50 protein-coding genes and 1 pseudogene (1 of these 51 only partly in view) are annotated in these 57,501 nt (G+C 65.9%); 27 read left to right on the top strand and 24 right to left on the bottom strand.

Annotation, left to right across the window (positions count from 1 at the left end):
- The 4 genes from ACV22W_RS28620 to ACV22W_RS28605 all read left to right on the top strand — a co-directional run.
- Positions 1-393, top strand: the final stretch of a protein-coding gene (locus ACV22W_RS28620; RefSeq protein ID WP_448022820.1) for a carbohydrate ABC transporter permease. 459 nt of this gene lie to the left of the window's left edge; the window shows 393 of its 852 coding nt (coding positions 460-852); the start codon falls outside the window, past its left edge; the stop codon is at positions 391-393.
- Positions 394-749: 356 nt separating this feature from the next.
- The gene (locus ACV22W_RS28615; RefSeq protein ID WP_448022819.1) at positions 750-1,496 is read left to right on the top strand and encodes an SDR family oxidoreductase; all 747 of its coding nucleotides are present in this window, start codon (positions 750-752) and stop codon (positions 1,494-1,496) included.
- Positions 1,497-1,649: 153 nt separating this feature from the next.
- Complete coding sequence (locus ACV22W_RS28610) at positions 1,650-2,504, top strand: DJ-1/PfpI family protein (RefSeq protein WP_448022833.1); 855 nt, start codon at positions 1,650-1,652, stop codon at positions 2,502-2,504.
- 119 nt (positions 2,505-2,623) lie between these two features.
- Positions 2,624-3,106: a YybH family protein gene (locus ACV22W_RS28605; RefSeq protein ID WP_448022818.1), complete on the top strand. Its 483-nt coding sequence runs from the start codon at positions 2,624-2,626 to the stop codon at positions 3,104-3,106.
- Positions 3,107-3,199: 93 nt separating this feature from the next.
- Here ACV22W_RS28605 and ACV22W_RS28600 read toward each other — a convergent pair whose 3' ends face one another.
- The 3 genes from ACV22W_RS28600 to glcC form a co-directional block, all read right to left on the bottom strand.
- The gene (locus tag ACV22W_RS28600; RefSeq protein ID WP_448022832.1) at positions 3,200-4,147 is read right to left on the bottom strand and encodes a GlxA family transcriptional regulator; all 948 of its coding nucleotides are present in this window, start codon (positions 4,145-4,147) and stop codon (positions 3,200-3,202) included.
- A gap of 133 nt (positions 4,148-4,280) precedes the next feature.
- The gene (locus tag ACV22W_RS28595; RefSeq protein WP_448022817.1) at positions 4,281-5,762 is read right to left on the bottom strand and encodes a nitronate monooxygenase; all 1,482 of its coding nucleotides are present in this window, start codon (positions 5,760-5,762) and stop codon (positions 4,281-4,283) included.
- Between the two features lie 196 nt (positions 5,763-5,958).
- The gene (glcC, locus tag ACV22W_RS28590) at positions 5,959-6,729 is read right to left on the bottom strand and encodes a transcriptional regulator GlcC (RefSeq protein WP_448022816.1); all 771 of its coding nucleotides are present in this window, start codon (positions 6,727-6,729) and stop codon (positions 5,959-5,961) included.
- 232 nt (positions 6,730-6,961) lie between these two features.
- Between glcC and glcD the strand changes: the two genes are divergently transcribed.
- The 8 genes from glcD (at position 6,962) to ACV22W_RS28550 (ending at position 17,702) form a co-directional block, all read left to right on the top strand.
- Positions 6,962-8,461, top strand: coding sequence for a glycolate oxidase subunit GlcD (gene glcD / locus ACV22W_RS28585; protein WP_448022815.1), 1,500 nt, complete (start codon positions 6,962-6,964; stop codon positions 8,459-8,461).
- On the top strand, positions 8,461-9,543 hold the full coding sequence (gene glcE / locus ACV22W_RS28580) for a glycolate oxidase subunit GlcE (protein ID WP_448022814.1): 1,083 nt from the start codon (positions 8,461-8,463) through the stop codon (positions 9,541-9,543). The genes glcD and glcE overlap by 1 nt, the downstream gene beginning before the upstream one ends.
- 25 nt (positions 9,544-9,568) lie before the next feature.
- A complete protein-coding gene (glcF, locus tag ACV22W_RS28575; protein WP_448022813.1) occupies positions 9,569-10,789 on the top strand; it encodes a glycolate oxidase subunit GlcF in 1,221 nt (406 codons plus the stop codon).
- 22 nt (positions 10,790-10,811) lie between these two features.
- Positions 10,812-11,216 (top strand): GlcG/HbpS family heme-binding protein, encoded by a 405-nt coding sequence (locus tag ACV22W_RS28570; RefSeq protein WP_175910763.1) that lies wholly within the window; start codon positions 10,812-10,814, stop codon positions 11,214-11,216.
- A 37-nt stretch (positions 11,217-11,253) separates the two neighbouring features.
- Positions 11,254-13,428 (top strand): malate synthase G, encoded by a 2,175-nt coding sequence (locus ACV22W_RS28565; protein ID WP_448022812.1) that lies wholly within the window; start codon positions 11,254-11,256, stop codon positions 13,426-13,428.
- Between the two features lie 548 nt (positions 13,429-13,976).
- Complete coding sequence (locus ACV22W_RS28560) at positions 13,977-15,539, top strand: sensor domain-containing diguanylate cyclase (protein WP_448022811.1); 1,563 nt, start codon at positions 13,977-13,979, stop codon at positions 15,537-15,539.
- Positions 15,540-15,646: 107 nt separating this feature from the next.
- Entirely contained in the window at positions 15,647-17,026 is a 1,380-nt protein-coding gene (locus ACV22W_RS28555; protein ID WP_448022810.1) for a cache domain-containing protein, read from the top strand.
- Between the two features lie 31 nt (positions 17,027-17,057).
- Positions 17,058-17,702, top strand: a complete 645-nt coding sequence (locus ACV22W_RS28550) for a response regulator (protein WP_448022809.1) — start codon at positions 17,058-17,060, stop codon at positions 17,700-17,702.
- Between the two features lie 107 nt (positions 17,703-17,809).
- Here the strand turns inward: ACV22W_RS28550 and ACV22W_RS28545 are convergent, their stop codons facing one another.
- Entirely contained in the window at positions 17,810-18,406 is a 597-nt protein-coding gene (locus ACV22W_RS28545) for an MlaC/ttg2D family ABC transporter substrate-binding protein (protein ID WP_448022808.1), read from the bottom strand.
- 327 nt (positions 18,407-18,733) lie between these two features.
- On the opposite strand from ACV22W_RS28545, the pseudogene hpnN reads away from it, so the two are divergent.
- Positions 18,734-21,365: pseudogene (hpnN, locus tag ACV22W_RS28540) on the top strand (hopanoid transporter HpnN); the annotation flags it as partial.
- Positions 21,361-22,365: an MlaA family lipoprotein gene (locus ACV22W_RS28535; RefSeq protein WP_448022831.1), complete on the top strand. Its 1,005-nt coding sequence runs from the start codon at positions 21,361-21,363 to the stop codon at positions 22,363-22,365. The pseudogene hpnN and the gene ACV22W_RS28535, both read left to right, overlap by 5 nt.
- Before the next feature lie 112 nt (positions 22,366-22,477).
- On the opposite strand, the gene ACV22W_RS28530 is transcribed toward ACV22W_RS28535, so the two are convergent.
- The 5 genes from ACV22W_RS28530 to ACV22W_RS28510 all read right to left on the bottom strand — a co-directional run bounded on the left by ACV22W_RS28530 (position 22,478) and on the right by ACV22W_RS28510 (position 27,870).
- Entirely contained in the window at positions 22,478-23,134 is a 657-nt protein-coding gene (locus tag ACV22W_RS28530; protein ID WP_448022830.1) for a phosphorylase, read from the bottom strand.
- A gap of 54 nt (positions 23,135-23,188) precedes the next feature.
- Complete coding sequence (shc, locus tag ACV22W_RS28525) at positions 23,189-25,162, bottom strand: squalene--hopene cyclase (RefSeq protein ID WP_448022807.1); 1,974 nt, start codon at positions 25,160-25,162, stop codon at positions 23,189-23,191.
- A gap of 11 nt (positions 25,163-25,173) precedes the next feature.
- Positions 25,174-26,427, bottom strand: coding sequence for a hydroxysqualene dehydroxylase HpnE (gene hpnE / locus ACV22W_RS28520; protein ID WP_448022806.1), 1,254 nt, complete (start codon positions 26,425-26,427; stop codon positions 25,174-25,176).
- Positions 26,428-26,431: 4 nt separating this feature from the next.
- Positions 26,432-27,280, bottom strand: coding sequence for a presqualene diphosphate synthase HpnD (hpnD, locus tag ACV22W_RS28515; protein WP_448022805.1), 849 nt, complete (start codon positions 27,278-27,280; stop codon positions 26,432-26,434).
- Positions 27,281-27,537: 257 nt separating this feature from the next.
- Entirely contained in the window at positions 27,538-27,870 is a 333-nt protein-coding gene (locus ACV22W_RS28510) for a hypothetical protein (RefSeq protein WP_448022804.1), read from the bottom strand.
- 205 nt (positions 27,871-28,075) lie between these two features.
- On the opposite strand from ACV22W_RS28510, the gene ACV22W_RS28505 reads away from it, so the two are divergent.
- Positions 28,076-28,960 carry an alpha/beta fold hydrolase gene (locus tag ACV22W_RS28505; RefSeq protein ID WP_448022803.1) on the top strand — a complete coding sequence of 295 codons (885 nt, stop codon included), beginning with the start codon at positions 28,076-28,078 and terminating at the stop codon, positions 28,958-28,960.
- Positions 28,961-28,998: 38 nt separating this feature from the next.
- Here the strand turns inward: ACV22W_RS28505 and ACV22W_RS28500 are convergent, their stop codons facing one another.
- The 3 genes from ACV22W_RS28500 to ACV22W_RS28490 are packed head-to-tail and all read right to left on the bottom strand — an operon-like array spanning position 28,999 to position 30,933.
- Positions 28,999-29,949 carry a GGDEF domain-containing protein gene (locus ACV22W_RS28500; protein WP_448022802.1) on the bottom strand — a complete coding sequence of 317 codons (951 nt, stop codon included), beginning with the start codon at positions 29,947-29,949 and terminating at the stop codon, positions 28,999-29,001.
- Positions 29,946-30,572: a chemotaxis protein CheC gene (locus ACV22W_RS28495; RefSeq protein ID WP_448022801.1), complete on the bottom strand. Its 627-nt coding sequence runs from the start codon at positions 30,570-30,572 to the stop codon at positions 29,946-29,948. The genes ACV22W_RS28500 and ACV22W_RS28495 overlap by 4 nt, the downstream gene beginning before the upstream one ends.
- The gene (locus ACV22W_RS28490; protein WP_040138947.1) at positions 30,565-30,933 is read right to left on the bottom strand and encodes a response regulator; all 369 of its coding nucleotides are present in this window, start codon (positions 30,931-30,933) and stop codon (positions 30,565-30,567) included. Before ACV22W_RS28490 ends, ACV22W_RS28495 begins: the two co-directional genes overlap by 8 nt.
- Before the next feature lie 467 nt (positions 30,934-31,400).
- On the opposite strand from ACV22W_RS28490, the gene ACV22W_RS28485 reads away from it, so the two are divergent.
- Entirely contained in the window at positions 31,401-33,644 is a 2,244-nt protein-coding gene (locus ACV22W_RS28485; protein WP_448022800.1) for a response regulator, read from the top strand.
- Between the two features lie 46 nt (positions 33,645-33,690).
- Here the strand turns inward: ACV22W_RS28485 and ACV22W_RS28480 are convergent, their stop codons facing one another.
- A complete protein-coding gene (locus tag ACV22W_RS28480; protein WP_175910729.1) occupies positions 33,691-34,245 on the bottom strand; it encodes an NADPH-dependent FMN reductase in 555 nt (184 codons plus the stop codon).
- 373 nt (positions 34,246-34,618) lie between these two features.
- Between ACV22W_RS28480 and ACV22W_RS28475 the strand changes: the two genes are divergently transcribed.
- Complete coding sequence (locus tag ACV22W_RS28475) at positions 34,619-35,215, top strand: RNA polymerase factor sigma-70 (protein ID WP_448022799.1); 597 nt, start codon at positions 34,619-34,621, stop codon at positions 35,213-35,215.
- On the top strand, positions 35,196-35,435 hold the full coding sequence (locus tag ACV22W_RS28470) for a zf-HC2 domain-containing protein (protein WP_448022798.1): 240 nt from the start codon (positions 35,196-35,198) through the stop codon (positions 35,433-35,435). The genes ACV22W_RS28475 and ACV22W_RS28470 overlap by 20 nt, the downstream gene beginning before the upstream one ends.
- Before the next feature lie 216 nt (positions 35,436-35,651).
- Here ACV22W_RS28470 and arsC read toward each other — a convergent pair whose 3' ends face one another.
- The gene (gene arsC / locus ACV22W_RS28465) at positions 35,652-36,008 is read right to left on the bottom strand and encodes an arsenate reductase (glutaredoxin) (RefSeq protein WP_059529036.1); all 357 of its coding nucleotides are present in this window, start codon (positions 36,006-36,008) and stop codon (positions 35,652-35,654) included.
- Between the two features lie 861 nt (positions 36,009-36,869).
- On the opposite strand from arsC, the gene parA reads away from it, so the two are divergent.
- Together parA and ACV22W_RS28455 are read left to right on the top strand one after the other, a co-directional pair.
- On the top strand, positions 36,870-37,532 hold the full coding sequence (gene parA / locus ACV22W_RS28460) for a ParA family partition ATPase (RefSeq protein WP_040138954.1): 663 nt from the start codon (positions 36,870-36,872) through the stop codon (positions 37,530-37,532).
- A 23-nt stretch (positions 37,533-37,555) separates the two neighbouring features.
- A complete protein-coding gene (locus ACV22W_RS28455) occupies positions 37,556-38,617 on the top strand; it encodes a ParB/RepB/Spo0J family partition protein (protein WP_448022797.1) in 1,062 nt (353 codons plus the stop codon).
- 90 nt (positions 38,618-38,707) lie between these two features.
- On the opposite strand, the gene ACV22W_RS28450 is transcribed toward ACV22W_RS28455, so the two are convergent.
- A complete protein-coding gene (locus ACV22W_RS28450; protein ID WP_059467393.1) occupies positions 38,708-40,072 on the bottom strand; it encodes a replication initiation protein in 1,365 nt (454 codons plus the stop codon).
- A gap of 1,821 nt (positions 40,073-41,893) precedes the next feature.
- Here ACV22W_RS28450 and ACV22W_RS28445 point away from each other — a divergent pair.
- Positions 41,894-43,075, top strand: a complete 1,182-nt coding sequence (locus tag ACV22W_RS28445; protein ID WP_448022829.1) for a DNA-binding protein — start codon at positions 41,894-41,896, stop codon at positions 43,073-43,075.
- Positions 43,076-43,214: 139 nt separating this feature from the next.
- Here the strand turns inward: ACV22W_RS28445 and ACV22W_RS28440 are convergent, their stop codons facing one another.
- The 3 genes from ACV22W_RS28440 to ACV22W_RS28430 form a co-directional block, all read right to left on the bottom strand.
- Positions 43,215-44,228, bottom strand: coding sequence for a tyrosine-type recombinase/integrase (locus ACV22W_RS28440; RefSeq protein WP_448022796.1), 1,014 nt, complete (start codon positions 44,226-44,228; stop codon positions 43,215-43,217).
- A gap of 102 nt (positions 44,229-44,330) precedes the next feature.
- Positions 44,331-44,708 carry a DUF2471 family protein gene (locus ACV22W_RS28435; protein ID WP_448022828.1) on the bottom strand — a complete coding sequence of 126 codons (378 nt, stop codon included), beginning with the start codon at positions 44,706-44,708 and terminating at the stop codon, positions 44,331-44,333.
- A 130-nt stretch (positions 44,709-44,838) separates the two neighbouring features.
- Positions 44,839-45,450, bottom strand: coding sequence for a helix-turn-helix domain-containing protein (locus ACV22W_RS28430; RefSeq protein ID WP_448022795.1), 612 nt, complete (start codon positions 45,448-45,450; stop codon positions 44,839-44,841).
- 161 nt (positions 45,451-45,611) lie between these two features.
- Between ACV22W_RS28430 and ACV22W_RS28425 the strand changes: the two genes are divergently transcribed.
- Together ACV22W_RS28425 and tdh are read left to right on the top strand one after the other, a co-directional pair.
- Positions 45,612-46,811, top strand: coding sequence for a glycine C-acetyltransferase (locus ACV22W_RS28425; RefSeq protein WP_448022794.1), 1,200 nt, complete (start codon positions 45,612-45,614; stop codon positions 46,809-46,811).
- A gap of 13 nt (positions 46,812-46,824) precedes the next feature.
- A complete protein-coding gene (gene tdh / locus ACV22W_RS28420) occupies positions 46,825-47,853 on the top strand; it encodes an L-threonine 3-dehydrogenase (protein ID WP_124615377.1) in 1,029 nt (342 codons plus the stop codon).
- Between the two features lie 525 nt (positions 47,854-48,378).
- Here the strand turns inward: tdh and ACV22W_RS28415 are convergent.
- Positions 48,379-48,780 carry a hypothetical protein gene (locus tag ACV22W_RS28415; RefSeq protein WP_448022793.1) on the bottom strand — a complete coding sequence of 134 codons (402 nt, stop codon included), beginning with the start codon at positions 48,778-48,780 and terminating at the stop codon, positions 48,379-48,381.
- Positions 48,777-49,415 (bottom strand): GNAT family N-acetyltransferase, encoded by a 639-nt coding sequence (locus ACV22W_RS28410; protein WP_448022792.1) that lies wholly within the window; start codon positions 49,413-49,415, stop codon positions 48,777-48,779. Before ACV22W_RS28410 ends, ACV22W_RS28415 begins: the two co-directional genes overlap by 4 nt.
- Before the next feature lie 191 nt (positions 49,416-49,606).
- Between ACV22W_RS28410 and ACV22W_RS28405 the strand changes: the two genes are divergently transcribed.
- Positions 49,607-50,221, top strand: coding sequence for a TetR/AcrR family transcriptional regulator (locus tag ACV22W_RS28405; protein WP_448022791.1), 615 nt, complete (start codon positions 49,607-49,609; stop codon positions 50,219-50,221).
- 55 nt (positions 50,222-50,276) lie between these two features.
- Positions 50,277-50,756, top strand: coding sequence for a nuclear transport factor 2 family protein (locus ACV22W_RS28400; RefSeq protein WP_012365039.1), 480 nt, complete (start codon positions 50,277-50,279; stop codon positions 50,754-50,756).
- Positions 50,757-51,270: 514 nt separating this feature from the next.
- Here ACV22W_RS28400 and ACV22W_RS28395 read toward each other — a convergent pair.
- The gene (locus ACV22W_RS28395) at positions 51,271-52,356 is read right to left on the bottom strand and encodes a tartrate dehydrogenase (RefSeq protein ID WP_448022790.1); all 1,086 of its coding nucleotides are present in this window, start codon (positions 52,354-52,356) and stop codon (positions 51,271-51,273) included.
- A gap of 117 nt (positions 52,357-52,473) precedes the next feature.
- Here ACV22W_RS28395 and ACV22W_RS28390 point away from each other — a divergent pair, with 117 nt between their 5' ends.
- Positions 52,474-53,397: a LysR substrate-binding domain-containing protein gene (locus ACV22W_RS28390; RefSeq protein WP_059689202.1), complete on the top strand. Its 924-nt coding sequence runs from the start codon at positions 52,474-52,476 to the stop codon at positions 53,395-53,397.
- Positions 53,398-53,548: 151 nt separating this feature from the next.
- Here the strand turns inward: ACV22W_RS28390 and argC are convergent, their stop codons facing one another.
- A complete protein-coding gene (gene argC, locus ACV22W_RS28385; protein ID WP_448022789.1) occupies positions 53,549-54,505 on the bottom strand; it encodes an N-acetyl-gamma-glutamyl-phosphate reductase in 957 nt (318 codons plus the stop codon).
- A 118-nt stretch (positions 54,506-54,623) separates the two neighbouring features.
- On the opposite strand from argC, the gene ACV22W_RS28380 reads away from it, so the two are divergent.
- The gene (locus ACV22W_RS28380) at positions 54,624-55,508 is read left to right on the top strand and encodes a LysR family transcriptional regulator (protein ID WP_448022788.1); all 885 of its coding nucleotides are present in this window, start codon (positions 54,624-54,626) and stop codon (positions 55,506-55,508) included.
- 88 nt (positions 55,509-55,596) lie between these two features.
- Here ACV22W_RS28380 and ACV22W_RS28375 read toward each other — a convergent pair whose 3' ends face one another.
- Positions 55,597-56,061, bottom strand: a complete 465-nt coding sequence (locus ACV22W_RS28375; protein ID WP_448022787.1) for a signal peptide protein — start codon at positions 56,059-56,061, stop codon at positions 55,597-55,599.
- Between the two features lie 60 nt (positions 56,062-56,121).
- Positions 56,122-57,339 carry a patatin-like phospholipase family protein gene (locus ACV22W_RS28370; RefSeq protein ID WP_448022786.1) on the bottom strand — a complete coding sequence of 406 codons (1,218 nt, stop codon included), beginning with the start codon at positions 57,337-57,339 and terminating at the stop codon, positions 56,122-56,124.
- Positions 57,340-57,501 lie beyond the last annotated feature (162 nt).

Raw genomic sequence — 57,501 nt, 5'->3', positions numbered from 1 at the left:
GCGTTTCAGACGGGGTTCTGTACGCTGTTTCTGCGGAATTTCATCAAGCAGTTGCCGTTCGAGCTGATCGAGGCGGCGCGGATCGAAGGCGCCGGCGAATGGACGGTGTTCTGGCGGATCGTGTTGCCGTTGATCCGGCCGGCATTGGCGGCGCTTGCGATTCTCGTGTTCACGTTCGTGTGGAACGATTATTTCTGGGCGCTGTGTCTCACGCAAGGCGACGAGGCCGCGCCGATCACCGCGGGGGTGGCAGCGCTGAAGGGGCAATGGACGACGTCGTGGAATCTCGTCTCGGCCGGGTCGATTCTCGCCGCGTTGCCGTCGGTCGCGATGTTCTTCGCGATGCAGAAGCATTTCGTCGCGGGGCTGACGTTCGGGGCGACCAAGGGTTGAACTCGCCCTGACCACCGATCGCGAACTCGGATTCTCCCCCTCTTCATCGAGAGGATTGCCCGCTTCGGCGGGCTTTTTTGCTTTTGCGGAGCCGACAGGAATATCGGTCATGGTCATGGTCATGGGCCCGCTCCAGTCCAGCCGTGCCTGCCTGACACGCGGCGTGACTGAACGCCCGATACGTTTTTCGTCGGCTCGGATAAGATGGCGCTTTTTGAGGGTTATACGACCTTTGCGCCATCTACCTCACGTTCCATACTTCCCCACGGACGATCAAGCCGAGAAAGGCGCACAAACGCGATTGCGTTTCGAGCGTGCGGCCTGATCAATCACACGACCATGGAAAGGAATGGAAGATGAGGCTCAAGAACAAGTCAGCTTTGATCACGGGTGGAACCAGTGGCATCGGTCTTGCGACCGCGAAGCTGTTCATTGCAGAAGGCGCCCGAGTCGCGGTTACGGGTCGCGATGACGCCGTATTCGAGCGTGTGCAGGCGGAGCTTGGCGAGAATGCGATCGTCCTCAAGGGTGACGTGCGCTCGATCAAGGACATGCGCGCGATTGCCGCCGAGGTAAAAGAGAAGTTCGGCGGCCTCGATATCGTGTTCGCCAACGCTGGCTGGGCTTTCCCGTCGGCAGTCGACGACATCGACGATGAACTCTACAACGGGATCATGGACGTCAACGTCAAGGGTGTGGTGTTCACGCTTCAAGCGGTGCTTCCCGACTTGCGGGAAGGTTCCTCAGTGATCCTCAATACGTCGTTCGTGGCGCAGACCGGCAAGCATGGCATCTCGCTGACTGCAGCGGCAAAAGCCGCGGTGCGATCATTGGCCCGCAGTTGGTCCTACGAGTTTCTCGACCGAAAAATCCGCTTCAACGCGATCGCACCCGGCGCGATGAACACGCCGCTGATCACCAAGTGGGGCATGTCCGACGAATGGGTTCGCGACCGTCGGGCCGAGTTCGCCGCTGCGATTCCGGCGGGCCACATGGGCAAGGCCGAGGACATCGCCTACGCGGCGCTCTATCTCGCGAGCGACGAATCCGCCTATGTCATCGGCACCGAACTGGTCGTCGATGGCGGTGCCTCGCAGCTTTGAGCCTGCGGTTCACGATTCCGGCGCCCGACACGCAACGCCGGCTCGTCCACATCCCGATCTCGCGTCCGCCACGCCTTTCGTCGTGGCGATCATTCAATCCGGCCCAGCCTGGTGACGTTCGTAGAGGAGGCCGAAATGCAAGGAGAATTCATCTTGACCGACAGTAGCAAAAACAATGCTTCCGTAAGGCAACTCACCCGAGCAGGCAATTCGCGCCGCGATTTGCTCAAGCTTGGCAGCGCCGCGACCCTCGGCGCCGTGCTGGGTGGTGGCGCCTTGCTCGGGCACGTTGCGCCCGCGCGTGCACAGGCGGGCGGCGAAGGGCTACTTGCGCCGAATACGCCCCTCGATATCCTGATCGTCAACTACGACGGCGGTACGCTGCTCGATTTCGCAGGCCCCAGCGAGATTTTCCACCGGCTGCCCAATACGAACGTTCGCTATGCGAGCCTCAATGGCGGCAACGTGACGCTCGAATTCGGTGTCGTGTATGGCAAGACCGAACGACTCGCCGATATCGAGAAGACCGATGTGATCCTCGTCCCCGGCGGGTCCGATTTGACTGCGCCGATGCGACCGGAGTATCAGGCGCAGATCCGGCGCCTGGCGGAAAGCGCCAAACACGTGACGTCGGTTTGCAACGGATCGCTCGTGCTCGCCGCAACGGGCATTCTCAACGGCAAGCGAAGCGCGTGCCATTGGGCCTTCGTCAACAAGCTGGCCGAGTACGGCGCCATCCCCGTTCCCGATCGTTTCGTGGAAGACGACAACGGCAGGTTCATGAGCGGCGGCGGCGTGACGGCAGGCATCGACTTCGCACTTCGCGTGGCAGCGAAGCTGCGCGGCCGACAGGCCGCCGAATTCACGCAGCTCGTGATCGAATACGACCCGGCTCCTCCGTTCCACTCCGGTCATCCCAGAGACGCGCGGCCGGAAGTCATCGCGATGGTCGACAAGAAACTGCCAGGCGCATCAAGGGGACTCGCACGAATTCCCGGCGTTCGCTGAAACGCTTGCCCGCAATGCGTGCATGGCCGCCGCCTGGCGCGCCGAAGGCCGCGGCCGACATTGCCGGCCCGCCCACGTGGCGCCGCCCTTTCAACTCAAATCAGTCCGGAAATCACTCGATGCAACAGATCCGTTTTTGTACTGCTGCGCTTGCAGCCTGCGTCTCCTTTTTTGCATTTACGGCACCGGCCGTCGCCGGCGGTGCGCAACGGCCGCCTGAAGCGGCCATCAAGGCCGAGAACGCGCGATGGGCGGATGCCTTTGCGCGAGGAGACTACGACGCGATCGGTCGCCTCTATACCGACGACGGCACGCTCTTGCCGCCCGGAGGCGACAAAGTCACGGGAAGCCGCGCGATCACCGAGTACTTCACCAAGGGGTATGCCGGATCGAAGCCCGGCACCGTATCGTTCAGCCATTACGAGTTCTACGGCAATGACCGGATCGTGACCGAGGTGTCGGATGTGGAAGTCCGCGATCACGACGGCAAGATTCGGATCCGCGCCAAGCAGATTCTCGTCTTTGTGAAACAGGCCGGCGTGTGGAAGTTGCATCGCGACATGTGGAATGACTACGGTCCGGTCACAAGCGCCGAACGGTGAGCGTCCGTCGAATTCGTGCGTCACGTTCCCAAGCCTCAAGAGAACGCCAGCGGGACGTTGACCACACAGCGGGCTGATCGCGCCGGCAGTCGATCAGCGCGCGCCGTTCGATCTGCTCTCGCGTCGAATCGCTTGCGGTGGGTGCCCATGCAGCTTGATGAAGGCCCGCCGCATCCGTTCCGGATCGGTGAACCCCACGGCCAGGGCAATCTGTTCGATCGGTTCGCTGCCCCCCTGCAGGCGCAGCCGCGCGGCTTCGACGCGCAAGCGCTCGACCGCCCTGGCAGGCGTTTCACCGGTTTCCCGGCGAAACGCGCGTCCGAACTGCCGCAAACTCAATCTTGCGGCATCGGCGAGTCGTTCGACAGGCAAGGCTTCAGCGAGATGTTCCCGGGCAAAATTCAGCGCGATGCGGATGCGATCCGATTCCGGCTCCATCCGCGACATGGCGGAGAATTGGGACTGCCCTCCTGGTCGACGATACGGAACAACCAGGAGCCTGGACACGGCGCGTGCAATCTCCGCACCCATGTCTCGTTCAATGATGCCGAGCGCCAGGTCTATCCCGGAGGCGATGCCCGCCGACGTCCAGACGCGGCCGTCCTCGATATAGATGCTGTCGCCGTCGACCCGGATGCGAGGAAATCGCGACTGCAATTGCGCGGCATATCGCCAGTGGGTCGCCGCTCTCGAGCCGTCCAGCAAGCCGGTTTCCGCAAGCAGAAACGCGCCCGTACACACGCTTGCCACCCGCGAGGCCCTGGCGGCCAACTTCCCGGCCGCGGCGATATTCTCGGATGTCTGCATCGGATCGATATCACCGCCCACGAAGACGACGGTATCGAATACGCGCCTTCCGATCGGTTTCGTTTCGATCGATAGGCCCGTATTGCCGCGAACGGGGCCTCCGGATTGCGAGATGACCTGAAGATCGTATGGCGTACGGCCGGCAGCGGTGGCCACCTGATTGAAGGCCGCCAGCGGCCCGCCAAGGTCAAGCGCATCGTAGCCACGGCAAACGAAGAACCCGATTCTATGCATGACGAAGCAATGACTGAAACCCAGGAAGGCGCATTTTACCGGGAACCCTTGAATAGCGTCATCTGGCCTGAAACGAGGGAAAAACGTCGTTGACGCCGGCATTGCTTGTCCAGATGGGCGCTCGGCAGATCCCCTACACGCTCCGCGCCCCCTTCTCCTTCAACCGCACATCCACCGCGCCGATATTCTTCTCGTGCGCGACGAGCATCAACGACAGCGCGTGATGAATATCCGGATCGGCAAGCGTAGGCAACAGCGTCTGCAGTTTGCGCACGACCCAGCGTTGCCCGCGGTTCAAGAATGCCATCCGCTCGGCCAGATCGTCGATCGCCATCGCCTTTTCATAGAACGTGCCGGTCGCGCGCGTCGGCGTCGCGCCGAGCGTGCGTATCGCATCGACCAGCACGCTGCACCAATGCGCTTCGTCCTGGCGGATATGTGCGATCAGCCGGTGGAGTTCGGCATCTTCAGTAATGTCTGCCGCGGTCTCGGATGCAACGCGCGCCCCGGCGCGCTCGGCCTCCAGCAATTCGTCGAGCGCCGCGAGCAATGCCGTGCGGTCCTCATTCACCTCGCCCGTCGGGGAGACCGCCGCACCTTTCTCGACGATCGCCGCCGCATCGCGCACGATCCGGCGCAGCACGTCGCCAGCCGATTCGATCGCTCGAATTCGCCCGGCCCCCGTGCCCGCATACAACGCCATCGCCTCGACATCGCCGGTCATCGTGCGCAACGGCGAATCGGTGCTGAACAGATAAATCGGCCGCCCTTCCTCGTCGCCGATCACGACGCGCGCGTCATTGAACGGATCACCGCGCTCGCCACGCGTCACGCTCGACGGCAGCACACGAACCCGCGCACCGCGCGGCCAGTTGATGTGAAAGACGTCGGTCAACAGCGTGTCGCCTTCACATGCATCGACGATCCGCTGCTGGTGATACGCATGCGCGAACGACTCGTGCGTCGCGATGAACGCCGTGCCCATCACCGCGCCCTGCGCGCCGAGCGCCATCGCGGCGGCCACGTCGGCGCCGTCGACGATCCCGCCCGCCGCGAGCACCGGCAACCGCGTCGCGCGAATCACTTCAGGCAACAACTCGGCCAACGACCGATCACCCCGCACATGGCCACCAGCTTCTTGCCCCTGAACGATCAGCGCCTGCGCACCCGCCGCCTCCGCCGCGCGCGCATCGTCGAGCGAGCCCACCTGATGAACCACCCGCACGCCCCCATCGCGCAGACGCCGCACGACGGCTGGCATCACGTCCCAGAACAACGCAACGACCGGCACACGCAGTTCGATACACGCATCGATCTGCGCGTCGAGCAACTCGGGCGGCGTCGACGCGGGAATCAGGTTGACGCCGAATGGCCGCTCGGTGACCGCGCGCACCTGTTCGACCTCGCGCCGGATCAACGCGACCGGCTCGCGCACCATCCCGAGAAAACCGAACCCGCCGGCGGCGCTCACCGCACTCGCGAGCTCCGCCCGCGCGACGCCGCCCATGCCCGCGAGCACGATCGGCCATGCACAGCCGAGCAGGTCGCAGACGGGGCGATGCAGGATGTGGACGGCGCGGGCCTCGGGCCCGTCGCCACGCATCGGAATCGACATGCGGCGTCCTCCTTCAAGGATCGGCGGCGCGTCACGGTCAACCGAGAAGCCGCGTGTCGCGCAAGGGCGAAACGGGTCGTGTCGGGCCACGCATCAAATGAATCACATTGTGACATATTTGCCCGTGAAACCGCGCGATCAGCGCAATATGCCTGATACATGTCACGGCGCCAACGGCCACGCCGGTTCAAGCGGCTCAGGTCCATCCTTCGAGGCGCAGCGTCGAGCGCACGAGCCGCTGCTCCTCCGCTTCGATCTCGCGCAGATAATCGACGCACTGCCGGATATGCTCGCTCGCGGCCTTGCGCGCCTGGTCGGGCAACCGCCCGGTCACCGCGTTGTAGAGCCGCGCGTGCTGACGGTCGATCTGCTTTTTCAGCGGCTCACGGTGATAGAGGTTGTTCACCGACGCGAACACGGAACTGAGCAACAGATCGGTCAGCGACTGCAGCGTGTTGACGAGCACCGGATTGTGCGACGCCTCGCAGATCGCGAGATGGAACGCATGATCGAGCTTTGCTCGCGCGGCCGGATCGAGATCCTGCGCGTCGGCCGCGGTCATTTCCTCGTATCGGCGCTTGATCAGGATGAAGTCGGCGGGCGTGCCGCGCAGCGCGGCGAGCCGCGCGGCTTCGGTTTCGAGCATCCCGCGCACCTCGAACAGGTCGTACAGCGTGCGCGGCTGCGAGCCGAGCAGATGCATCATCGGCGAGATTTCGCGCTGCGGGGTCAGGCTCGCGACGAACGATCCCTTGCCGTGCGTCGTGTCGATGATCCCGCGCGCGCGCAACAGCTTCATCCCTTCGCGAACGGCCGTGCGCGACACGCCGAGCTTCTCGGTGAGCCGCCGCTCGGAAGGCAGCGCCTGCCCGGCCTTCAACACGCCGTCGACGATCAGCTGTTCGATTCGCTCGGCGACGACATCGGCGACATTGCGCACCGGCGCTTGTCGATCCTGCTTTTCCATACTGGTATGACCACTTCGGACGAATGCTGTCGATTTTCTCACAAACCCTTGTGCAAATTGGATTTTCTACGTTGATCGACTGCCCCTTCCGGGAACCCCTCGAAAAACTGGTATGACCACGCCGTCAACGTCTGGACACGTGCCGGCCGCCCGCCAAGAATGCCGTCCATCCGGCGCGCCGTGCATTCCGCGGCCGCCTGCATGGTGATGAGGGTGGAGACGGAGACACACGATGAGTTTCACCTACGACGAACGAATCGACGGCCCGCTGGCGACCGTCGACCGCGACACGCTCGTCGCCGCGCTCGACGCGGCGGCGCCAGGCCTCGACGTGCTGCACGAACGCGAGGCGCTGAAGCCGTTCGAATGCGACGGCCTCGCCGCGTACCGCACGGTGCCGCTCGCGGTCGTGCTGCCCGATACGATCGAGCAGGTGCGCGCGGTGCTGCGCGTCGCGGCCGCGCACGGCGTGCCGGTCGTCGCGCGCGGCGCGGGCACGGGCCTGTCGGGCGGTGCGATGCCGCTCGAAAAAGGCATCCTGCTCGTGATGTCGAAGTTCAACCGGATTCTCGAAATCGACGCCGATGCCGGCATCGCGCGCGTGCAGCCCGGCGTGCGCAACCTCGCGATCTCGCAGGCCGCGGCCCCGCACGGCCTTTACTACGCGCCCGATCCGTCGTCGCAGATCGCGTGCTCGATCGGCGGCAACGTCGCCGAAAACGCGGGCGGCGTGCACTGCCTCAAATACGGGCTGACGGTGCACAACATCCTGAAGGTCGAGATCCTGACGATCGACGGCGACACGCTGACGCTCGGCGCCGACGCGCTCGACGCCCCCGGCTTCGACCTGCTCGCACTGTTCACCGGCTCGGAGGGGATGCTCGGCATCGTCACCGAGGTGACGGTGAAGCTGCTGCCGAGGCCGCCGAGCGTGAAGGTGCTGATGGCGAGCTTCGACGACGTCGCCGAAGCCGGCGCGGCGGTCGCACGGATCATCGGCGCGGGCGTGATCCCCGGCGGGCTGGAGATGATGGACAACCTCGCGATCCGTGCGGCCGAAGACTTCATCCACGCGGGCTATCCGGTCGACGCGCAGGCGATCCTGTTGTGCGAACTCGACGGCGCGGCGACCGACGTCGACGAAGACGCCGAACGTGTCGCCGCGCTGCTGCGCGACGCCGGCGCATCGGAAATCCGCGTCGCGCGCGACGAAGCGGAGCGTCAGCGTTTCTGGGCCGGCCGCAAGAACGCGTTCCCGGCGGTCGGCCGCATGTCGCCCGACTATTACTGCATGGACGGCACGATCCCGCGCCGCGAACTGCCGCGTGTGCTCGAAGGGATCGCCGCGCTGTCCGCCGAGTACGCGTTGCCGGTAGCGAACGTGTTCCATGCGGGCGACGGCAACATGCATCCGCTGATCCTGTTCGACGCGAACCGTCCCGGCGAGCTCGACCGCGCGGAAGCGCTCGGCGGCAAGATCCTCGAGCTGTGCGTCGCGGTGGGCGGCAGCATCACCGGCGAACACGGCGTCGGGCGCGAGAAGATCAACCAGATGTGCGTGCAGTTCAACGTCGACGAAATCACGTTCTTCCACGCGGTGAAGGCCGCGTTCGATCCGCAGCGCCTGCTCAATCCCGGCAAGAACATTCCGACGCTGCATCGCTGCGCCGAATTCGGCGCGATGCACGTCCATCACGGCAAGCTGCCGTTTCCCGAACTGGAGCGCTTCTGATGCGACTCGAACGCGAATCCGAATCGATCGACGACAGCGCGGCGCTCGTCGCGCAGGTCGACGCCGCGATCCACGATCGTCAGCCGCTGCACATTCGCGGCGCGGGCACGAAGGCGTTCGTCGGCCGCGCCGTCGAAGGCCGCACGCTCGACGTGCGCACGCACCGCGGCATCGTCGCGTACGACCCGACCGAGCTCGTCATCACCGCGCGCGCGGGCACGCCGCTCGCCGAACTCGACGCGATGCTCGACGCGGCCGGCCAGATGCTGCCGTGCGAGCCGCCGACCTTCGGCGGCTCGGCCACCGTCGGCGGGATGTTCGCGGCCGCGCTGTCGGGGCCGCGCCGCCCGTGGGCCGGCGCGGTGCGCGACTTCGTGCTCGGCTGCCGCGTGATCACCGGCCACGCGAAACATCTGCGCTTCGGCGGCGAGGTAATGAAGAACGTCGCGGGCTACGACGTGTCGCGGCTGCTCGCGGGCAGCTTCGGTTGCCTCGGCGTCGTCACGGAAGTGTCGCTGAAGGTGCTGCCGAAGCCGCGCGCGACCGGCGATCTCGCGTTGCCACTCGCCGCCGCCGAAGGCGTGCGGCGCGTCGCCGGATGGCGTCGCGCGGGGTTGCCGCTCGCGGGCGCCTGCCACGCGGACGGCGTGCTGCGCGTGCGCCTCGAAGGTGGCGAGGGCTCGGTGAAGGCCGCGCGCGACACGATCGGCGGCGAGCGCATGGATGATCGCGACGACAAGTTCTGGGCGCGGCTGCGCGACCTGTCGCTGCCGTTCTTCGACGATCCGCGCCCGCTGTGGCGCGTGTCGGTGCCGGCCGCCGCGCCGCTCGATTCGCTCGCCGGCGCGGTGCTCGTCGACTGGGGCGGCGCGCAGCGCTGGCTGAAAACCGACGCCGCACCGGCCGACGTGCAGCGATTCGCCGCGCAGTGGGGCGGCCACGCGACCTGCTTCACGCCCGGCACGACCTCCGAACCGTTCCAGCCGCTGCCGCCCGCGCTGCTGCGCGTGCATCGCCAGCTGAAGGCGCAACTGGATCCGCATGCGATTTTCAATCCCGGCCGTCTGTACGCGGACGTCTGAACGCCAACCCGACTTCGAACCGCCGATGCAAACCAATCTCAGCGAAGCCAGCAAGGCCCTCGACCGGGCCGACGAAGCGGAAGCGATCCTGCGCGCGTGCGTGCACTGCGGCTTCTGCAATGCGACCTGCCCGACCTACCAGGTGCTCGGCAACGAGCTCGACGGGCCGCGCGGACGCATCTACCTGATCAAGCAAATGCTCGAGGGCGAACCGTGCGGCGAACGCACGCAGCAGCATCTCGACCGCTGCCTGACCTGCCGCAACTGCGAGACGACCTGTCCGTCCGGCGTGCGCTATCACACGCTGCTCGACATCGGCCGCGCGGAAGCCGAGAAGCGCGCGCGGCGTCCGGCGCGCGAGCGCCTGCTGCGCGCCGGCCTGCGTCACGTCGTGCCGCGGCCGGCGACCTTCGCCGCGCTGCTGAAGGCCGGCCGCGCGCTGCGCCCGCTGCTGCCCGGCACGCTGCAGGACAAGATCCCGGCCGCCGTGCCCGCCGCCACGCCGCGCCCGCCCGTGCGCCATGCCCGGCGCGTGCTGATGCTGGAAGGCTGCGTGCAGCCTTCGCTGTCGCCGAACACGAACGCGGCCGCCGCGCGCGTGCTCGACCGGCTCGGCATCAGCGTGACGCCCGCGCGCGAGGCCGGCTGCTGCGGCGCGACCGAATATCACCTGAACGCGCAGGAGGCCGGGCTCGCACGCGCACGCCGCAACATCGATGCGTGGTGGCCCGCAATCGAGGCCGGCGCGGAAGCGATCGTGCTGACGGCGAGCGGCTGCGGCGCGTTCGTGAAGGAATACGGCGACCTGCTGCGCTCCGACCCCGTCTATGCGGACAAGGCGCAACGTGTCAGCGCGCTCGCGCGCGATCTCGCCGAAGTGATCGCGGCCGAGCCGCTCGACGCGCTGGCGGATGCGACGCAGCGTCGCGTCGCGGTTCATTGCCCGTGCACGCTGCAGCACGCGCAGCGGCTCGGCGGCGCGGTGGAAAGCATCCTGACGCGGCTCGGCTTCGATCTGACGAATGTCGCCGACGGCCACCTGTGCTGCGGCTCCGCCGGCACCTATGCGCTGACGCAACCCGAACTCGCCACCAAACTGCGCGACAACAAGCTCGACGCGCTCGAAGCCGCACGGCCGGACCTGATTGTCACGGCCAACATCGGCTGCCAGACTCACCTGAACGGCGCGGGCCGCACGCGCGTGCGCCACTGGATCGAGCTCGTCGACAACCGACTCGTCAACTGACCGCTGATTCCGGAGGAACGCAATGAAAACCAAGCCCGAACTCGAACTCGCCGACGTCGACCGCATGCTCGCCGCCGCCCGCGCGGAGGCCGAGCGTCACGGCTGGGCCGTGTCGATCGCCGTCGTCGACGACGGCGGCCACCTGCTCGCGTTCGCGCGCCTCGACGGTGCATCGGCGGCCAGCGCCTGCATCGCTCAGGACAAGGCGCGCGCGGCGGCGCTCGGCCGCCGCGAGACGAAGGCGTATGAGGATATGATCAACGGTGGCCGCACGGCGTTTCTGAGCGTGCCGCTGACGGGGTTGCTCGAAGGCGGCGTGCCGGTAACGGTGAACGGCCGCATTGCGGGCGCGATCGGTGTGTCTGGCGTAAAGTCCGAACAGGATGCGCAGATCGCCCGCGCCGGCACACAAAGCGTCGCGGCCTGATCCGCGCGCGTTTTTCATTCCCCCGGGAGGAATCACGATGATCGACCAAGCAGGACTGCAAGTCGCGCCAGCGCTGAGCCAGTTCATTGAAAACGAAGCACTGCCGGGCACCGGTATCGACAAGGCCGCCTTCTGGAGCGGTTTCTCGGCCCTGGTGCACGACCTCGCGCCGCGCAACCGCGAACTGCTCGCGGAACGCGACCGCCTGCAACAGGAACTCGACGCGTGGCATCGCGCGCACCCCGGCCCGGTGCGCGACCATGCCGCGTATCGCGCGTTCCTCGAACGGATCGGCTACCTCGTGCCGGTCCCGTCGAACGTCGCGGCAGCCACCGCGAACGTCGACAGCGAGATCGCGACGCAGGCCGGCCCGCAGCTCGTCGTGCCGCTGTCGAACGCGCGCTATGCGCTGAACGCCGCGAACGCGCGCTGGGGCAGCCTGTACGACGCACTGTACGGCACCGACGCACTGCCCGAGGACGGCGGCGCCGAACGCACCTCGGCCTACAACCCGACGCGCGGCCAGCGCGTGATCGACTACGCGCGTGACGTGCTCGACAACGCGGCGCCGCTCGCGAGCGGCTCGCATCGCGATGCGCTGCGCTATCGCGTGGAGGACGGCCAGCTCGCCGTCGAAACCGGCAAGGGCGTCGTGCACCTCGCACAGCCGGCGCAGTTCGTCGGTTATCAAGGCGCGGCAGGCGCACCGTCCGCGATCCTGCTGCAGCACAACGGCCTGCACCTCGAGATCCAGATCGACGCGTCGACCCCCATCGGCCGCGCCGATCTCGCGAACGTGAAGGACGTCGTGCTCGAAGCCGCGGTCAGCACGATCATCGACTGCGAGGATTCGGTCGCGGCGGTCGACGCCGACGACAAGGTCCAGCTCTATCGCAACTGGCTCGGCCTGATGCAGGGCACGCTGGTCGAGGAAGTCGCGAAGGGCGGCAAGACCTTCACGCGCCGCCTGAACGCCGATCGCGAATACACGACGCCGGCCGGCGGCACGCTGACGCTGCACGGCCGCTCGCTGCTGTTCGTGCGCAACGTCGGCCACCTGATGACCAACGGCGCGGTGCTCGACCGCGACGGCAACGAGATTCCGGAAGGCATCCTCGATGGCGTCGTCACGGTGCTGTGCTCGCTGCACGACCTGAAGGCGAAGCGCAATTCGCGCACGGGCTCGATCTACATCGTGAAGCCGAAGATGCACGGCCCGGTCGAAGTCGCGTTCGCCGACACGCTGTTCACGCGCATCGAGGACCTCTACGGCCTGCCGCGCAACACGCTGAAGATGGGCATCATGGACGAGGAGCGCCGCACCAGCGTGAACCTCGCCGCCTGTATCGCGGCCGCCGCCGCGCGCGTCGCGTTCATCAACACCGGCTTCCTCGATCGCACCGGCGACGAGATGCACACCGCGATGGAGGCGGGCCCGATGATCCGCAAGGGCGACATGAAGTCGTCGGCGTGGATCCAGTCTTACGAGCGCAACAACGTGCTCGCGGGCCTGTCGGCCGGCCTGCGCGGCCGCGCGCAGATCGGCAAGGGCATGTGGGCGATGCCGGACCTGATGCACGCGATGCTCGAGCAGAAGATCGCGCATCCGCGCGCCGGCGCGAACACGGCGTGGGTGCCGTCGCCGACCGCCGCGACGCTGCACGCGCTGCACTACCACCTCGTCGACGTGCAGGCCGTCCAGCAGGAACTCGAGAAGACGCCGTATGCGAGCGAACGCGACGCGCTGCTCGAAGGCCTGCTGACCGTGCCGGTCGTCGAACGCGCCGAGTGGAGCGAGGCCGAGATCCTGAGCGAGGTCGAGAATAACGCGCAGGGCATCCTCGGCTACGTCGTGCGCTGGGTCGAACAGGGCGTCGGTTGCTCGAAGGTACCGGATATCCACGACGTCGGCCTGATGGAAGACCGCGCGACGCTGCGCATCTCGAGCCAGCACATCGCGAACTGGCTGCGCCACGGCGTGATCACCGAGGCGTTCGTGCTCGACGTGTTCAAGCGGATGGCGCGCGTCGTCGACCAGCAGAACGCCGGCGACCCGAACTATCGCCCGATGGCGCCCGGCTATGACCAGTCGACGGCATTCAAGGCCGCATGCGCGCTGGCGCTGCAGGGCACGTCGCAACCGAGCGGTTATACCGAGCCGCTGCTGCATCGGTTCCGGCTCGCATACAAGGCACAGCAGCACGGTGCCTGAACCTTCGCATGCGGGCTTTCCCGCATGCGGTTTCGCGAAACGGGCGGCCACGATGGCCGCCCGTTTTTCATCTGCGAATTTACGTGAGCACTGAAATCGATAATCGATCCGTATTGTGCAACTTCAAGTTCCCGCGTCACCTGCCGTTAAAGCAGTAAAACCGGCGACCGTGAAATGTGCACCGCTCTAACTGGCGCGAAGCCTTTCACCGCAACGCTTCACGCACGACTGGCAAGTATTGGCCACGGCGATAATTTGATCCGGATCAACGCTGCGCAACATTCTGCGCGTAGACAAATGCGCGCGTTATACTCGGATCAATCCGCGCTGCCCGATTCGTCGGATCGTCGAATCGCGGCCAATCCTCCCGGTGAATGGAGTGATTCTTGCGGCTAATCCGGCCGCAATCATCGACGATCGGTTCCAGTTCTCCGGTCGATCGGGCGGCATGCGCATCGGAGACGCGCGTACCGGATCGCCGCCGGCAAATCATACGAACAATCGCATCGGCCCGCCGCCTGGCGGCGATGCCCTTCGATCCACGGACCATGGCAGAAACCGACTACGCAATGCCCAGCGAATCCGGCCTGACGGGCCGTATCGCCGCGCAATTTCGCCGGTTCCTGCTGCCGCACCTGATCTTCTATTCAGGCCTGCTGATCGCGCTGCTCCTGTTGCTGCTGTGCGCCATCGTGCTGTACGAAGGCCGCATCGACGCACGCGATCGCGCGCGTACCACCCAGCAGAACATCGCGCTGATGGCGTCGTGGGACATCGAGCGCAACATCGAGATCTATGCGCTGTCGCTGCAGGCGGTCGTCGACGGCTCGAACGATCCCGCGGTCGCCGCGCTGCCGATGTCGCTGCGCCGCCAGGTGCTGTTCGACCGCGCGACGACGGCCAAATACCTCGGCGGCATCTATGTGCTCGATGCGAACGGCGACATCGCGGTCGACGGCATGAGCGACGTGCCGCGCAAGGCCAACTTCGCCAACGAACCGTATTTCACGGTGCACCGCGACCACCCGAACGTCGGCCTGTACGTCAGCGATCCGTACCATTCGCGGCTGCGCGGCGGCTCGCTGAGCATCGCGCTCAGCCGACGGATCACCCGGCCCGACGGCTCGTTCGGCGGCGTTGCCGTGATGTCGATCCGGCTCGAATATTTCCAGAACCTGTTCTCGCGCCTGGCGCTCGGCGATCGCGGCTCCGTCGCGCTGATCAACACCGACGGCCGGATGGTTGCACGCAAGCCGTACGATCCGGCGATCGTCGGCCGCGACATCACCAAGGCCAGCACGTTCCGGCACTTCATGACCGCGAACGAGGGCAGCTTCGCCGATACCGCGTCGATCGACGGCGTGCGGCGCCTGTACGTGTTCCGGCATCTCGACAACCTGCCGCTGATCATCATGGTCGCGCGCTCGGAGGCCGACACCTATGCCGCGTGGTACGACCGCGCGCTCCCGATCGGCTCGGCAATGGTCATGCTCGCGCTCGGCTTCGTCGGCTTGTCGCTGCTGCTCGACGTGCAGTTGCGCAAGCGCCACCGCGCGGAAACCGAACTGCAGGCCCTCGCGCGCACCGACGGCCTCACCGGCCTCGACAACCGCCGCATGCTCGACGTCACGCTCGCGCGCGAATGGCGCCGCGCGGCACGCTCGCAACACGCGCTGTCGCTGCTGTTCGTCGACGTCGACCACTTCAAGCGCTACAACGACACGCAAGGCCACCAGGCCGGCGACGACGCGCTCGCCGCGGTTGGCCGCTGCATCGCCGGCTGCCTGCGGCGCCCGGCCGACTATGCGGCGCGCTACGGCGGCGAGGAGTTCGTCGTCGTGCTGCCCGACGTCGACACGCCGGGCGCCGTGGCGATCGCCGAAGCGATCCGCACCGGCATCCTCGATCTCGGCATCCGGCACGCCACGGGCTCGTCCGACCGCCTGACCGCGAGCATCGGCGTGACGACCTGCTATCCGGAACGCGACGACAGCATCCAGGCAGCGCTGAAGCTCGCCGACGACGCGCTGTACCGCGCGAAGGAACGCGGGCGCAACCGGGTCGACGTGCAGACGGCCGCGAGCGTCGACCGCGCGCCGCGGCGCGCCTGAGCCACGGCGAGCCGCCGCCTCGCCGCCCGCGGGCGAAATCGCCGACAATGTCGGCTCGCCGCCGCGCGACACGTGTGCCGGCCGGCCCGCGCCCGCTTCACACCACCATGAGACTCAAGGCAAAGATTTTCCTCCTGGCCATCGTGCCGTTCCTGCTCGCGATCGCCGGCATCGGCTTCGGCGTGCGCCAGCAGGCGACGTCGCTCGCGCGCACGCAGCACGCGACGATCCAGGCCGCCTACCTGTCGAGCAAGGAAGTCGAGCTGAAGCATTACGTCGAGCTCGCGACGAGCGCGATCATGCCGCTGTACGACGCGAGCGGCCGCAATGCGCGCGACGATGCGTTGCTGCGCACGCAGGCGCTCGCGATGCTGCAGAAGATGGATTTCGGCCCCGACGGTTATTTCTTCGTATACGACCTGCACGGCAATGCGCTGATGCACCCGCGCGAGCCCGAGCGCGTCGGCCACAACTACTGGTCGATGCGCGACCCGCAGGGCGCGCTGACGATCCAGCAGCTGATCGGCGCCGCGTCGCACGGCGGCGGCTATGTACGCTACACGTGGCAGCGGCCGTCGACGGGCAAGTCCGCGCCGAAGCTCGGCTACGTCGTCGCGCTCGAACGCTGGGGCTGGATGGTCGGCACCGGCATCTATCTCGACGACGTCGACACCGCGCTGCAACGCATCGACGCGCGCGCGTCCGCGAACATCGAGCGGACGATGAGCTGGCTCACCGCGATCGCGCTGACCGGCGCGGCGGTGATCGCCGTCTGCGCGCTGGTGCTGAACGTCAGCGAGTCGCGCAGCGCCGACGCGAAGCTCAAGCAGCTCGCGCAGCGTGTCGTCGAATCGCAGGAGCAGGAGCGCGAGCGGCTGTCGCGCGAACTGCATGACGGGATCAGCCAGATGATGGTGTCCGCGAAGCTGATGCTCGAATCCGCGCTCGCGCGCTTCGAGCGCGGCGCGACGCGCATGCCCGAAGCCGAGCAGGCGCTCGCGTCCGGCGTCGCGCGGCTCGGCGACACGCTGCGCGAGGTGCGGCGCATCTCACATGCGCTGCGCCCGGCGATGCTCGACGATCTCGGCCTCGCGGCCGCGCTCGAGCAGCTCGTGCGCGAACTCGGCGCGGAAAGCGGCATCGACATCGGCTATACGCAGGTGGCGCACAGTGGCGCGCGGCCGTTGCCCGCGCCGGTCAATACGGCGCTGTTCCGGATCGCGCAGGAGGCGCTCAGTAACATCGTGCATCATGCGCAGGCGTCGCGCGCCGCCGTCACGCTCGACGTCGGCGCGCATTCCGTCACGCTGACCATCGCCGACAACGGCTGCGGCTTCGATGCCGAGCGGTCGCAGACCGATGCGCGCCGCGGCATTGGCCTGCGCAACATGCGCGAGCGCCTCGACGCGCTCGGCGGCACATTGACGATCACGTCGCAGGTCGGCCACACCGTCGTGGCCGCGCGCGTGCCGCTGCGCGCCGCCTGAGCGCGCGCCCCATAACCGGAGACCTTGACCCATGAGCGCCCCCGACACCGCCCGGCCCGCCGCCCGATTGCTGCTCGTCGACGATCACCCGCTCGTGCGCGACGGCTTGCGGATGCGGCTCGAAGCGGCCGATCTGTCCGTGGTCGGTGAAGCCGGCAACGCGGACGAGGCGCTCACGCTCGCCGCGTCGCTCGAGCCCGATCTCGCGCTGATGGACGTCGGCATGAACGGGATGAACGGCATCACGCTCGCCGGCGTCTTCCACGAGCGCTTTCCGGGGATTCGCGTGCTGATGCTGTCGATGCACGACAACATCGAGTACGTGACGCAGGCCGTGCGCGCCGGCGCAAGCGGCTATCTGCTGAAGGATTCGCCCGCGAGCGAGATCGTGCGCGCGATCGGCGCGGTGCTCGCGGGGCAGACGTTCTTCAGCGAAGGGCTTGCCGCGCGGATGATCCAGGCGAGCGCGGCCGCGTCGCCGCTCGACCGCCTGACGCCACGTGAACGCGACATCCTCGATGCGCTGGCCGAGGGGCTGTCGAGCAAGCAGATCGCACAGCAGACGGGGCTGTCGGTGCGCACGGTGGAAACGCACCGGCTCAATCTGAAGCGCAAGCTCGAGATCGAAGGGCAGGCGGAGTTGATCAAGTTCGCGGTCGAGCATCGGCGGCGGTAGCGCCTCCGGCACCGGTGCCGCGTCATTCCGAACCCGCAACGAAAAAGGGCGCCCGAGGGCGCCCTTGATACATGCCGCATGTTGAACAGTCGGCCGACTGGCGGCAATCAGTTCGTCCGCGAGTTGTGTTTCTGCAGATACGCGATCAGGCCGTCGATGCCGCCCGACGCGAGCTGGCTCTTGAACTGCCCCTGGTAGACCTGGATCAGCCACGCGCCCGACATGTCGATATCGTAGATTTTCCAGTCGTTGCCGATCTTGCCGAGGCGATAGCCGACCGACTGGCTGTCGCCCGGCGTCGTGACCGTCGACTGGACCAGCGCATCGGCGCCCGACGCGCCGCCGGCCTTGAACGAGAACTTCGCGTCCTGGCCGCCGAGCTGCGCGAGTGACGCAGCATAGGTGCGCGTCATCAGCAGCTTGAACTGCTTGTACAACTCCTGCTGCTGTTGCGGCGTCGCCTGCTTCCAGGCATCGCCGACCGCGATGCGGGTCGTGCGTTCGAAGTTCGTCGCGGGCAGGAAGCGCTGCTCGACGACTTGCGTGACTTTCGCCATGTCGCCGCCGCGCGCACCCGGATCGGCCTTCATCGCGTTGACGGTGCCTTCGACCGCATTGCGGACGATGTCGACGGGCGCGCTCTGCGCGAAAGCGGAAACCGACACGGCGGCCGCCGCGACGAAAGCAAACAGATGACGTTTCATACGGATATCGCACTCGATGAGAAAAAACGGCCGGCGGATTGCATCGATGGCATCGGCCGGTGGGTCGAAGTATAGCGGCCCGGCGGCCGGCCTGCCGCGCAGTGACCGACTGTTACCTTTCAACCCCTTTTGTCACAGGCCCCGCCGCGGCGCAAGGCCGACCGATTATGTAAGCATCCCCATACAAATCGCCGGGCACCAGGAGCCGATTCCTGCGCCGCGGAGCAAATATCCTTCCCGCCCCTTTACGCTCCATCGTCGCGACCGACGCCACGTTGCGCCGGTATACTCGTTGTTTTGTCCTTGCCAGCCCCTCCCCACCGCCACATGGTGACATCTCTCATCGTCCGACTCGTCGCATGGTCGGTACGCCGCCCCGTCTGGGTCGTCGTGCTGTCGCTCGTCGTCGCCGTCTTCAGCGGCGTCTACGTCGCGCAGCACTTCAAGATCAACACGGACATCAGCAAGCTCGTCGACGCGGAACCCCAGTGGGCCGCGCTCGGCCAGGCCGTCGACAAGGCCTTCCCGCAACGCAACGGCACGATCCTCGCGGTGGTCGAGGCCCCGGCACCCGAATTCGCGACCGCCGCCGCGCACACGCTCACCGAAGCCCTGCAGAAGCAGGCCGACGCCGGCCGCATCGGCCAGGTCGCCGAACCCGGCGGCGGCCCGTTCTTCGAGCACAACGGGCTGCTGTTCCTGTCGCCGCAGGAAGTGACGGACACGACGACGCAGCTCGCGAGCGCACGGCCGCTCGTCAACGAACTCGCGAAGAATCCGAGCCTGACGGGGCTCGCGACCACGCTGTCCACCACGCTCGGCCAGCCGCTCCTGACCGGCCAGGTGAAGCTGCCCGCGATGGCGAAGCTGCTCGCGCGCAGCGCCGCGACCGTCGACGACGTGCTGGCCGGCAAGCCCGCCGCGTTCTCGTGGCGCGGGCTGGTCGACAGCGATGCCGCACGCCAGCCGGCCCGCGCGTTCGTCACGGTGCAGCCGGTCGTCAACTATGGCGCGCTGAAGGCCGGCGCCGAAACGACCCAGGTGATCCGCGACACGGCGAAAGCGCTCGGCCTCGAGCAACGCTACGGCGCGATCGTGCGCATGACCGGCGAACAACCGCTCGCCGACGACGAATTCGCGTCGGTGGAAGACGGCGCCGCGCTCAACGGCGCGCTCACGCTCCTCGCCGTGCTCGTGATCCTGTGGCTCGCGCTGCGCTCGAAGCGGATGATCGGCTCGGTGCTGGTCACGCTGTTCGTCGGCCTCGTCGTGACCGCGGCGCTCGGCCTCGCGATGGTCGGTTCGCTGAACATGATCTCGGTCGCGTTCATGGTGCTGTTCGTCGGCCTCGGCGTCGACTTCTCGATCCAGTACGGCGTGAAATACCGCGAGGAGCGCTTCCGCGATCCGCGCATCGATCACGCGCTGATCGGCGCCGCGCACTCGATGGGCATGCCGCTCGCGCTGGCCACCACGGCGGTCGCGGCGAGCTTCTTCTCGTTCATTCCCACGGCCTATCGCGGCGTGTCCGAGCTCGGCCTGATCGCGGGCGTCGGGATGTTCGTCGCGCTGCTGACCACGCTCACGCTGCTGCCCGCGCTGCTGCGCCTGTTCGCGCCGCCGGGCGAATCGAAGACGCCGGGCTTTCCGTGGCTCGCGCCGGTCGACGACTTCCTCGATCGCCATCGCAAGCCGATCCTGATCGGCACGCTCGCGGTCGTGATCGGCGCGCTGCCGCTGCTCGCGTTCCTGCACTTCGACTTCAATCCGCTGCACCTGAAGGATCCGAACAGCGAATCGATGGCGACGCTGCTCGCGCTGAAGGATTCGCCCGAAGCGGCCGTCAACGACGTCACGCTGCTCGCGCCGTCGCTCGCCGAGGCAGACGCGGCCGCGAAGCGCCTCGACGCGCTGCCGGAAGTCGGCCGCACGACGACGCTGTCGACCTTCGTGCCGGCCGACCAGCCGGCCAAGCGCGCGGCGATCGCCGCGGCCGCGAGCGACCTGCTGCCCGCGCTGACGCAACCGGCCGCGCCGGCCGCGACCGACGCGCAGCGCGTCGCCGCCCTCAAGCGCGTGTCGGACCTGCTGAGCTACGCGGCGGAAGATCACCCGGGCCCGGGCGCGGCCGCCGCCCAGCATCTGTCGGCATCGCTCGCGAAGCTCGCCGCCGCCGACAGCGCGACGCGCGACCGCGCCGAACGCGCATTCTCCGACACGCTGCGCATCGCGCTCAATCAGCTCGCGACGCTGCTGCAGCCGCAGGACATCACGCGCGAAGCGCTGCCGCCGCAGCTCGTGCGCGACTGGATCGCGCCGGACGGCCACGCGCTCGTGCAGATTTCGCCGAAGGTGCCGAAGGGCGTCGACCCGAACGACGACACGATGCTGCGCCGCTTCGCGAAGGCGGTGAAGGCCGCTGAGCCGGGCGCGATCGGCGGCCCGATCTCGATCCTGCATTCGGCCGACACGATCATCAACGCGTTCCTGCACGCGGCGCTGTGGTCGATCCTGTCGATCACGATCCTGCTGTGGATCACGCTGCGCCGCTTCGGCGACGTGCTGCGCACGCTGGTGCCGCTGCTCGTGTCGGGGCTCGTCACGCTCGAGATGTGCGTCGTGCTCGGCATGTCGCTGAACTTCGCGAACATCATCGCGCTGCCGCTGATGCTCGGCGTCGGCGTCGCGTTCAAGGTGTACTTCGTGATGGCGTGGCGCGCGGGCCAGACGGGCCTGCTGCAATCGAGCCTCACGCACGCGGTGCTGTTCAGCGCCGCGACGACCGCAACCGCCTTCGGCAGCCTGTGGCTGTCGCATCATCCGGGCACGTCGAGCATGGGCAAACTGCTCGCGCTGGCCTTGACCTGCACCCTGATCGGCGCCGTGGTGTTTCAGCCCGTCCTGATGGGCAAACCGCGCGTCAAACGCGCCAAAGAACCAATCGCAAGGAAATAATGAACCAGGTGCGAATCATTGCGGCGACCGTCGCTGCCAGCGCGATGCTGAGCGGCTGCGCGACGGGCCCGAACCGCAACCCCAACGACCCGCTCGAGCCGATGAACCGGGCGATGTACAAGTTCAACGACACGGTCGACACGAACATCGCCGTGCCGATCGCGAAGGGTTACCAGAAGGTCACGCCGACGCCCGTGCGCACCGCGATCAGCAACTTCTTCTCGAACCTCGGCGATCTCGGCAACATGGCGAACAACCTGTTGCAGCTGCGCATCACCGATGCGACGCAGGATCTGATGCGCGTGGCGATGAACTCGGTGTTCGGCGTCGGCGGCCTGATCGACATCGCGACACCGGCCGGTTTGCCGAAGCATCACCAGGATTTCGGGCTGACGATGGCGCGCTGGGGCATGCCGTCCGGCCCGTACCTCGTGCTGCCCGTGTTCGGGCCGAGCACGATCCGCGACGGCGTCGGCCGCGCGGTGGACGTCCGCTTCAACCTGCTCAACTACATCGAGCCGGCCGCGCGCAATCCGATGTACATCGCGCAGTTCATCAGCGCGCGTTCGGACCTGCTCGGCGCGACCGATCTGCTGAAGCAGGCGGCGCTCGATCCGTACTCGTTCGTCCGCGATGCGTATCTGCAGCAGCGCAAGTCGCTGACGTATCGCGGCCAGTCGGCGTCGGCCACGCCGCCGAACTACGCCGAGCCGGGTGAATCGGGCGCGGTGCCGGCGGCCGCGCCGACCGTGCCGGGCTTGCCGAATTACGAGGATCCGGGCGAGTCGGGCGGCGCATCGGGCACGGCACCGAACAACGCACCGGCCGCGCCGGGGTTGCCGCAGTACGACGATCCGGGTGCGGACGGCGCGATGCCGGCGAGTGCGCCTGCAGCGGCGCCGACGGCTGCGTCGGCCGGGGCTGCGACCGCGCCGGCCGCCAACGGCGCGCCGATCGCGCCGGCGATGCCGACGGTGCCCGCGAGCGGTCCGGCCGCGCAGTAACGCGCTCGGCATCCGCCCGCAAGCCGAAGAGCGCTGCATCATGCAGCGCTCTTTTTTTGCGCGAACGCGAAAAGAAAGAGGAAAGAGGGGGAGGAGAAGCGGCGAGCGCCGCTCAGACGATCCGCATCGCGCCGGCACGCTCGAATGCGTGCCGCGCCTGGATCAGCGTCGTACGAGCCGCACGCGCGTCGCCCGCAACCTGCAGCAGCGGGCCGAGCTGCGACGGCTGCTTCAGCAGTTCGCGCAGGATCGGCAAGATGGCCGTGCTGCCGTCGTCGCGCAGGCCGGCCGTCGCCGCGCGCGGCAACGTGCGCCACGCCGGGTCGACGATCGCGCGGCACACTGCGAACGGCACGCCGCGCGACGCCGCGAAGGCCGCGGCGATATGCGACTCCATGTCGACGGCGAGCGCGCCCTTCGTGCGATGCAGCGACGTCTTTTCCTGCTCGCTGACCACCGGCGCGCCGACCGCCGCCATCGTGCCGCGCGTGACGCGTGCCCATACCGGCGTGTCGTGCAGCGCGGCGACGAGCCGCGCGCTCCAGCCCGAATCGGTCTGCACGCGGCCGAACGGCCCGTCGATCGCGTCCGCGATCACGAGCGCGCCGGGCGCGAGATCGGGTGCGAGCCCGCCCGCCGTGCCGAAACTCACGATGCCCGCGCAACCGCGCGCGGTCGCCTCGGCCAGCGCGCGCTCGAGCCGGTCGGCCCGCGCGGCGAACACGGCCTCGACGCCGTGGCCGCGCGCGATGCGTGCCTCGAACGCCATCCCCGTGACGGCGATGACGGGCGACGTGCCGTTGTGCTGCGCCGGTGCCACGCGTTACATCCCGACCGTCACGCGCGTCGCATTGGCGCGCTTCAGGTTGCGATAGCGCGCGAGCGCCCACAGCGGGAAGAACTTGCGATAGCCGTGATAGCGCAGGTAGAACACGCGCGGGAAGCCGGTCGCGGTGAAGCGCGTCTCGTCCCACAGGCCTTCTTCGTTCTGCTGCGCGATCAGGTAATCGACGCCGCGTGCAACGGCCGGGTTGTTCACCTCGCCGGCCGCCATCAGGCCGAGCAGCGCCCACGCCGTCTGCGACGCGGTGCTCGGCGCCTGCTCGAAGCCGCGGTAATTCAGCTTGTAGCTGTCGCCGTCCTCGCCCCAGCCACCGTCCTTGTTCTGGATCGACAGCAGCCACTGCGCGCCGCGCTTCACGCGCGGGTCGTCCGGCGTCAGCCCGGCTGCGTTCAGCGAGCACAGGGCCGTCCACGTGCCGTACACGTAGTTCATCCCCCAGCGGCCGTACCAGCTGCCGTCCGGTTCCTGCTCCTTCAGCATGTAGTCGAGCGCGCGACGGGCCGGCTCGCTGTTCAGCGCACTCTCGCCAAGCTGCGACAGCATCGACAGGCAGCGGCCCGATACGTCCGAGGTCGGCGGATCGAGCAGCGCGCCGTGATCCGAGAACGGAATGTTGTTCAGGTAGTACTGCGTGTTTTCCGGTTCGAACGCGCCCCAGCCGCCGTCGCTGCTCTGCATGCCGACGACCCATTCGCGCGCGCGCGCCATCGATTCGCGATACGTATCCGTCTGCTTGAGCTTCTGCGCACGGTCCATCGCCATCACGACCACGGCAGTATCGTCGACGTCCGGATAGTGCGCGTTTGCGTACTGGAACGCCCAGCCGCCCGGCCGCACGTTCGGGCGACGCGAGATCCAGTCGCCGCGCACGTCGAGGATCTGCAGCGGGCGCAGCCAGTCGAGGCCGCGCAGCACCGCTTCCTCGGCACACGCGTCACCGGTTTCGAGCAGCGCATGCGCGACAAGCGACGTGTCCCACACCGGCGACAGGCACGGTTGGCAATACGCTTCGTCCTCGTGCACGACGAGCAGCTTCTCGATCGACTTGCGCGCGATCGCGCGGTTCGGATGATCTTCCGCATAGCCGAGCACGTCGTACATCATCACCGCGTTGGCCATCGCCGGATAGATCGCGCCAAGGCCGTCCTCGCCGTTCAGGCGCTCGTCGACGAACGACACGGCCTGGCGAATCGCGCGTTCGCGCGTGTAGCTCGGGAACAGGCCGTCGACCGCGCGCAGCGCGTGGTCGACCACGCGGAAGAACGCGAACCAGCCGGGGCTCTGGTGGCCCTGACGCGGCAGCAGGCCGGCGTTCACGGGCGGGTCGATGAACAGCTCGTCGATGCGCACGCCGCGCGGGTTCTTCGCGATCGGACGCTTCGCGTTCAGCACCAGCAGCGGCACGATCACGGTGCGCGCCCAATACGACACCTTCGACAGATGGAACGGGAACCACTGCGGCAGCAGCATGATCTCGACCGGCATCATCGGCACCGCGCGCCACGGGATCGCACCGTACAGCGCGAGCTGGATCCGCGTGAACACGTTCGACATCTCGGCGCCGCCCATCGCGTGGATCGCGTGGCGCGCCCGCTGCATGTGCTCGGCGTTCTCGTCGTCGCCGATCACCTTCAACGCGAAATACGCCTTCACGCTCGCGCTGATGTTCGGCGCGCCGTCGGTGAACAGCGGCCAGCCGCCGTCGGCCTGCTGGATGCGGCGCAGATAGCGGCCGATCTTCTGTTCGAGCTCGAGGTTCGGCGTCTCGCCGAGATAGTGGACGAGCAGCACGTATTCGGCGGGAATCGTCGAATCGGCTTCGAGTTCGTAGACCCAGTGTCCGTCCGCGTTCTGCGCGGCCAGCAGCGCGTCGGTCGCGCTGGCGACGGCCGCGTCGAGCCCGGCCGGCACGGTGCCGGCGGACAGGGTAGCCATATCGGTGAGATCGTTCATCGGTCCCTCTCTTATTGTGTCTGGAGCACGTCCGCGGCCAATTGGCCGCAACGGATCGCGCCCTCGATCGTGGCGGGCAAGCCGGTGGCAATCCAGTCGCCCGCCAGCACGAGATTGGTCCAGCGCGTACGCACGGCCGGACGTTTCATTTCCTGCGACGGAACCGCCGCAAACCCCGCGCGCGGCTCGACGACGAGCTGCCACGCGGGGAGGGTTTCCGGGTTCGCGCCGGTCACGCGCGCGACGTCTTCCCAGATGCGCCGCGCGAGCGCGTCGCGCGGCATGTCGAGCCAGCGGCCCGCGTCGCGGATCGTCGCCGCGAGCGGACCATCGCCGGTACGCACCGCGTCGACGATGCCGTTGATGACGGCCGTCTGCAGCGGGCTGCCGACCGGTGTATCGACCGCGAAGTACGCGGTCACGACCGCGCTGAACGTGTCGGGTGCGGTGAGATCCGGGACGAGCGGCTGTGCGACCTCGGGCGGCACGGCCAGCACGACCGCGTCGCCGGGCGCGAGATCGACGCGCTCGCCGCCGATCGCGACCGCATCGACCGCGTTGCCGTGCGCGCCGAATTCGAACGCATCGAGCCGCGAGTTCAGCCTGATCTGCGCGCCGCCGTGCTGAAGCATCCGCAGCGCCGGTTCGACGAATGCGCTGCCGAGCCCGTGGCGCGCGACGAGCGGGCGCCAACCGGGGCCGCCCGCGGCAAACATGCCGCACAGTGCCGCGCGCGCGAGCTCGGCGCTGGCGTGGCGCGGTTCGACGTTCAGCACCCCGAGCCAATACGGCCGCAGCCAACGATCCCACAGCACGCCATCGCATCGCATCGTCTGTGCGAGTGAGCGGCCGGTGCGCGCGAACGCGAGCGGCGCCAGCGCGAGGTAGTCGAGCGGCGTGGTGCCCGGCGCACGCGATGCCGCATCGAACAGCCACGACGGCCAGCGCCCGTTGCCGAAGCGCAGCGTCCAGCGCTGCTGCGACGCGACGTCGACCACCGGATATTCAGGCAGCGCGGGCCCCGTGAGCTGATCGGCCGCGCCGATCGCGCGCAGGTAGCGCTGCGTCGCGGACTGCCCCGCGAAAACCTGGTGCAGCCCGCTGTCGAGCGTCGTGTTCAGCGTCCCGTCGAACCATGAGCGGCAGCGACCGCCCGCATGCGCATGCGCGTCGTGCAGCACGATGCGCCGCCCGCGGCGTTGCAGCTCGACGGCGGCCGACAGGCCCGCGAGTCCTGCACCGATCACGTGGACGGTTCTGGGCATCGGCTCAGAACAGCGCGTAGCGCGCGGCGATCATCAGCATGCGCGCCTTCGGCTTGCGCAGCGGAACGCGCGGGGCGGCGAAGCCACGCGCGATCGCGGCTTCCAGAATGCAGCGGTACGCGCCCGACATGATGCGCGGCGCCTTGACCTGCGCGCGCGTGCAGCGATCCATCACGGCGTCCGCCGCGCGGAAATGCTCGAGCGCGCGCTCGACGAGCGTCGCGCACACGCGCGGCAGCGCCGGGTCGCGCACGATCGTCGCCGGATCGGTGATTGCGATGCCTTCGCGCGCGAGCAGCTCGCGCGGCAGATAGCAGCGGTTGATCGCCGCGTCGTCGTCGATGTCGCGCAGGATGTTCGTCAGCTGCAGCGCGCGGCCGAGGTGGTGCGACAGCTCGATGCCTTCCGCCTCCGGGATCCCGAAAATCCTCACCGACAGACGGCCGGCCGCGCTCGCCACGCGATCGCAGAACAGGTCGAGCGTCGGTTCGTCCGGTGCGCAGATGTCCTCGGCGGCGTCCATCGCCATCCCGTCGATCATCGCGTGGAAGTCCTCGCGCTTCAGGTCGAATGCGCGGATCTCGCGCTCGAGCGCGACCAGATGGCGCGGCGGCTGGCCGGCGAAGCAGGCATCGATGTCCGCGCGCCAGCGATCGAGGCCCGCGTTGCGCTCGGTGCGCGGCAGGTCGCTGTCGGCGATGTCGTCGACCGCGCGGCAGAACGCGTAGACCTGGAACATCGCGTCGCGCTGCACCGCCGGCAGGATGCGCATCGCCAGATAGAAAGAACTGCCCGAGGTGACGGCAGCGGCGTCGGTTTCTTGTTCGTCCACGACGAGATTGGAAACGGCCAAGACGAGCTCCACGGAGACACCCACGCGGGGCGATTGAAGAAGCCATGCCCGGCTGGGTTGGTCAGGGCGTCAAATGCGTGCGAGATATGCGAACGATCGACGCAGACAGGCACAAATTACCGGCCGGAAGCCAGAATTGGGCGAAAGTATAGCAATCTTTGAAGTTCGATGGCGGACACACGCCGCGCTCGGCGGGCCGCCTGGGGGGTTGGGGCCGGCGTGGCCGGCCGCTGCGGGGAACGGCGTCGCGCCGCCCGTCAGCCGTAGACGATGTCGCGCTGCAGATCGAGCGCGATGAGGCCCATTTCGCGGGTCAGCTGCAGCATCGAGCGGCGTTCGAGGCGCGAGCCCATGAAGCTCGTCACGCGCCCGTCGGGCTCCGCCGTGAACTGGAACGACGGGCCGCCGGTGCCGAACCACGCGCCCGGCACATCGGGCGACTCCTGCCAGTCGATCTGCTCGAACACGCGCGCGATCCCCGCACGCACCACGTCGCTCGGGCCGATCGGCGGCGCGATTTCGCCCAGGTCGTCGAGCGAATAGGGGCCAGGCTTTTCCGGCCGCCGGTAGAAGAGGTAGTCGACGTTCATGGAGCGCAATCGGTAACAAAGCGTCAAATTAGCGCGCTTCGGTGCAAATTCAAATCAGATCAAGACGAAATGTGGCCTGAAGGAGACAAAAGGGCCGTATCGCGGCAGCCGATCCGGGCACGCGCACGGTCGGGCCGCGCGTTCATGCTTGGACGCGCGCGGCTTCGTCTAAGATGAACATCTTTCTCGAAAAGACACGGACACCATGGAGACGAACGTAACCGCCGCCGCGCAATCCGACCATCCCGTTTTCGTGCTGGTGCACGGCGCGTGGCATGGTGCGTGGTGCTACGCGCACGTCGCGGCCGCGCTGGCCGCGCGCGGCTACCTGTCGATCGCGCGCGACCTGCCCGCGCACGGCATCAATGCCCGCTTTCCCGCATCGTATCTCGAAAGGCCGCTCGACGAGGATGCATTCGGCGCCGAGCCGTCGCCGGTCGCGAATACCACCCTCGACGATTATGCGACGCAGGTGATGCAGGCGGTCGACGACGCATACGCGCTCGGCCGCGGCAAGGTCGTGCTCGTCGGCCACAGCATGGGCGGCCTCGCGATCACGGCCGCGGCGGAGCGCGCGCCGGAGAAGATCGCGAAGATCGTCTATCTCGCGGCGTTCATGCCCGCGTCGGGCGTGCCGGGCCTAGACTACGTGCGTGCGCCGGAAAACAAGGGCGAAATGCTGGGCCCGCTGATGCTCGCGAGCCCGCGCGTCGCGGGCGCGCTGCGGATCGATCCGCGCAGCGGCGATGCGGCGTATCGCGCGCTCGCGAAGCGCGCGCTGTACGACGACGTGCCGCAGGCCGACTTCGAGGCGGTGGCGAACCTGATGACCTGCGACGTGCCGGCCGCGCCGTTCGCGACTGCGATCCCGACGACCACCGCGCGCTGGGGCGCGATCGATCGCCACTACATCAAGTGCCTGGCGGATCGCGTGCTCCTGCCCGCGCTGCAGCAGCGCTTCATCGACGAAGCCGACGCGTTCGTGCCCGGCAACCCGACGCACGTGCACCAGCTCGACAGCAGCCATTCGCCGTTCGTGTCGCAGCCGGCCGTGCTGGCCGGCGTGCTCGCGGATATCGCGAAAAGCTGAACGGCGCGCATCGCACGCGTGAAGCGGCGGCGCGGCGGTTACGCGTAGGCGATCGACCGATCGCGCCCGAGCCGCTTCGCGCGATAGAGCGCGGTGTCGGCCTCGTTGACGAGCGCGTCGAACCCCGACGCGCCCGCCGTCGCGCACGCGCCGCCGACGCTCGCCGTCACCGGCACGCTGACGCCTTCCGCATCGACCGGCGTGCCGCCGATCGCGGCGCGTACCTTGTCGGCCACCCGCATCGCCTCGTCGAGATTCGTGCACGGCAACAGCAGCGCGAATTCCTCGCCGCCGAAGCGGCCGAACGTATCCTGCGCGCGCACGATCGACGCGACGCGGCGTGCCGTCTCGCGCAATACCGCATCGCCGGCCGCGTGCCCGAACCGGTCGTTGATCGCCTTGAAGTGGTCGAGGTCGAACAGCAGTACCGACAGGTCGCCGCCGTAGCGCTGCCAGCGCGCGAATTCGTCGCCGAGCCGCGCCTCGAAGAAGCGCCGGTTCGCGATGCCGGTAAGGCCATCGCGATTCGCATGCTCGCGCAACTTCGCGACCGCCTCCTCGCGCTCGCGCTGCATCACGCTCACGTGCGTCACATCCGAAATCGTCACGCAAACGGCCTCGACTTCACGGCCGCGCGTGAGCGGCATGAACGTGCAGTCCTGCTGCATGTAGTCGACGCCACCGGTGATTGGCCGGTCGTGCTCGAAGCGAAACAGGTAAGGCCGCTGCTCCCACGAACTGAATGCGAAACTGCCGAGCTGGAACACGCTCTCGAGCTTGCGTTCGAGCCATGCGCGCGGCAGTTCCGGAAAGCGGTCGAACAGGTTGCGGCCGATCACGTCGGCAGCCGGGATACCGCTGTGGTCCTGCATGAAGCGATTCCACATCAGCACGTTCATCGTGCGGTCGAGCACGAACAGGCCGAAGCCGACCCGTTCGATCACGAGGTCGCTCAGCGACGCGGCGGTGGTGGTCGGGGTAGCGGTCATAGCGCGGACAGCAATGCGTCGAGCGCATCGCCCATCAGCCGGATCGAATCCTCGGCCATCAGCATCACGAAATGTGCGCGGAATGCGTGATCCTCGAGGCCGAAGTTCACTTCGAGCAGCAGCGCGACGCTCCATGCGAGCGCGTTCGGCTGGAACACGTCGTCGAACGACACGTTCGCGCCGAGCAGCCCCGGCGGGAAGAACACGGGCTTGCGGCCGAGCTCGTCGAGGATCGACGCGACGCACGCGCTCATCAGCACGTTCGCGACATCGAACACGAGTTCGTCCTGCGTGGCCATGCCGGCGTACACGCCGTCGCCGAACGTGCGGTCCATCAGCGACATGAGCCGCGCGACGCCCGCGCTGCGGCACAGCACGATCGCCTCGCCCTTGATGTCGGAACGGAATCCCTGGCGCACGGCCGTCACGTTCTCGTGGATGCCCGTCATCTCGCGCAGCGCGTCGCCCGCATCGGCGGCCTTCACGACGCGCACGCGCGGTACCGACAGCTCGATGAAATGCCCGAGCAGCAACGCGAGCCGTGCGGCGGCGCGGCCCATAGCGAGGTTGGCGATCTCCTGCAACGCGTCGCGTTGCTCCGCCGTGAACACCGATTCAGGCATACAACCCATACTCCTTGAGAATGGGCAGCAACGCCTCCGACGTCACGGGCTTGGCAACGAATGCGATCGCGCCCAGCTCGCGCACGCGTGCTTGCGCCTGCGGCTGAATATCGGCGGATACCACGATCACGAACGTGTTCAGATCTTCGTGGCGCAGTGTCTCGAGCACCTGATAGCCGTTCATGTCGGGCATCGTCAGGTCCAGAAACATCACGGAAGCTTTGCCGTCACGATAGAGCGCCAGAGCCTCGCGACCATTCGCCGCATACGCGACGTCGACGTCCCAGTCTCCCGGCAGCGCCTTCGTCAGAAGTTTGCGAGCGAGCAAGGAGTCGTCGGCGATCACGATCGGCAAAGGCATGGCGGCGAAGCGGTATACGGAATGGTCTCTCTCGCGTTAACGACCGCGCGGCGCGCTTCTTGAGGCGCCGTGCAATCAAGCGCGGGCACCACCGTGCGACCGCGCGCGGGCATCGCGGCACGAGGCACGCGACACACCGCGCCGCGAACGCCGGCGTGCGCATATATCTGTCATAGGGAAAGCAAGGCGCGATTCTCGGAGTAAACCGAAGGCAGTGCAACTCGCCATTTTCACCATTTCGAACAAAATTGGTTCGATCGCCTGCCATTCCGAAAACAGCCGCGACCATTTTCAAGATAAGCACGCAAAATTTTTCTTTGTGTACGTTTGCGCTGCCGGATTCATAGCGTTTTCAAACTTTCATTTCGTACCTGTCGGAATCATCAGGTTGCCCATCCGTGCGCCGGTACGGCGAGCGGGCACAACTCGTTTATGATTGAACATCTCAGCTTGGCCCGCCTTCCTCAATGACGTCCGAACGTCCCGCCGACTCCCGCATACCCGCCGCCCCGCCCGCCGACGATTGGCAGGACGACGGCAGCTATGCGTCCGGCGCACCCGAGCACGATTTCGCGGTCCGGCGCGTGACGCTGATCGTGCTGCTGGTCGCGGCGATCGTGCTGCCGTGCATCTACGTGTCGGTCATGGCGTACAACGACCTGAAGGCACGCGAGGCTGCGGCGAGCGACGTGACGATGCGCACCGTGCGCGTCGCCGAGGAGCATGCGCTCAAGGTGTTCGACCTGAGCGAGACGCTCGATGCGCGCATCGTCGACCTCGTGCAAGACATGGACGACGCCACCGTGCGCCGCCACGAATCCGACATCCATGAAGCGCTGAACACGATCGGCGGCGGCTATCCGCAGGTGGCCGCGGTGTCGATCTTCGGTGCGAGCGGGATGCTGCTCGCGAACAGCCTCTACTTTCCGGCGCCCTATGCGTCCATCGCGTACCGCGACGACTTCGCCGGCATCCGCGACGGCAAGGTGATCGAACACATCTCGAAGCTGATGATGGGGCCACTCAAGCTCGAGAACATCCCCGTGTTCAACACGGGCGTCGCGCGACGCCACAGCGACGGTTCGTTCGCCGGGATGGTGTCGATCGCGCTGAAGTCGTCGTATTTCAATGCGTTCTACCGCGACCTGCTCGGCGGCGCGGCCACGCCGATGACGATGGCGCTCGCGCGCTCCGACGGCGCGGTGATCGCGTCGTATCCGCCGCCGCCGTCGCTCGCGCACACCGATCTCACGGCCACGTTCGGCAACGCGCGCAACGATCCGCGCGCGGGCGTCGTGCGCGTGCGCCACGACGGCGCCAGCAGCGAGATCGTCGCCTACCGCCAGGTCGGCAGCTACCCCGTGTACGTGACCTGCGCGTACCGCACCGCCGCGATCTGGCATGAATGGTACGAACACCTGAGCGTGCTGTTCATCTCGATGTTCGCGCCGTCGATCGCGCTGTGGTCGGTGATCTGGCTGTCGCTGAGGCGGCTGAAGGCGGAAGAGGAGGCGTGGGACCGCTGGCAGGCCGAAGCGTCGATGCGGCGCTCGATCGAATCGGCATACCGGCAGTCGCGCAAGATGCAGGCGCTCGGCAACCTGGTCGGCAGCGTCGCGCACGACTTCAACAACCTGCTGATGATCATCTCGAGCAACGTGCAGATCGCGCGGCGACGCGGAGTCCAGCATCTCGACAAGGAACTCGGCGCGATCGAACGCGCGCTGAAGAACGGCCAGTCTCTCACGCGCCAGTTGCTCGGCGTCGCGCGCAAGCAGCCGCTGCACAACGAGACGATCGACGTCGGCCAGTGGCTTGGCACGTGCCGCGAACTGCTGAAGACGTCGCTGGGTTCGAAGTCGTCGCTGGTCGTCGCGATCGAGCCGGGCATCTGGCCGATCCGGGTCGATGTCGCGGAACTCGAACTCGCGGTGATCAATCTCGCCGTCAATGCGCGCGATGCGATGACGGTCGGCGGCCGCTTCACGGTCGGTGCGCGCAACGTGACGCTGCGCCGCGAGGACGGTTTTCCGCTGATCGGCGACTTCGTTCAGATCTCGCTCGACGATACGGGCTCGGGCATGGCGCCCGACGTGCTCGCGCGGGCGTTCGAGCCGCTGTTCACGACGAAGGCGCAGGGGATGGGAACGGGGCTCGGGCTGCCGCAGGTGTTCGCGTTCTGCGAGCGCTCGGGCGGTCTCGCGACGATCGACAGCGCGGTCGGCGCCGGGACGTCGGTGCGCCTTTACCTGCCGCGCGCACGCGTCGAGGACATCGTCGCGCGCTCGCAGCCCGTCGCGCACGACACCGGCGCGCTCGCGGGCCTGCACGTGCTGCTGGTCGAAGACAACAGCGAAGTCGCAGCCGGCACCGAAGCGCTGCTGACGCTACTCGGGCACCGCGTCACCTACGCCCCCACCGCCGACGACGCGTTGCGCCTGATCGAGGGCGCTGCAGCGAACGACGCCTTCGATCTGGTGATCTCGGATATCCACATGCCGGGCCGCCTGAACGGCATCGATCTCGCCGAAGCGATCGACAAGCGGCCGGGGCGGCTGCCCGTGATCCTGGTCACGGGATACGCGGAGGAACTCGACCGCACGCGTACCGTCAACGTGCGCGTGCTGTCGAAGCCGTTCGACATCGCGCTGCTCGACGAGATCCTGCTCGGCATCCGCGAAGCGCGCGATGCGCGGCATGCCGGCGCCTGACCCGCGGCATGCGGGCCGGTTGCCGGCGGCGGGAAGGGGACGGCGATCAGGCCGCCTTCAGCACGCGCACCCAGTCGACGTAGCGGTCGACGAAGCCCTGCAGGAACTTGCGGGTGTCCTCGCTGACGATCTGCCCCTCGTCGTCGATGCGCGCCGGGTCATGCTTGATGAACATTTCCGGCTGCCCGAGCATCTTCACATCGAGATACGCGAGCACGTTGCGCAGGTGCTGCTGCGCGAGCGCGGTGCCGACCGCGCCGGGCGACGTGCCGAGCACGGCGCCCGGCTTGCCGGACCACGAATTGTGACCCCACGGGCGCGAGCCCCAGTCGAGCGCGTTCTTCAGCACGCCCGGGATCGAGCGGTTGTATTCGGGCGTGACGAACAGCAGTGCGTCGGCGGCTTCGATCGACTGCTTGAAGCGCTTCGCGACTTCCGGAAAATCCGCGTCGTAGTCCTGGCTGTACAGCGGCAGTTCGCCAATCTCGACGAATTCGAACGAGAAATCGGCGGGGGCGAGCGAAATCGCGGCGTGCGCGAGCGCGCGGTTCCACGAACCGCGACGCAGGCTGCCGACGACGACCGCAACACGATAGGACATGGCTTTCTCCTTCCGGTGAGTGAGGAATCGGACCGATTGATTCCGAAGAGGCGACAAAGGCCTGTTTATAGGCAAGCCAGCCCGTGAACCGTCCCACGGGGCCGACCGGCCGACTTTCCACAAGGTTTTCCACAGAAATTGTGGATAACTTGGCCGTTCTGATCTGATGTTACAGACCGCCCGTGTCGCGATTTCACAGCGTGCGATGCGGGGCTCCGGCAAGCATAGCGCAGCGCACCGGCCGGCTTCATGAATTCGTGACGGAACAGCCGTTGCAGCGTGGCGTCTGGCCCAGTAAGCTGCTCGCACCGCGATGCGCCCGCCCGGTGGCGCGCACACGATCGCCTCCGCTTCGTAAGGCTCCTGACCCGCCATGCCGTCCGCATACGACGACCCCGCCTATCTCTCGCAACTGCGCCGCGACCTGTTGCGCTTCGCGCGACTCCAGCTGCGCGATGCCGATGCGGCCGAGGATGCCGTGCAGGAAGCGCTGACCGCTGCGTGGACGCATGCGGGCGAGTTCGCGGGACGGTCGGCGCACAAAACATGGGTGTTCGGCATCCTGCGCAACAAGTTGATCGACGTTCTGCGTGCACGGCAGCGGACGGTGAGTCTGTCCGCACTCGATGCGGAGCTCGACGGCGAATTCGTGCTCGATCGCGAGTTGTTCAAGGAAAACGGGCACTGGGCCGCGCACACGAAGCCGCGACCGTGGGCACGCCCCGAAACGCTGTTGCAGCAACAGCAGTTCTGGACGCTGTTCCAGGCGTGCCTCGACCACCTGCCCGAAAACATCGGACGCGTATTCATGATGCGCGAATTCCTCGACGTCGAGATTGCCGACATCTGCAGCGAACTGACGTTGACGACGAATCATTGCAGCGTGCTGCTGTATCGGGCGCGCACGCGCCTGCGCACCTGCCTGAGCGAAAAAGGACTGACGACCGAAGATGCTGCCGGGGAAATGTAGAGACGTGACGCGACTGCTGTCGGATGCGCTCGACCGATCGTTGACGCTCCATGAGCGCATGCAGGTGCACGCGCATCTGCCGGCTTGCAGCGGATGCCGCGCATATCGCGGGCAGATCGCGATGCTGCGGACAGCGGCGCATGCAGCGGCGGGGCGGGGGACGGTGGATGAAGCGAGGGGTGACCGGGACGAGTCGTCGGGCGACGCGCCGAAGGGCTAAGCTGCCGATGTCGGTCCGTGGTTGCGCGTCGCAGTTGGCGATGTCGTTGTTGACGTCGTGGGGTCGACGCTGGAGGCGGCTCGTGGGGCGAGCGCGCCGAGTACCGGCTGTCCGCTGCGTGGCGTCGGGGATCGCTGGCGGTTGCGAATTCTGTCGGTCGATCCCGGCGCGCTCGCGCCAGGATCGACTCGGTAAGAAAAATACGCCGAACTAAAATTATTCGAACAGCGCCCGCACCGACTCGGGCGGGCGGCCGATGGCTGCCTTGCCTCGATACACGACGATCGGGCGCTGCAGCAAAATCGGATGCGCCGCAATCGCTTCGTAGGCTTCCGCGTCCGTCAGGTTCGTACGGGCCAGATCCAGCGTCTTGTACGGCTCCTCGCCATCGCGAAGCATGTCGCGCGCCGGGCGCCCGAGCTGACGATGCAGCGCTTCCAGTTCCTCGACCGTCAGCGGCGTCTTCAGGTATTCAACGACGTTCACTGGCGTGCCGGTGGTGTTCAGCGTCTCGACCAATGCGAGCGTCTCGCGGGACTTCGAGCAACGAGGGTTGTGGTAGATCGTGATCATCGTTCGGGCCTGGATGAGAAAGGCACGTATTGTAGCCAGTCAGGTCTCGGGTGTTACGGCAGAGTGTCGGAGCACGGATGGAAGGGGAGTTGGAGTCTCTGGGTGACGTGCAGGAGAGTTGCACCGACGAGCGCGCAACCCGCTGGATGCGTTTATGCGCATAAAGTGCGTTGCACGGGTGACTCGCGACGCCTTCATCGTTGGCGAATAGCTTACGGCATAAGACTCATCGTCATGCCGTGTTGCCGGCGTCGACTCCGCACCATCACATGTATTCGTCGCTGGGTTTATGCGCATAAAGCTATCGCGCCCCTAGGTGGACACGACCGCTGATATCGTGATCAATCCGGGCATTTCGATGCCCCGAACGATTATCGGCACGCTGTGCGATGGCGTCCGGTGCGTCGTCGTAGGGTCGTCTCGGCGCTTGTCGATGGTTTATGCGCATAAACGCAGTGACGGACAGCCAGCGCGCCTCGTCGTTGAACTTGGCGCGTATCGCGCCGCATAGGTCTGAGCTCAGACTCGTCGGTGCTATCCGACACCGCCGAAGGTTATGCGCACAAACTCCCCGACACCAAGGCAGCAGCCCTCTTCAACGAGAGAAGGGGCAGCACCGATACATTGCGCAAATCCGCATGCCGAACGCGAAACCGAAGCCGCCTGTCGTCACGAGCATCCGGATTCATCATCCACAACAGCCATCTCGCGTCCACCCGTGCCAACCGTCCGGCATCCTCCATTCGTTTATGCGCATAAACCGATAGCCCGAATGGCTAACGCGTAGTTGGCGAACGACAATTTCATTGAAATATAAATATCGTCCTGTAGAATTCCAACGACCAAAAACAGGAGTGAAAATTGGCCGCGGAAATCATTGCAGTCACTCAACAAAAAGGTGGCGTCGGCAAAAGCACGATTGCCATGCACCTCGGCGCGGCATTCCATGAGAAAGGGAAGCGCGTCCTCGTCATCGACGCAGACGGTCAAAACACACTGGTTCACTGGTCGAGCGCATCCGGTGACAGCGACGCCGGCATCCCGTTCCCGGTCGTCAACCTCGCCGAAGCCGGCGGCCAGATTCATCGCGAAATCAAGAAGTTCATCAACGACTACGACATCATCGTCGTCGACTGCCCTCCATCGATCACCGAAAAGGTCTCCGGCGTCGTGCTGCTGGCCGCATCGATTGCCGTGATCCCGACTTCGTCGTCGCCGGCCGACTACTGGTCGAGCGTCGGGCTGGTCAAGCTTATCCAGCAGGCGCAGGTGATGAACGAGGACCTCCGCGCCGTCTTCCTGCTCAACAAGACCGAAGAGAAGCGCATGCTCACCCGCGAGCTCAAGCGCGCGCTCGAGGAACTCGGCTTCCCGTTGCTGAAGACGCAAATCCCGACCCGGGAAGCTTACAAGCAGGCGATGGCGCTCGGTCAGACCGTGCTGCAGATGAACGATCGCGGCGCCAAGCTGGCCGCCGCGGAAATCCGCGCATGTGCCGACGAAATCGTCGCCATGCTGCCCTGACTTTATGCGCATAAAGGAGTCACATGAAACCTTCCCAATTTGCAAAAGGATTCCAAGCGCGCCCGGACATCACGACGAGCGAGAAGCGCACGGCGCTTGATCGACTGAATGCCATCGACGGCATCGTCAAGTCCGAGACAGCAACGCCGGCCCCGACGAAGTCCGCCAAGAAGGACATCGCGCAGCCGCCGGCTCCGGACGTCCTGCTCGATCCGTCGACCGACGAGTCGCCGCAATATCGCGCATGGCGCCTCGAGAACCGCTATGCGCCCGGCCAGGTGATTGAGCTGCCGCTGAAGGCGATCAAGCATAGCCCGTTCAACCCGCGGCACTTCTATCTGAAGTCGTCGATTGCCGAACTCGCGGTCAACCTCGCAAAGCAGGGGCAACAGCAGGCGATCCACGTGATTCCGGACTACGACAATCCGGGTTCGTATTTCGTCAGCGACGGCGGCCGTCGTGTGCGCGCATTGAAGGAAGCGAACAAGGAGTCGGTGAAGGCGATCGTGATCGACGTGCCGATCGGAATCCAGAGCTACAAGCTTGGCTACGACCTGAACGTGCAACGCGATTCGCAGACGGTGTTCGACAACGCCGTCGTATGGCGCCGTTTCCTCGACGACAAACATTTCCAGAGTCAGAAGGAGCTGTCCGAGCATCTCGGCCTCGACGAGTCGACGGTCGCGGTTGCGCTGTCGATCGGCAAGCTGCCGGAAAACGTGATGCAGGAGATGGTTGCACGCCCTGATCGCTTCGGTTCGAACATGGCGTACCAGGTCGGCCGTTATCACAATGCACGCGGCACCGAGGCGACGCTACGGCTGATCAACAAGATCGTGTCCGACGATCTCAGCACGCGCCAGGTATCGGACATCGTCAAGGGGCGCGTCGCGGCGCAGGAAACGCCGAAGCCGGCCGGCCGCCAGCGCTATGCGCAACGTCTCGAGATCAAGCTCGGCGGCAAGTCGGTCGGCGACCTGAAGTCGTATGGCGAAGACCGCATCGAACTGCGCCTGCGCGGCCTCCCGAAGGACAAGCGCGACGCGATCCTTGAGCAGCTCGAGCGGATGCTGTTGTCGGAGTGATGGAAACGGGCGACAGAGCCCGGTGAGTTCGCCAAGCCCGCGAAGAGGCGGGCGGGCGGCGATAGCCCGTCAGAACGGCCTGAACGGGCCTCAGGCGGCCCGAGATTGATTCAGGGTGAACGACAGCAGGTCGCCGTCGGTCGGCTCGCCCCAGGTCTTCTGGGCGAGCCAGTCGAAAAAGGCCGTCTCGGCCAGCTTCGAATCGAGACCGCGCTTGCGCCAGTCGTCGCGCAGGTGCGAGCCCATCGTCGGCAACACCTCCGACTCGAACGACTCGCGCGCCACTTCGCGCTCCGCGTCGCCCTGCTCCTCGTACAGCACCTTCGCTTCCTTGCGGCGGAACGCCGCGAATTCGCTCAACAGACGCGCCTTCAGATCGTCCGGCTGTGCCGAGACGGCCTTCGCGGCAGGCGTGCCGGAAGGCAGCGCGTCGACGGACTCGACCGGCGGCGCATAACCCTTCTTCAGCGCGTCCTTGAACAACGCGGGCGCACTGCGCACCGGCGGCAGCGTCGTGCTGCGCATCCGCTGCTCGGTCATCTGCAGCGCGGCGCGAATCCGGTTTTCTTCGCTGTCCGCGTAGAGCGTCTGCGCTTCCTTGAGCGGAATCCCGAGCTTCACCATCCGGTCGACCAGCGTGCTGTCGAACACGTTCGGATGCTCGTCGAGCGCAAGCATCGGCTGCTTGCGCTCGGTCACGCGAAACTGGATCTCCGCGACCCGCCGCCCTTCACGATGCTCGATCAGCTCGACGAAGATGTTGGTGACCGCATTGACCTCTGCGATCGCCGGACGCAGATAGTCCCGCTTGAAGTACTTGTACTCGCGCTTCGCCTCGTCGCCGGCTTCCGTATCGGGCGTGCCCGACAGGATCGGCCGCCACCATTCCCACGGCTCGCGCATCGTCAGGTGGCTCGGGTTCGTCAGGTAACGCACGCAGATCTCGTAGAGCGCAAGACCAGCGCTGCTGCGCAGCTGGCTCTGAAACTGCAGGCTCAGACGCGCGTACTGGACCGGATCGAGCAGTTTCTTCTTGATCTTCGGTGCAAATGAAAATTCGACCCAGACGCGACGAGTAGCCGGATCCTCGAGAATTTCGGCATCGGCGATCAGCGTCGAGATCCCCCACTTGCGGCCCGGCTTCTGGCTCGACGTCCCCGTGCTCCATTCGACCTGGACCGACACCATACGGCGCAGGTGTTCCTTCACCAGTGCGGTGTCGTTCGAATCGAAGGCGGAGTTGGCGACGATGTCCGACAGCAGCGCGCGATAGGTATCGCCCGAGTCGTCGGCTTGCTGCGCGACGGCGAGCAGGACGTTGAACAGCTTGCGGGTCAGGAGCGTGATCTTGCCGCTCTTCGGCTGAATTGCGATCGCCTCGACGGCCTTACGCAATTCGGCTGAACTGGCACTCACCACATCCACATCGGTTTTCTTGGCGCGCTTCGTGGCCATGCGTCAGGTCGGAGGAGAAGTTTCACGGAAGGATAGCGCCTGTGGTGATGTGCGTCCAGAACGACATGCTCACCATAGCCGGTGAAGTGCGCGTGCGGAACGGCACTCACCCCAACCCTCTCCCGAAAACCCTCACCGGTCCGGATTTAGAGCGTTTCGGACTCGTCCAGACGTGTCGCGGGATGCGCGGATTCACAGATTTTTGCCTGTGCTCGATACGTGCGAAATTTGCTCCCGTATCGGCTCACCTTTCGATTTGTCGTAATTTTACGACTGCGCTTCGGGGTGTTCGTCACAGCGTCGCCACTGGCCGTCGCGGCATCGAGCGGACAGGCTCGCAACGCGCTGTATGCATGTACAGGCGCGGCTGATCGGGCAATCGCGACCGCGCCCGACATCTGGAAACCGGCACCGAAAAGCGTCTCCGCAACATCGATCGAAACCGTTTCACTGGCCCGGGCGCGCATTGTACAGCGCACAGAATCCGTTCGATCCCGAAAATTCTCACTTTATCGGCTCGAAATTCTGTGACCACGATATCGACGAATCCCCGACACATGCGGGATCAGCAGCCCAAGGCTCCCGAAAAACCTCACCTTGACGATAAAAACGACGTTCCAACGACCGCGGAAGCTGCTCCCGAAAAATCTCACCGTAACCGCCGCGGTATCAAAAATGTCAATGACATCCGATACTTATGCGCGCCAGGCGTTCCGCTGTGTCCGGTGACCATCCCCCGAAAAGCCTCACCTTTACGGCGGCCGGGAGGATGCGGCAGCTATGTGCCACCTCCTGAAGAATCTCACCTGTGCCAAAAAGTGGCACAGCGAAAATCAGATTTCCGCCAGTACCGGTGGGCTTTTCAGCGAATTCGCTGCCCCCCGGATCCCGGAAATCCTCACCTTTGTCCAATTTTCGAGCAAATGGTGCTCCTGAAAAACCTCACCTGTGAGGCGCCCGACAGCCTGTGATCCGTGTCCCGAAAAAGCTCACCTTTTCGGGATCCCCGGAGGAAAACTCGGATTTTGCTCCCGAAAAGCCTCACCTTTCGGGCCTCATTGGCTTCACAGGGTACTTTTGCTGTGCAAAATGACGGTCGTTTCCCGGAAATCCTCACAGCAAATCCCTGTGGAGTCCCGTGAAACCTCACCTTTCCCGAAAACTGCCCAAAAGATGGGCAGAATAGGGGCGCGAAGAAGGTCCCGCAAATTCTCACCTGTGTCTGCACAGGCAGAAAACTGTGCGCGTAGGCACAGCATGGGTTCTGTGGCTGTGTGGCCCCGAAAAACCTCACCTTTGGGGAATGTCATGTTTCACTGTGATCCCGAATCCGCTCACGACCTTTCCTGCATCGGCTCACGCAGATCCCCGAACCCCATCACTTCAGCTCCCGCAGAAGATCACCTTGGTTCCCGTAAAACTTCACCTTGTCGGCCGGAAAGCCTTGCTACATAAGGCTGTGCCGTGGCGTTAACGTTTTTAACTAAGGGTTCAAGGGTGTTTACTTCTAATACTCTCAAGACATCGGTCATCGAGTTTTCCACAGAAACCCAACGCCTGAACACCGACCGGCCGCGATGACGCCGGCCATGTGAAACAAATACACTTTTTCGGCGCCTACTCAAAAATGCTTTCGGGACAAGGACTTGCCTTGTTTTCTTCGCTTTGTTTCACGGAATCGAGGAGCCGGTTCGTCTGGATTGGCCCACAACCCTGATTTCTGTGCACAGCGACGTAAATTCACGACACTCCACGAAAAGAAGTATCAAAAAATACGTATTTCGTTATGATCGCAACATGTCAATGTCTGTGAGTCCTCCCATGACGCTGGATGAAATGCGTGAAGTCATCCGAGAAGAACTGGAATCGCTTCGCGCGAGCGGCGCTCGCCGCCAGGAGTTGTCGCTGCATGCATGCAAGCGGTTGTTCTTCGATCTGGGTATCCGACCGTCAGCCGCCAACGTTCGCGACCTGACCCAGACCGGCAGTGCCAGCGACATTCCGAAGGACATCGATCATTTCTGGGAACGGATCCGTTCCGCGTCGAAAATCCGCCTCGATGGTGCGGCGATCCCGAAGGCGGTTGAGGAAAAGGCAGGCGCGTTGCTCGGCGCGCTATATGAAGAGGCCTTGAAAGCGGCCAAGGAAAGCCTCGATATCGATCGCGAACAGGTTCGCGCCGGCGTGACCGATGCGGAACAACGGCTGCGCGACGCCACGGTTCGCCAGGAAACCCTCGAAAGCGCGCTGACGCGCAGTGAAGCCCGCAACGAGCAACTGCAGGCGCGCGTGACTGAACTCGAGGTGCAGCTGGCTTCGCAGTCGACGCACGGTTCGGCAAACGAGGCGACACTGCTCACCACAGTCGCTCGACTTGAAAAGGAACTGGCCGCCATGGCCGGCCGTGTCGACACCGAGCAGATGCAGAACGCGACGCTGCGCGACCGCATCGACACGCTGCAAGCCGAATTGCAGCAGCGCACCGAACACTACGCGCAGCAGATCAAGGATGCGGTGGCCGAAGCCGAGCGCCGTGTCAAACCGATGCTGGTCGAGCTGGACTCGCTGCGCAGCATGGCGTCGACCTACCAGAGCGGTCTGCGTGACGTGCAGCGCAAGGAATTCGATTTTCTTCAGCAACTGAGTTCGGCCAAGGCCCGCGCGGACCGGCTCGAGGAACAATTGCGCACCCAGAGCGACGAACTGGACCGCGCGACACGCGACGCGAATACGCTGCGCGCGAGCCGCGGGATGAATCCGGAGATTTCCGCACTGATTCGGCGCTTGGCCGATGCAGGTCAGCTCGATGCGGACGCGTTTTCCGCAATCGGCACGTCACTGGACCACGAGATTCCGGTGCCGACCCAGTGTCCGCATTGCGACGGTGAACCGGAGTTGTCGCATGGCGATGAAGGGTTCGAAGTATCGTGCCCCGAGTGCGAACATGCGTCGGGGCCCTGGCCTTCCCGATTCGAAGCGATCGCGCGCTTTGCGCGCGACTGACGTGTCGCCCGGCACAGGGATCACACAGGTGAGACGATTCGGGACGCGTGAGGTGAGGTTTTTCGGGAGCTGTGAAACGGTGAGGCTACGCCGGACAAGGCTGCTCACAGATCGTGTCGCGTGAGCAGCCGGGGCGGCATCAGTGAGTTTCGCCCAGCTCGGACGCGTCACCATTCGCGAGGTCATCGCGCCAGTTTTTCCATGCGCGGTGAAGACGGTTTGACGAAATCGGCCGCATGAAGCCGAGCCATTTGCCGACCCGCTCGGGTGGCACGTCATGTTCGAACAGTTCCGCTGCATAAGTGTTGCGCAGCGTTTGCGGGCTCGCGCGTGCGGTGCGTGACGACGTGAGCCCCGCAGATTCGACGATCGCATCGATCGCGCGCAGCATCGTCGCCTTGTGCATCGGCCGCCCGGCGTGCGATGCCGGAAACACGAGCTCCCCCGGAATCTCCTGGCGCTTGCGTTCTACGAGCCATGCTTCGAGCAACGCGATCGCGAACGAGGCCAGATGGGTTTCGCGCGCGAAATCGGGATGCGTCGACGGGATCTGCAGCGACGTTCCGCTCGTATTGATGCAACTAATCGTGAGCACGCGTGCTTCGCCGGTTTTCACGCCGGCCCCGAGAAATGCGGCGACGAGTGCGCGGTCGCGGCGCTCCCTCCAGTATGCGGAACCGGATACACCAATCGGCGAAAACAGGTAGGCCAGCAACTTCGCGCGTTCGGCCGGTGTTAGGAAACCGGTCGGCTCGTTGTCGCGTGCCTGGCGCCAGTTCGCTTCGCCATCCTGAGCAATGAAGCGGGCCGGGTTGGTGGACGCGAGCTCGGTGCGCCGGATGTGGTCGAGCACGCGTTCGATCAGCCTTAAATAGCGCATTCGCTGAGTTTTCCGGATAGGAAGTTCGCTGACGAAATTCGCGATCGTTGCGGTATCGACCGTGGCCAGGTTTTTTTGATGTGCACGTAGCCATGCGAGAAAAGCGCCCCACTGTGCGCGGTAGACGTCGGCCGACGAACGGCGGTAGTCCTGCATGGCAAGCCATGCGTCGAACGCGGTTTCGGGCGAGATGATCCAGTCGGACGCCCCGCGGTTGAACAGATCCTTTTCTTCCGGGCGTGCAGGCGTGTCGGATGATGTGGGAAGGGACATGTCGTTTATTCCGTTAGTTGCGTATATGGTAGCCCTATTCGCAACGTCGCGGGCAGCAGGATCCGGGAGCCGGCCGCCGTGTCGAGCGGCCAGGGCCGGGTGTCAGTCGCCCCACGCCTTGGACGGGCGATGAATGCGCTCGCGGGGTGCCGCTTCCTGCAATCTGGCTGCGGCTTCATACGCGAGGACCGCGAACGAGAAGACAGCGGGCAGCGCATTCGATCGTCCGAAGTCGATCGGATCATCCGTTTCGGGAAAGGTCATGTCCGACGGCCGTTCGAACAACTGGCGCATGCCGGCTTCGTGCCGGCTGGCAAAGCCGAGATCGGCGAGCGCCTCGGCTTCGATGGCGTGCAGCAGACGCCACGACAGCGGGACGCGCTGATGGATGTAGCGCCCGGCTATATGACGCACAATCAACTCGAGGTCGTGCGCGGCAGCCTTGAAGCTGAGCGCGGCCAAATCTTGTTCTTCTGTCATCGCAGGCTCCTGTCGACCGGAGCGGACGCCTCGGTGCGCCGACCCCGGCCAATGCATGGCGGAATGTCCGTATACTGTACAAACATACAGTATTTTCCGCAACTGGCCTTTCGGCCAGCTATTCGCATCGTCAGCGATGAATCACGATCAGCAGTGCGCGCGCTTCGGCCTTGCCGGGGTTGCGGATCGCGTGAGGTGTGTCGGCCGGGTAGCGTGCGGTGTCGCCGGCCTTCAGGCGCCGGCTCGCCGCCGCAGCTTCGATTTCCATCGAGCCCTGAAGCACGGTGAGGTGCTCGCGCGTGCCGGGTTCGTGCGCGTTCGACACGAGCGCGCCGCCGCCCGGCAGCGTCAGCTCATACCACTCGAACTTGCCGGCCAGGTCGATCGGGCCCCATACGCGCAATTGATAGCGGCCGTCGTGGCCGGCGAGCGTCGGGATGTCGTGCGGGCCGTCCACGCGGATCGTCTCCGGCGCTTTCGGCTGCGAGAACAGCTCGTCGAGCGTGATGCCGAGCGCATTCGTGAGCCGCCATGCGACCGCGATCGTCGGATTGGCTTTGTCACGCTCGATCTCGGAGAGCATCGACTTCGATACGCCGGCTGCGCGCGACAGGTCGTCGAGGGTCAGCTTGCGTTCGTTGCGCAAGCGCTGGATTTGCTCGCCGACGCGCGGCGGCGTCACGCCCGGCGGCTGCGGTGCGGCGCCGGCACGCGTGCGCCGCGACGCGGAGGAACTTGCCATTTGGTTTCCGTTCGCTTAGAGTTGTTCGGTATTTCGAATTCTAGTTCGGAATATCGGATAAATGCGGTCAACCGAACGACCGACTATAACAGTAGCAGGCCGTTGCGCTGCCGCCACGAGCGGCGCGCGGCGGATTGCGAACCCATGTCAGGAGCTTTGCGATGCGTGATGCCTTTCTCGCCCAGGTGCGCGGGACGCTCGACCAGATCCGCGCGGACGGTTTTTACAAGACCGAGCGCGAGATCGCGAGTCCCCAGGCGGCGGCCGTGCGGCTCGCCAGCGGTGCCGGCGTGCTGAATTTCTGCGCGAACAACTATCTCGGTCTGGCGAACGATCCGCGCCTGATCGCCGCGGCGCAGGCCGGTCTCGACCAGGATGGCTTCGGCATGGCGTCGGTGCGCTTCATCTGCGGCACGCAAACCGTGCACAAGCAACTCGAAAGCGCGCTGGCGTCGTTTCTCGGCACGGAAGACAGCATCCTCTATTCGAGCTGCTTCGATGCGAACGGCGGCCTGTTCGAGACGCTGCTCGACGAGAACGACGCGGTGATCAGCGACGAACTGAACCACGCGAGCATCATCGACGGCATCCGCCTCTGCAAGGCGAAGCGTTTCCGCTACAAGAACAACGATCTGTCCGATCTCGAGGCGAAGCTGAAGGAAGCCGACGCAGCGGGCGCGCGCCACAAGCTGATCGCGACCGACGGTGTGTTCTCGATGGACGGCATCATCGCCGATCTGAAAGGCATCTGTGACCTCGCCGATCGTTACGGCGCGCTCGTGATGGTCGACGATTCGCACGCGGTCGGCTTCATCGGCACGCATGGCCGCGGCACGCCCGAGCACTGCGGCGTCGACGGTCGCGTCGACATCATCACCGGCACGCTCGGCAAGGCGCTGGGCGGTGCATCGGGCGGCTATGTCGCGGCCCGCCGCGAGGTCGTCGAATTGCTGCGCCAGCGTTCGCGCCCGTATCTGTTCTCGAACACGCTGACGCCGAGCATTGCCGCGGCGTCGCTGAAGGTGCTGGAACTGCTCGGCAGCGACGAAGGGGCGAAGCTGCGCGCACGCGTGCGCGAGAATGGCGCGCGTTTCCGCGAACAGATGACCGCCGCGGGTTTCACGCTCGTGCCGGGTGCGCATCCGATCATCCCGGTGATGCTCGGCGACGCGCAGCTCGCGACCAACATGGCCGACAAGTTGCTCGAAGAAGGCGTCTACGTGATCGGCTTCTCGTTCCCGGTCGTGCCGCGCGGTCGCGCACGCATCCGCACGCAGATGAGCGCCGCGCATACGCCTGAACAGATCGATCAGACTGTCGCCGCGTTCGTGCGCGTCGGCAAGTCGCTCGGCATCGTCTGACGGAGGCGCGACAATGAAAGCACTGGCAAAGCTCGAGCGCGGCCCGGGTCTCACGCTCACGCGCGTGAAGCGCCCCGAAGTCGGACACAACGACGTGCTGATCAAGATTCGCCGCACGGCGATCTGCGGCACCGACATCCATATCTGGAAGTGGGACGACTGGGCGCAGAAAACGATTCCCGTACCGATGCACGTCGGCCACGAATACGTCGGCGAGATCGTCGAGATGGGGCAGGAAGTGCGCGGCTTCGCGATCGGCGACCGCGTGTCCGGCGAAGGCCATATCACGTGCGGCTTCTGTCGCAACTGTCGTGCCGGCCGCCGGCATCTGTGCCGCAACACCGTCGGCGTCGGCGTGAATCGTGAGGGCGCGTTCGCCGAGTATCTGGCGATTCCCGCGTTCAACGCGTTCAAGATTCCGCCCGAGATTTCAGACGATCTCGCGTCGATCTTCGATCCGTTCGGCAACGCGACGCACACGGCGCTGTCGTTCAATCTCGTCGGCGAGGACGTGCTGATCACGGGCGCGGGCCCGATCGGCATCATGGCCGTCGCGATCGCGAAGCACGTCGGCGCGCGCAACGTCGTGATCACCGACATCAACGACTATCGGCTCGAACTCGCGCGCAAGATGGGTGCGACGCGCGCGGTCAACGTCGCACGCGAGTCGCTGCGCGACGTGATGGCCGACCTGCACATGACGGAAGGCTTCGACGTCGGCCTCGAGATGTCGGGCGTGCCGAGCGCGTTCACCAGCATGCTCGAGGCGATGAATCACGGCGGCAAGGTCGCACTGCTCGGCATTCCGCCCGCGCAGACGGCGATCGACTGGAACCAGGTGATCTTCAAGGGGCTCGAGATCAAGGGCATCTACGGGCGCGAGATGTTCGAGACCTGGTACAAGATGGTCGCGATGCTGCAAAGCGGCCTCGATCTGTCGCCGATCATCACGCATCGTTTTGCGGCCGACGATTACGAGAAAGGCTTCGCCGCGATGCTGTCCGGTGAAAGCGGCAAGGTGATCCTCGACTGGACGGTCTGAGTGCCGGCGGGGCGGCTCGGCGCGTTTGCTGAGCGCCCCGTTCGTGTCGGCATGAGCGTTCGTCGAGGCAGGGCGGCTTCGATGAACGCGTGAGGTGAGAATATTCGGGAGCTGTCTTTGCGTGCAGAATGACGGCTCGATCGTGCTTTCGCGAGGCGCGCAGGCAAGTAACTCAATGGGCTGCACGTCGTTTCTCGTTGGGGATATGACGGCGATCGCGCTTCGCTTCCACAGCACGCATCGGTGACATGCAATCGCGCGTGCACCTCACCTGTCAGCGTCGCGCTCCCGTCCGCGTCATCGCGTCATTCGGCGCGTGTCTTTCTTCCTGCCGTTCCGTATCGTTTGCCGCGCCTGAACAGCGAGGCTCTGTCGCATCGCCCGCTTGCCACGGTTTTGCCGTGTTTCCGCGCCAGCACGTCACCACGCAACGCCGTCACGGCACTGTCTGGAGGCGTGAGCCGATCAACGACATGCGACCTCACCTGTCAGCATGCCCGGCTGCATCGATCGGGGCACTGCCCGCTATTTGGTCCGCTCACCGTTCAACCATCGCGGTTCGAGTTGCAGACTCAACACGACGAGCCAGCGTTTCGGGCATTGCTGTGCGATCTCGACCAGTTCGCCATGCGCACCGGACACCGTCACGAACCCGTGCTGCATCGCATACCGATACGCGCGAGATGCGTCCGCTTGAAGCCAGAAGCTGACGAGCGCGCACGTGACGAAACGGAACAGCAGCAACGTCGCGGCTTCCGGCGCGTAGCCGACTGCGGCGAGCAGGGCGTCGAACACGAACGTCAGAATTTGCGTGACCGCGATCGTGATGACAGTCAGCTTCACCAGCCCGCGCATGCGCAGCGCTGCCTGCGTGCGGGCATGCGTCAGTGCGATCCGCGCACGGTCATCGTCGGCTTCGTGTTTCATGACGCCACTCCGGCACGCCGCGCGACGTGGATCGACGTCATGCCGGATGCAGGTATCCGCCCGTCGAACGAGCCAACGGCCTTGCACAGGATCGCGCTGTCGTAGCTGTGCCCTGCAAACCGCATCACGTCGATCAACTGAAACCCTTCGCGTCGATAGAAGTCGACGAGTCGGATAGCCGCATGCGGCGCATCGAGCGCGAGGTGCGTCGCGCCGCGCGCGGCCGCCCGCCGTTGCGCGAACGCGAGCAGCGCACGGCCGATGCCGCGATCCTGCCAGATCGGATCGACGGCCAGCTGGCCGAGCGTCGCGACGCGTCGGCTGCGGTACGGATCGCACTGCGAATCGGGATCGTGCGGCTGCATCGTGATCGTCGCGACCAGATGCGCGTTCCCGAGCGCGATGAAACACTCGCTGGTGAGCATGCGTTCGCGCGTCGCCGACGCCGGCTGGTCGACACCCGGACAGTTGAAGCCCGCGGCGGCGAGAGGCGCGTACGCGCGATGCAGCAACGCGGTCAAAGACTCGTACGAATCGCTGCGCGGATCGAAACGCCGTACGACGACGCGGCCATCGAGCCGCTTCGCATAAGCCGCATAGGCACGCTCGGAGCGTGCGGATTCCGGTCGCTGCATGTTGTCCTTTCTGCCAGACAGGGTGATCGAAGTGTAGTGAGCACACTGCGCCAGCTTCAAGAAAAAATGTCGTAAACGCCGCCTGCAATGCGCTGCCCGCCATCGAAACCAGGCGGCGCTCGACCCTTCGGACGACAGGGCCTTTTCACGTGGAAGTTGACGATGGAGAACGATCGTTCTACCGTAAACCCATGAACACACATGACGACTTTTCCGGCGAACCGGCCGTTCGCGACCGGCTGCTCGATGCGGCCGAGGCGCTGATCTACTCAGGCGGTATCCATGCCACGGGCGTCGACGCGATCGTGAAACGATCCGGTACAGCGCGAAAGAGCTTTTATTCGCATTTCGAATCGAAGGAGGCACTGGTCGTCGCCGCACTCGAGCGCCGCGACGAGCGCTGGATGCACTGGTTCGTCGACGCAACGCTGGCGCGCGGCAAGTCGCCGCGTGCGCACTTGCTCGGCATGTTCGACGTGCTGCGCGACTGGTTCTCGCAACCCGATTTTCACGGCTGCGCGTTCCTGAACGCGTCCGGCGAGATTGCCGACACCGACGATCCGGTACGCGTCGTCGCGCGTATGCACAAGGCGCGCTTGCTTGCGTTCGTGCGCGAGCGGTTCGACGCGTATGCCGACGATGCCGGCATCGAGCGCCGCGGCCTGGCCCGCCTCGCGCGCCAATGGCTGGTGTTGATCGACGGTGCGATCGGCGTCGCGCTCGTCAGCCGTGATGCGACTGCGGCGCGCGATGCGCGCGCGACCGCCGAACTCTTGCTCGATACGGTGTGTCGAGCGTCGAAGTAACGCATCCCAACTGGCTGCGTTCGTGCGCAGCCCCAACCTTGAACAGGAGCATCCCATGTCCGCTTCCCCGGAAGTTCGTCCACCCGTTCCGCCCTTCACGCTCGATACGGCCCGCCAGAAAGTGCGTGCCGCGGAGGATGCATGGAACACGCGCGACCCGCAGCGCGTGTCGCTTGCCTATACGCCGCAGAGCCGGTGGCGCAATCGCGCGGAGTTCGTGACCGGCCGCGACGAGATCGTCGGACTGCTGCAGCGGAAATGGACGCGCGAGCTCGACTACCGACTGATCAAGGAGCTGTGGGCGTTCGGCGGCAATCGCATCGCGGTGCGATTCGCGTACGAATGGCATGACGACGCCGGCAACTGGTTCCGCTCATACGGGAACGAAAACTGGGAGTTCGACGAAAACGGCTTGATGGCGCATCGCCACGCGAGCATCAACGACCTGCCGATTCGCGAAGCGGATCGCCTGTACCACTGGCCGCTCGGTCGCCGTCCGGACGATCATCCCGGCTTGTCCGATCTCGGGCTGTAACGCATCACGATGGCGTCGCGCGAACGCGCTCGATCGTGCATCGAGCGCGACGCCTGTGCTAAACGGTGAGGGAATACGGGAGCCGCAGGTTGAGGTGAGCGTTTTCGGGAGAGGAGGCATTTCGTGCGGGACGGTGTGGTTCTTCACGCCCTGCATCTCACCGATCGATCTTCGCAGGAAACGGTGCGGTTGCACTGATCGAAGCGCGGCACGCGACATCGGCGGCGCACTTGCTGCAGACATGCATGGCGGTGAGTTGCAAGTTTCAATCGGTGTATATCGATGCGCGATGCACCTCACCGCTCGACTTCGACGTGATGCAGGCCACCGCGATGAATCGACACGTAACCGTGCGTGCCGCCGAATCGCGTTGCTCACCGTTCGACATCGACACGCACGCCTCCGGGCGCGTGCGTCGGAATCGACGAAGGTGCGCGGCAGTCAGTCGTGCTGCTCACCATCGAGCACGACATCGATCGAACCCTTCCCAGCCGCGCCCCTTCGCATCGTTCCGTCAGCCTGCGATCCGCATCGCGATCGCCTCTCCCACTTCCTGCGTCCCCGCCTGACCGCCGAGATCGCGCGTGCGCGGCCCGGTGCGCAGCACGTCCTCGATCGCCGCGACGATCGCATCGTGCGCCTCGCGTTCGCGACCCGCGCCGTTGCCGAGGAAGTCGAGCATCATCGCCGCCGACCAGATCATCGCGATCGGATTCGCGATGTACTGGCCCGCGATGTCCGGTGCGGAGCCGTGCACCGGTTCGAACAGCGATGGAAACGTGCGATCCGGGTTCAGGTTCGCCGACGGCGCGATGCCGATCGTGCCCGTGCAGGCCGGCCCGAGGTCGGACAGGATGTCGCCGAACAGGTTCGACGCGACGACGACGTCGAAGCGGTCGGGCTGCAGCACGAAGCGCGCGCACAGGATGTCGATGTGCTGCTTGTCGACGGCGATCTCGGGATAACGTTCGCCCATCTCGGCCGCGCGTGCGTCCCACCACGGCATGCTGATCGCGATGCCGTTGCTCTTCGTCGCGACGGTCAGGCGCTTCGCGCGGCGCTGCGCGAGCTCGAATGCGAACTTCAGCACGCGCTCCGTGCCGTGGCGCGTGAAGATCGACTGCTGCATCACCACTTCGCGGTCGGTGCCTTCGAACATCGTGCCGCCGACCGACGAATATTCGCCTTCGGTGTTCTCGCGCACGATCATGAAGTCGATGTCGCCCGCTTTGCGTCCGGCGAGCGGCGACGGCACGCCGTCGAACAGGCGCGCGGGCCGCAGGTTGATGTACTGGTCGAATTCGCGGCGGAATTTCAGCAGCGAACCCCACAGCGAAATGTGATCGGGCACCGTCGCGGGCCAGCCGACCGCGCCGAACAGGATCGCGTCCTTGCCCGACAGCCGTGCCTTCCAGTCGTCCGGCATCATCTTGCCGTGCTGCGCGTAGTAGTCGCAGCTCGCCCAGTCGATCTGCTCGAACTGGAAACGGATGCCGAAGCGCGCCGTCACGGCGTCGAGCGCGCGCAGGCCTTCGGGCATCACTTCACGGCCGATGCCGTCACCGGGGATGACGGCAATCTTGTACGTCTTGTCGCTCATGCAAACCTCCTTGGCTGGTCGGGCCGCCGGCAGCGTGCGCAGCGGAACACGACGCCATTTTATTTATTTCCATTCAGATTAAAATCGCGTGAAAGGTTAATCGACTTTCCACGAATCGTGAACAAATCGCCGAATCTCGACGACCTGCGCGTCTTCAGCCTGGTCGTCCGCCTGACGAGCTTCAGCGCGGCGGCCGAGCAGCTCGCGGTCTCGCCCGCCTACGTGAGCAAGCGCATCGCGCTGCTCGAGGCGCAGCTCGGCACGCGGCTGCTGCATCGCTCGACGCGCCGCGTGACGGTTACGGAGGCCGGCGAACGCGTGTTCGCGCGTGCCGAGAAGATCCTCGACGACGTCGATCATCTCGTCGAGGACGTGTCGACCACGCGCACGGTGCCGCGCGGCACGCTGCGCATCTCGAGCAGCTTCGGTTTCGGCCGTCATGTCGTCGCGCCGGCTTTGCTCGACTTCTCCGCGCGCTATCCGCAGCTGAACGTGCGGCTCGATCTGTTCGACCGGCTCGTCGACGTCGCGGGCGAAGGCTACGACCTCGACGTGCGCATCGGCGACGAGATCGCCGATCACCTGATCGCGCGCCGCCTTGCCGCGAACTATCGCGTGCTGTGCGCATCGCCCGACTATCTCGCACGGCGCGGCACGCCGCGCACGCTCGCGGATCTCGCATCGCACGACTGCCTCGCGATCAAGGAGCGCGACCATCCGTTCGGCGTCTGGCGGCTGAACCTGCGCGGCGAAACGGCAACGGTGAAGGTCGGCGGCGCGCTGTCGACGAACCACGGCGAGGTGGCCGTGCAATGGGCGCTGGCCGGGCGCGGGATCGTGCTGCGCTCGATCTGGGAAGCGGGGCCGCTGATCGAGCGCGGCGCGCTTCGTCGCGTGCTGCCGGACGTCATTCAGCCGGCGAACATCTGGGCGGTGTATCCGGAACGCGTCGCGGCTTCGGCGAAAGTGCGCGTGTGCGTCGATTTTCTCGCGGAGGCGCTTGCCGGGTTGAACGCCGCAGCGGGGGACGATGCGGCCTGAAATCGGCCAAAGGTGAGCTTTTACGGGGGCATGTGAAAGCGTTGGCAGACGCCCGTCGTTGGCTCGCAACCGCGTCGCGATCCGGTAGCGTGCCGCGCACACCGGCGGCCGCGATGCGCCGGACCTGCCAATGATGACGCCCGCCCGCGGCTCACGCCGCCTTCGGTGTGCTCGCCGCGTTCGCCGCACCGAGCATCAGGTCGAGATTCTGCACGGCCGCGCCGGATGCCCCTTTGCCGAGATTGTCGAACACGGCCGACAGCAGCACCTGACCGTGTTCGGCATTCACGAACACGCCGAGCCGCAGGTCGTTCGTACCGTTCAACGCTTGCGGATCGAGATGCGTGATCGTGCGCGTATCCGCGAGCGGAGTGACCTCGACGTGGCGCGCGCCGGCGTAATGGTGCGCGAGACACGCATGCAGCAACTCACCGGTCACGCCCGCCGGGAGCAGGCGCAACTCGATCGGCACGGTCAGCACGATGCCTTGCCGATAGGCGCCATAGGCCGGCACGAACAGCGGACGATGCGCGAGCCCGGCGTGCAGCTGGATTTCGGGCGCGTGCTTGTGCGCAAGCGCGAGGCCGTAGACCTGCAACGGTTTCGTGCGTGCGGCTCCGTTCGATTCGAATTCGTCGACGGCGGTCCGGCCGCCGCCCGAGTAACCGGACACGGCATGGATGCTCACCGGATAGTCGCGCGGAAGCAGGCCGGCTCGTTGCAGCGGCCCGAGCAGGCCGATCGCGCCCGTCGGATAGCAGCCCGGATTAGTGACGCGCCGCGCGTGCGCGATCGTCTGCGCATGTCGGTCGATCATCTCGGGAAAACCGTAGACCCATTCCGGATCGGTGCGATGGGCCGAGCTCGCGTCGATCACGCGTACCGCCGGATTCCGGATGAAGCCGACCGCTTCGCGCGCGGCGGCATCGGGCAGGCACAGAATCGCGATATCGGATGCGTTGATCGCTTCGGCGCGACGTACGGGGTTCTTGCGCTCGGCATCCGGCAGCGTGACGAGCCGCAGGTCGGTGCGATCCCGCAGGCGCTCGTGGATCTGCAGTCCGGTCGTACCTTGGTCGCCGTCGATGTAGACAGTGGAGAGGCTCATGATGGTCGCGTTCCTCGCTTCGGACGTCGGGAAAGCCATATCGTCCATCGAACGCCTAGAATAGGAAAAGTTGAATTTCCTGATTGCGAGATTCAGATTTCCTGAATGAGAGGTGGAGATGCGCGAGATCAGTCTGGATCGACTGCGTACGCTGGTCGCGATCGCGGACCAGGGATCCTTCGTGGCCGCCGCGCAACTGCTTCATCTCGCGCCGCCGACGGTCAGCCTTCATGTTGCCGAACTCGAAAGCCGCATCGGTGCGCCGTTGCTGTCGCGCACGCGCGGCAACGTGCAGCCGTCGACCATCGGTGCCGTGCTGGTGGAGCGGGCGCGCCGTCTGCTGGCCGAGGTCGAGTCGACCCTCGACGACGTGGAGCGACAAGTGCAGGGGCTGACCGGGCGGGTGCGTCTCGGCGCATCGACCGGCGCGATCGCTCATCTGTTGCCGCAGGCGGTGGCCCGGCTGCGCGAGCGGCATCCGGACATCGATGTCCAGATCGCGGTGCTCACGTCGCACGACACACTGGCGCGCATCGCGCAGGGCACGCTCGACGTCGGCCTGGTGGCGCTGCCGCAGCCGGCGGTCGCGGGGCTGTCGATCCGCGCGTGGCACCGCGATCCGGTGCTGGCCTTTCTGCCCGCGGACTGGCGGTTTCCGGCGCGTGTGACGCCGGCCTATCTGGCCGCGCGTCCGCTGATTCTCAACGATGCGACCACCCGCCTGTCGCGGCTCACGACGGAATGGTTCGCGCTCGGCGGCCACCGCCCCGAGCCGCGCATCGAACTCAACTACAACGATGCGATCAAGAGTCTGGTCGCCGCGGGTTATGGTGCGACGCTGTTGCCGCACGAGGCGGGCGCCCCGTTGCCGGACGCACGCATCGTCATGCGGCCGCTGCGTCCGGCGTTGTGGCGCGAACTGGGCATCGCCCATCGGGCCGGCCCGGTCGAGCGGTCGACCCAGCACGTGCTCGACGCGTTATGGGCCCTCGGCGCGCGCTAGAAAGCGGTGGGCGGCATTCCGGTTCGTCGGGCGTCAGGCGTCGCGCGCGGTCGCGCTGGCGCCGGCGTCGGCGCGCGGCAGTGGCCCGTTAAAGCCGGTTGTCCTTCGCGAGCATCAGCACGCGCGCCCAGCGCTGCGCATCGCGCTTGTCCATCATTGGCAGCTTCCATTCGCCGCGTACGGCGTCGCGCACACGCACGACCAGATGCCAGCGGCCGTCGATCGGCGCGGCTTCGCAGCCGTCGAGCTGCGAGAACGTGTAGCGGCCGTCCGCGCCGTCATGCGACAGCCACAGCAGCCCCTGCGTCGCGGATACGCGTACCTCGCCCCACGCGCGATGCACGATGTGGGTCCAGCCTTGTTCCTTCGTGTTCGGTGCGATGTCACGGCGGCGCTTGATCCACCACGCGATCAGCGTGAACAGGATCGCGGCGGCGAGCACGGCGGCCGCGATCGCGACCGGCTGGCCGAACTGCGCGGCGATGACGTGAAACAGGTGAACCGCGCCCCATCCCAGGGCGATGAGCGCGAACAGCGCAATGAAAATCGGCATGTCGAATCGGAAAGGAGGACGGACCGGCGCAGGCAGCGCGCCGGTCCGTCGCACGCGGCATTACCGGCGGCGGTGAATGTCGTGCGTGACGAAGCCCGCGTCGTTGGTGGGCAGCGCGAGGCCGTCCTTGACCGCGAGGGTCTTGCGGATGTCGTCGAGTCCCGCGCTCCAGTGGTCGCGCATCGTCGACAGACCGAACTGATAGTCCTTGTAGTGGTGCTCGTACGCCTTCTGCTGATAGATCAGGTGCTGGATGTTGTACTTCTTCCCGCTCGACATCGCTTCAGCCTCGACGCACCACGGGTCGTTCTTGCGCTGCTCTTCCGGCACCTGCTCGAGCACATGGCGCAGCACGTTGCGGTAGCGCTGTTCGCGCTGCAGCGTGTCGGTGACGAAGCGCGTGCGGCTCGAATACTGCACGTCCTTCGTGCGTTCCGCGACGTCGGCCATCGTGCGCGGCAGTGGCCCGCGTGCGCTCCACAGGTCGACCTGGAATGCGAGCGTGTCGCGTCGCGGACGCGCGCGCAGCACTTCCATCAGCGGCGTGTTCGACACGACGCCGCCGTCCCAGTAATACTCGCCGTCGATCTCGACTGGCGGGAATGCGGGCGGCAGCGCGCCGGAAGCCATGAAGTGCTCGGGCGCGAGGCGGATGCGCGAGTTGTCGAAGTACACGAAGTTGCCGGTGCCGACGTTGACCGCGCCGACCGACACGCGCGTCTCGCCCGAGTTGATCCGGTCGAAATCGCACAACTTGAGCAGCGTCGCGCGCAGCTGCGACGTGTCGTACCAGCTGATCTTTTCCGGATGATCGGACACGCCCGGCAGCGGCGGCGGGAAGCGCGGCACGAAGAATCCCTGCTGGCCCTGCATCATCGCGCTCGCGGCCTGCGACGCAGTGAAGAACGTGCGGATCTGATCGATGCTGTTGAACAGCGCGAACTCGTACGCGGCCGGAATCGCCGGAAAGAATGCAGGCTGGCAGATCGTTTCCCAGAATTCGCGCAGCCGCTCGACGCGATGTTCGGGTGCATTGCCGGCGATCAGCGCGGTGTTGAGCGCGCCGATCGAGATGCCGGCGATCCAGTCGAGCGGAATGCCTGCTTCGTGCAGGCCCTCGAACACGCCGGCCTGATAGGCGCCGAGCGCGCCGCCGCCCTGCAGGACGAGCGCGATCGTTTCGTATGGCAGCGACCGCGCAGCGGCCGGCGCGCCCGCTTCGTGATGCAGGTCCGCCGCATCGACGGCCTGCTTTTCTGTACGCGCGTGCGGTTTCATCAGTTGCTCCGAGAAATCCCGCCGTGGATGGCGGAGACGGATGGCGTGCCGTCGCTCGACGGTACGCCATCGTGAGTCGTGAGAATGGACGTGATGCGGGAATCGCCTCCCGTCAGGGAGGCGAGGACGTTACTGCATGAACCAGCCGTGGCTGACGATGAA

The sequence above is a fragment of the Burkholderia sp. AW49-1 genome (genome assembly GCF_053427845.1).
The sequence above is the reverse complement of the archived record's forward strand: the minus strand, read 5'-3'. Positions and strand labels throughout refer to the sequence as shown.

Coding starts and splice junctions, on each gene's coding strand:
- ACV22W_RS28395 (WP_448022790.1), bottom strand. CDS start 52,356: ATGAGCGACAAGACGTACAAGATTGCCGTCATCCCCGGTGACGGCATC.
- argC (WP_448022789.1), bottom strand. CDS start 54,505: ATGAGCCTCTCCACTGTCTACATCGACGGCGACCAAGGTACGACCGGA.
- glcF (WP_448022813.1), top strand. CDS start 9,569: ATGCAAACCAATCTCAGCGAAGCCAGCAAGGCCCTCGACCGGGCCGAC.
- ACV22W_RS28510 (WP_448022804.1), bottom strand. CDS start 27,870: ATGAACGTCGACTACCTCTTCTACCGGCGGCCGGAAAAGCCTGGCCCC.
- ACV22W_RS28555 (WP_448022810.1), top strand. CDS start 15,647: ATGAGACTCAAGGCAAAGATTTTCCTCCTGGCCATCGTGCCGTTCCTG.
- ACV22W_RS28425 (WP_448022794.1), top strand. CDS start 45,612: ATGCGTGATGCCTTTCTCGCCCAGGTGCGCGGGACGCTCGACCAGATC.
- ACV22W_RS28370 (WP_448022786.1), bottom strand. CDS start 57,339: ATGAAACCGCACGCGCGTACAGAAAAGCAGGCCGTCGATGCGGCGGAC.
- ACV22W_RS28430 (WP_448022795.1), bottom strand. CDS start 45,450: ATGGCAAGTTCCTCCGCGTCGCGGCGCACGCGTGCCGGCGCCGCACCG.
- ACV22W_RS28490 (WP_040138947.1), bottom strand. CDS start 30,933: ATGCCTTTGCCGATCGTGATCGCCGACGACTCCTTGCTCGCTCGCAAA.
- ACV22W_RS28550 (WP_448022809.1), top strand. CDS start 17,058: ATGAGCGCCCCCGACACCGCCCGGCCCGCCGCCCGATTGCTGCTCGTC.
- glcD (WP_448022815.1), top strand. CDS start 6,962: ATGAGTTTCACCTACGACGAACGAATCGACGGCCCGCTGGCGACCGTC.
- ACV22W_RS28375 (WP_448022787.1), bottom strand. CDS start 56,061: ATGCCGATTTTCATTGCGCTGTTCGCGCTCATCGCCCTGGGATGGGGC.
- arsC (WP_059529036.1), bottom strand. CDS start 36,008: ATGATCACGATCTACCACAACCCTCGTTGCTCGAAGTCCCGCGAGACG.
- ACV22W_RS28470 (WP_448022798.1), top strand. CDS start 35,196: ATGCTGCCGGGGAAATGTAGAGACGTGACGCGACTGCTGTCGGATGCG.
- ACV22W_RS28415 (WP_448022793.1), bottom strand. CDS start 48,780: ATGAAACACGAAGCCGACGATGACCGTGCGCGGATCGCACTGACGCAT.
- ACV22W_RS28475 (WP_448022799.1), top strand. CDS start 34,619: ATGCCGTCCGCATACGACGACCCCGCCTATCTCTCGCAACTGCGCCGC.
- ACV22W_RS28530 (WP_448022830.1), bottom strand. CDS start 23,134: ATGGCGTTCGAGGCACGCATCGCGCGCGGCCACGGCGTCGAGGCCGTG.
- ACV22W_RS28485 (WP_448022800.1), top strand. CDS start 31,401: ATGACGTCCGAACGTCCCGCCGACTCCCGCATACCCGCCGCCCCGCCC.
- glcC (WP_448022816.1), bottom strand. CDS start 6,729: ATGGAAAAGCAGGATCGACAAGCGCCGGTGCGCAATGTCGCCGATGTC.
- ACV22W_RS28455 (WP_448022797.1), top strand. CDS start 37,556: ATGAAACCTTCCCAATTTGCAAAAGGATTCCAAGCGCGCCCGGACATC.
- tdh (WP_124615377.1), top strand. CDS start 46,825: ATGAAAGCACTGGCAAAGCTCGAGCGCGGCCCGGGTCTCACGCTCACG.
- ACV22W_RS28450 (WP_059467393.1), bottom strand. CDS start 40,072: ATGGCCACGAAGCGCGCCAAGAAAACCGATGTGGATGTGGTGAGTGCC.
- ACV22W_RS28535 (WP_448022831.1), top strand. CDS start 21,361: ATGAACCAGGTGCGAATCATTGCGGCGACCGTCGCTGCCAGCGCGATG.
- glcE (WP_448022814.1), top strand. CDS start 8,461: ATGCGACTCGAACGCGAATCCGAATCGATCGACGACAGCGCGGCGCTC.
- ACV22W_RS28405 (WP_448022791.1), top strand. CDS start 49,607: ATGAACACACATGACGACTTTTCCGGCGAACCGGCCGTTCGCGACCGG.
- ACV22W_RS28570 (WP_175910763.1), top strand. CDS start 10,812: ATGAAAACCAAGCCCGAACTCGAACTCGCCGACGTCGACCGCATGCTC.
- ACV22W_RS28605 (WP_448022818.1), top strand. CDS start 2,624: ATGCAACAGATCCGTTTTTGTACTGCTGCGCTTGCAGCCTGCGTCTCC.
- ACV22W_RS28600 (WP_448022832.1), bottom strand. CDS start 4,147: ATGCATAGAATCGGGTTCTTCGTTTGCCGTGGCTACGATGCGCTTGAC.
- ACV22W_RS28505 (WP_448022803.1), top strand. CDS start 28,076: ATGGAGACGAACGTAACCGCCGCCGCGCAATCCGACCATCCCGTTTTC.
- ACV22W_RS28495 (WP_448022801.1), bottom strand. CDS start 30,572: ATGCCTGAATCGGTGTTCACGGCGGAGCAACGCGACGCGTTGCAGGAG.
- ACV22W_RS28560 (WP_448022811.1), top strand. CDS start 13,977: ATGGCAGAAACCGACTACGCAATGCCCAGCGAATCCGGCCTGACGGGC.
- shc (WP_448022807.1), bottom strand. CDS start 25,162: ATGAACGATCTCACCGATATGGCTACCCTGTCCGCCGGCACCGTGCCG.
- ACV22W_RS28480 (WP_175910729.1), bottom strand. CDS start 34,245: ATGTCCTATCGTGTTGCGGTCGTCGTCGGCAGCCTGCGTCGCGGTTCG.
- ACV22W_RS28400 (WP_012365039.1), top strand. CDS start 50,277: ATGTCCGCTTCCCCGGAAGTTCGTCCACCCGTTCCGCCCTTCACGCTC.
- hpnE (WP_448022806.1), bottom strand. CDS start 26,427: ATGCCCAGAACCGTCCACGTGATCGGTGCAGGACTCGCGGGCCTGTCG.
- ACV22W_RS28615 (WP_448022819.1), top strand. CDS start 750: ATGAGGCTCAAGAACAAGTCAGCTTTGATCACGGGTGGAACCAGTGGC.
- ACV22W_RS28545 (WP_448022808.1), bottom strand. CDS start 18,406: ATGAAACGTCATCTGTTTGCTTTCGTCGCGGCGGCCGCCGTGTCGGTT.
- ACV22W_RS28500 (WP_448022802.1), bottom strand. CDS start 29,949: ATGACCGCTACCCCGACCACCACCGCCGCGTCGCTGAGCGACCTCGTG.
- ACV22W_RS28565 (WP_448022812.1), top strand. CDS start 11,254: ATGATCGACCAAGCAGGACTGCAAGTCGCGCCAGCGCTGAGCCAGTTC.
- ACV22W_RS28445 (WP_448022829.1), top strand. CDS start 41,894: ATGACGCTGGATGAAATGCGTGAAGTCATCCGAGAAGAACTGGAATCG.
- ACV22W_RS28435 (WP_448022828.1), bottom strand. CDS start 44,708: ATGACAGAAGAACAAGATTTGGCCGCGCTCAGCTTCAAGGCTGCCGCG.
- ACV22W_RS28410 (WP_448022792.1), bottom strand. CDS start 49,415: ATGCAGCGACCGGAATCCGCACGCTCCGAGCGTGCCTATGCGGCTTAT.
- ACV22W_RS28440 (WP_448022796.1), bottom strand. CDS start 44,228: ATGTCCCTTCCCACATCATCCGACACGCCTGCACGCCCGGAAGAAAAG.
- ACV22W_RS28595 (WP_448022817.1), bottom strand. CDS start 5,762: ATGTCGATTCCGATGCGTGGCGACGGGCCCGAGGCCCGCGCCGTCCAC.
- ACV22W_RS28380 (WP_448022788.1), top strand. CDS start 54,624: ATGCGCGAGATCAGTCTGGATCGACTGCGTACGCTGGTCGCGATCGCG.